Here is a 57,671-nt window from a genome sequence, read left to right on the forward strand (position 1 = left end):
AAACAAAGTCTTAATTTGGAGCGGCACACGAGGTTCGAACTCGTGACCTCAACCTTGGCAAGGTTGCGCTCTACCAGCTGAGCTAGTGCCGCTTCATAGTTCTGCAAGAGCTATATAAAGCCTTGGCTTCACATGTCTTACAGGGCTGCGAATTATAAGAGGAAAATTCGGCTTTGCAAGAGGCATTTCAAAAAAAACGCCCCTTTGCTGCTGTTTGCTTAGATTTCGTCCAGCTTAAAGAAGAACTGACGATAATGCTGCAATTCAGCAATCGATTCGCGGATATCATCCAATGCCAGATGACTGCCGCTTTTCTTAAAGCCGTTAAGCAGCTCAGGCTGCCAGCGACGCGCCAGCTCTTTCACGGTGCTGACATCTAAGTTGCGGTAGTGGAAGAATTTTTCCAACTTAGGTAGGTATTCATGGATAAAGCGGCGGTCTTGGCCAATGCTGTTGCCGCACATCGGGGAGATGCCAGCAGGTACCCACTCTTTGAGGAACTCAATGGTCATCTGTTCGGCTTCCGCCTCACCAATCTTGCTCGCACGCACCCGGTCGACCAGGCCAGAGTTGGTATGAGTAGTGGTACACCACTCGTCCATCTTCGCTAGCACCTCATCACTTTGATGCACTGCGATAACCGGACCCTCTGCGAGAATATTCAAGTGGGGATCGGTGATGATAGTGGCAATTTCCAGAACCCGATCCGTCATGGGTTCAAGACCGGTCATTTCCATATCGATCCAGATTAGATTATTTTCGCAAACAGCCATGGACACCCTATTATTGAAGGAAAACTTTTCCGCAAATCAACGATAACGGGTATCATAGCGACTTTACCCTCTTACTTGAATAGCAGTTTTCGTGACGAAAAGAAAGAAACTGAGCCGTGGTCAGCAGCGCCGGGTACGCAGCAACCAGCAAAAACGTCTGCAACAGCAAGACAACCAGCAATGGCTCGATGAACAGCTAGGCGAACGCCAAGAAGGCGTGATCATCAGCCGCTTCGGACAGCATGCGGATGTTGAAGACCAGCAAGGAGAGGTATTTCGCTGTAACCTACGCCGCACCATCGACAGTCTGGTCACCGGTGACCGAGTGGTTTGGCGCGCTGGCAAGACCCAGCAATCCGGCATTTCCGGGGTGATTGAAGCGGTCCATGAGCGCCGCAGCGTACTCACCCGCCCCGACTTCTACGACGGTATTAAGCCCATTGCCGCGAACATCGATCAGGTGATCATTGTCTCTGCGGTGCTGCCCGAATTCTCCGCCAATATTATCGATCGCTATTTAGTGGCGGTTGAAGATGTCGGCCTCGAGCCCCTGCTGCTACTCAACAAAATCGACCTGCTCGATGACCAAGCGCGCGACGCGCTCGAACCCCAGCTACAGCAATACCGCGACTTGGGCTATCAAGTGCTCTACGCCAGCAGCAAGCAAGCCCATGGTCTTGATGAGCTGCAAGCGCAGCTCAAGGGCAAGACCAACATCTTTGTGGGGCAATCCGGCGTGGGCAAAAGCTCACTGGTGAATGCCATCATGCCCGAACATGGCATCGCCACCCAGGAAGTGTCTGACGTATCGGGCCTTGGCCAACACACCACCACCGCCGCCCGCCTGTATCACTTGGCCAGCGGGGGCGAGCTAATCGACTCCCCGGGGGTACGTGAGTTTCAGCTATGGCACCTCGAGCCGGAACGGGTCACTTGGGCCTTCCGCGAATTCCGCGAACACCTCGGAGAATGTCGTTTTCGTGACTGCAAGCACCAAAATGACCCGGGATGCGCGATCCTTGCCGCCCTGGAACAAGGTAAGATCAGCAGCCAGCGCTACCAGAGCTACCTACGGATATTGGAAACCATGGAAGCTAACAAGCCAACTCGCGTGATACCCAACAAGCATTAGAGAGAATCAACGTGTTAGACAGAATCAAAGTGGCTGCTCAGTACTGCATCCCACAGCACCTTATTTCCCGTTTAGCAGGGCGTTTTGCTCAAGCAGAGGCTGGCAAGCTGACCCAAGCGGCCATCAGCTGGTTTATCAAACGCTACAAGGTGAACATGAGCGAAGCCGAGCAAGAGTCCCCCGCCGACTATGCCTCGTTTAACGCCTTCTTTACCCGTCCGCTAAAAGCCGGAATGCGCCCGATTATCGAAGGCGATGAGCAGCTAGCCCACCCAGTGGACGGCGCTGTTAGCCAACTGGGCGATATTGAGCAAGGCCGAGTCTTTCAAGCCAAGGGCCATGACTTTAGCGCTCGCGAACTGTTGGGCGGCGACAAAGCACTCGCCGAAGAGTTTCGTGACGGTAAGTTTGCCACTATCTACCTCTCTCCCAGTGACTACCATCGCATCCATATGCCGTGCAAAGGCACCCTGCGCCAGATGGTGTATGTGCCCGGTGACCTGTTTTCGGTCAACCCACTGACTGCGCAAAATGTGCCAAACCTGTTCGCGCGCAATGAGCGGGTCGCAGCCATCTTCGACACCGAGCAAGGTCCGATGGCCATGGTGTTAGTGGGCGCAACCATCGTTGCCAGCATTGAAACCGTGTGGGCCGGTACCATTACCCCGCCGCGCGGTAAGCAAGTATTTAGCTGGGATTACCACAATAACCCGATCACCTTGGATAAAGGTGAAGAGATGGGCCGTTTCAAGCTGGGCTCAACCGTGGTAATGCTGTTCGCCAAAGATGCCATCGACTTTGCCGAAGGCCTCAGCGCCGAGCAAACCACCCGCATGGGTGAGCTGTTCGCTACCCGCAAATAGCCAGCTTTAGGCGTCGCCTCGCCACGAGGTGACGCCCCTTCAGATAGCTCACTAAAAACCTCTTCTGACAGCCCGCTGAAAAATAAAGGAAAAGGCGAGTTTCAACTTAATATTTTCGGCAACTTGCTGATAAACTTACCCAAGCGCCCTTTGTCCTGTAACAAGCCATGTTCCGCCCTAGCTTTGCACTGTTTTGTAGCCTGATCTTTACCAGCGTAGCCCTCGCGGCACCGCTGCCCACCGCATCCAGCGGAGAGGGGCAACTGATGGGGATGATCCAATCCCTTAGCAGCGACTCCCCTACCCTCGACCAGCAACAGCAACAGCAGCTCTATGAAGAGTCGCTAAACTTGCTGCGTGAGGGCGACGGCTTCAGGCAACAGGCTAAGCAGTACCGCGATATCATCCATAACTTCGACCGGCTCAAGCAGCAGGCGCAACAACAGCTTGATCAGGCCGGCAACCTGCCACCACTCGATGAGCAGCTCGACCCGCGCAGCCTCAATCAGCAGTTTCAGATCAACCAAGAACAACTGCTCGCCCTTAAACAGCGCCAACAACAGGTGCGCGATGAGCAGCGCCGCTTAGATAGCGATGTAAGCCAGCTCTACGACCGCTCCCAGCCGCTACGCGAGCAGCTTAGCGAGCTGCGCGGTCAGTTGGATGCGCTGCAGTTCTCGGTCCTCAATGATGTCGACGAAGCCAAGCGGGTTAAGGCGCAGGTCAACGAGGCCAAGCTCACCTCGCAACTGGCGATGTTAGAGCTGGCCGCGCAAAGCGCCCCACTGCGCAACGAGCTGCTGCAACTGGAGCTGGCGCTACTGCAAAGACAGCAAGCCAATCTCGAGGCCAATCAGCAAACCCTGCAGCAGCGCTTACAACTGAGTATTGAAGCCGACAATTTAGCGCTGACCCAGCGTGCGATTGAGCTCGATGAGGCACTGGCAAGCCATCCCTTAGGCGAGTCGCTGCTTGGGCTAAATCGCCAGCTACGTAAGCAACTGGATGCGCTGATCGAACAATCCTTCGAGCTGCAGCAATCCCAGCAAACCGTTAGTCAGCAGCTCAATCAGATCAGCTACACCTTCGCCAACTTCAAAGAGCAGGTCTCTTGGCTCAAGGTCACCCGCGCCTACGGCGAATACCTGCGCGAACAGATTGCCGGCCTGCCCGATCCCTATCCGATGCGCGGGCTAGAGCAGCAGATCATCGAGACCCGCGTAAGTAAACATCGCTTCCAGCAGCAACAGTACAGCTGGCGCTTTGAGGGAATGGATCAAGAGATTGAGCAGTGGCGCAATGAGCTGCCGTTGGACCAAGCCCAACAAGTCCGCCAACTGCAAACCTTTAATCAGCAGCTGGCCAACAACTACCAGCGCGAGCTGGATCTGCACCTATTTACCCTTGCCTCCCTCAAGCTCGATTACACCCGGCTCAACGACGAGCTGGAGCAGATCCGTATCGCAGCCAATCAAGAGCTGTTCTGGACCGCCGATGTCAAAGCCATCGATGCCAGCTTCTTTGTTGGCCTGCAGCAGGCGGTCGTGTGGCTGTTGCAACCCCAGCATATGCTCAGCCTGAGTAAGTCGGTGATGAACATCAATGTGTGGTGGTGGCTGGGGGCGGTGCTGAGCTTGGTTGTATGGGGCTACCAACATTACCTAAAACGCACCTGGCTGAAGGATTACTTGCAGCGCAGCGATGCCAAAACCCGCAATATCACCAAGGACAAGTTCAGCCTGACCTTGGCCAACCTGCTGCTATGCGTGTTTTTGTCTGCTCCCATGCCGGTATTGATGCTGTGTATCGGCAATGGCCTGCTACAGTCCTGGGAAGAGGCCTTTGTCCGCGACTTTGGTGACTCGTTGGTGTTCTTGGCAAAATCGCTGTTTTTGTTCCAGCTGCTACGCCATATCTGCTTCAAACATGGCTTGCTCAATACCCACTTCAAGTGGCCGCTGGTCAATGTGCAGCAGGTCTACCACGAGCTCTATCGCTTGGCCTTAGCAGCGCTGCCGCTGCTGTTTTTGTTCTTCCTAAGCTACAGCCAGAGCTCGCACCCGGCCTATAGCAGCTTGGCCCGGCTGATCTTTATTCTACTGATGCTATGGCTGGCAAGTAGCTGGTATCGGATCTCCCGTCTGGAGCTGCCGGTTAACTACCATGTCGACATCTTTAAAGCGCCTCAGTTGGCTAAGCGCTTGTTCTGGTACGGCGCCATGGCGATTCCGTTGGTCGGCGCCATCGCCGCCTGTGTGGGCTACTTCTCCACCGCCTACACCATTGTCTGGCAGTTCTGCGTTAGCGTACTGATTGGCTCGACCTTTATCATGGTCTACCTGATGGTGCGCCGCTGGATGTGGCTGCAGCGCCGGCGGATTGCCTTCGAACGCGCCAAGGCCAAGCGGATTGAAAAGATCGCCCAGCGCAATCAGCAAGAAGACGAGCAGCAAAGCTCGGCGGAAGGTCAGCTAGATAACATCGAAGAGCCTGAGATCGACCTTGATACCATCAGTGCCCAGTCTCTCGGCCTGCTGCGTACCGCCTTGTTTGTCGCCTTCTTCGGAGTGCTGGCGGTATTGTGGTCGGAGATGACCAACGCGTTCTCGGTGCTAGACAACGTGACCCTGTGGGAGATCTCCAGCGTGCGCTCCGGGGTGGAAACCCTGCAGGCGATCACCCTGCGTGGGGCGCTGATGGCGATTATCACCTTGGGGCTGACCATGATTTTGGTGCGTAACCTGCCCGGTTTGCTGGAGCTGATGCTACTGCAGCATTTGTCTTTAAGCCCCGGCACCGGTTTTGCGATTACCACCACCATCAATTACTTGGTGATACTGTTCGGCGCGCTTACCGGCTTTGGCCTGCTTGGCATTGAGTGGTCGAAGCTACAGTGGTTGGTGGCCGCGCTCACCGTTGGCCTCGGATTTGGCCTGCAAGAGATCTTCGCCAACTTTATCTCCGGTCTGATCATTTTGTTTGAGAAGCCGATTCGGATTGGCGATACCGTGACCATCCGCGAGCTGACCGGCACCATCTCCAAGATTGAGACCCGCGCCACTACATTGATGGACTGGGATCGCAGGGAGATCATCGTACCCAACAAGGCCTTTATTACCGAACAATTTACCAACTGGTCGCTCACCGACCCGATTACCCGGGTGGTGTTGGCGGTACCGGTCAAACAGGGCTCAGATATCAATCTGGTCACCCGTCTAATTACTGAGGCGGTGGAAGAGTCCAGCCTGGTGTTAGACAACCCTACTCCCGAAATCTACTTCCTCGGCTACACCGATCATGGTCCCAATTTTGAGATGCGTGTCTATGTTAGCGAAATGGCCTACCGTCTACCCATGACCCATGAGGTGTTCTCTTTGATCAACAACAAGTTCAAGGCAAGTGGAATTGAGATAGCATATCCGCAATTGGATGTATCGCTAAACACATCAAAAGAAAAAAGATTTTCTAAATCGATGGCGTCACGCCACAATTTCACAAGGACCTAGTTGATTACAATGACTATAACAAAACAACATATCAGCCTTGCGCTTTGCGTTGTCATACCCCTGTTGGTACTGGCAATTCCCACCGAGAGCATTACCTTTATGGAGCTGTCGGTGATTGAGCATCGCGTAGTGGCGATATTCTTAATGGCAGCGCTGCTGTGGATTATGGAGCCGATCCCGGTCTTCGCCACATCTCTGCTGATCATTACCTCTCTAGCGCTTACGGTTTCCAACCAAGGCCTGCGGATGATTACCCACACCGCAGATGGCGTACCCCTGCCAGACCTGATGCCTTACACCTCTATCTTTGCCAGCTTCGCCAACCCCATCATCATCCTGTTTATGGGTGGTTTTGCCTTGGCTATCGCGGCATCTAAGTACGAGCTGGACAACAACCTGGCGCGGGTACTTTTGAAGCCTTTTGGTGAGAGCGTACCCATTGTGATGCTGGGCATCATGCTGATTACCGCGGTATTCAGTATGTTTATGAGCAACACTGCCACCACTGTAATGATGCTGGCCATCGTTGGCCCGATTATCGCCAAAGCACCAAAGGGCGATCTGGCCATGAAAGGTCTGGTATTGGCGATTCCAGTAGCCGCTAACACCGGCGGTATCGGTACCCCAATCGGTACCCCACCTAACGCCATTGCGGTAGGTGCCCTTGGCGATGCGCTGGGCTCGGCGAACCAAATCAGCTTCCTTGATTGGATGAGCTTTGGCGTGCCGTTCGTGATTGTTCAGCTAACCATCGCGTGGTTTGTGCTGTGTAAGTTCTACCCTGCCAAAGGCAAGAAGATTGAAATCAACATGGAAGGCAGCTTCCAGCGTAGCCCGCGCGCCTACCTGGTGTACGCGACCTTTGCGATCACCATCCTGTTGTGGCTAACCGGTAAGTTCCACGGCATTAACTCCAACGTGGTTGCGATCATCCCGCTGACTGTTTTCTGTCTGTCGGGCATTATCACCAAAGACGACCTGAAGCTGTTTAACTGGGATGTACTGTGGCTGGTTGCCGGTGGTATCGCCATGGGTTACGCATTGGGTGCCAGTGGCTTGGCCAAGAACATGGTTGATGCCATCGACTTCACCGCGCTGTCAACCTACGTGGTCATCATCACCATGTCGCTGCTATGTATCACCATGGCTAACTTTATGTCGAACACCGCCACCGCGGCCCTGATTATGCCTATCGCGCTAACCGTAGCCATTGGCCTGACCGGTGTCGATCCGGCCACCGGTGAAGCTGTGGTAGCCGCTGGCCAGCAAGGCACCATCACCGTGTTCTTGTCGATTGTGGCACTATCGGCCTCGCTGGGTATGATGCTGCCAGTAAGTACGCCACCTAACTCACTGGCCTACTCAACCGGCTTTATCGAGACCAAAGACTTGCTGAAAGTCGGTGGCGTAATCGGTGCCACCGGTTTGGCACTGCTTTACGCAGCCATGATGGTAATCATGTAATCACTCGCGTGGCCAGCGCCTAGGCCCTGGCCACATCGAAACTGAGCACATCCTTGATGTGCTCAGCATCACACGCCAGCATCAACAACCTATCGATCCCCAGCGCCACCCCGGCACAATCTGGCAATCCCGCTTGTAGCGCATCTATTAAGTGCTGATCAATCTCTGCCTCAGGCAGGCCCACCTCTGCGCGATAGCGCTGGTCGGCGGCAAAGCGTTGCGCCTGCTCCTCAGCGTCACTTAGCTCATAAAAACCATTCGCCAACTCCATGCCGCGATAGTAAAGCTCGAAGCGCTCCGACACCTGCGGATCATCCTCGCAGATCCGCGCCAAGGCGGCCTGGGTTGCCGGGAAGTGGTAGATAAAACAAGGCTTGTCTTGACCAATATGCGGCTCAACCCCAAGGCTAAACAGCAGCTGCAGTACCGTGTCGCGATTGGTTTCTTTCGCCACCAAGTCCTCTACTCCCAAAGGAATAGATGCCTCAAGCAGCTCCTCAGCACTGGCGTCAATCGGGTCTACCCCTAAGTGGGTAAAGAAAGCTTGACGGTAGCTAACCCGCACTGCTGCTGGGGTTTTGAGCACTTTGCCTACTAAATCATCGACTTCAGTCATTAATTTATCGGCATCAAAATTGATCCGATACCATTCCAACATGGTGAATTCGGGGTTATGATGTCGCCCGGCTTCCTCATTTCTAAACGCCTTGGCGAGTTGATAGATACAACCACTGCCCGCGGCGAGTAGACGCTTCATATGGAACTCTGGTGAAGTTTGCAGATAGAGCCTCTGTCCCGCAGGTGCCGCGGGGCCACGCAAGAGGGTTTCAAATGAAGATAAATGGACGTCACTGACACAGGCTTGGCTCATGCTCGGCGTGTCAACTTCCATTACCCCCCTTTCGTGAAAAAACTGTCGGATGTCACCCAAGATCCTTGCTCGCATTTTTAGGTTCTTTAGACTGGCTGATGGCTGCCACTGACGTAGCCGCGGGTTTAAGGATGAATTCATTAGCTTGCCTTGGGTTGTAATCCGCTTTACTGGATGACCGCAGAAGCGGGATAAAAATCAAAAAAAAAGTATTATCTGCGTAGATTTTCTAAAGTCACGCAAGTTTTTGATTTTTGTCAAACTTAACAGTCGTAATACTCGGACAATTGCTGAGTTTATAAAAACATCGTGGAGAAGAACGTGGAAATCATCAAAACCGACGTTGCCGTTGTCGGCGCAGGTGGTGCTGGTCTGCGCGCAGCTATCGAAGTTGCCAAAGAGCACCCTGAGCTGGAAGTGGCACTCATTTCCAAAGTTTACCCCATGCGTAGTCACACCGTAGCCGCCGAAGGTGGTGCAGCGGGTGTTGCGCAGGATCATGATTCACTGGACAACCACTTCAACGATACCGTTGCAGGTGGTGACTGGCTGTGTGAGCAAGACGTAGTTGAATACTTCGTTGAGAACGCGCCTAAGCAGCTAACCCAGCTTGAGCAATGGGGTTGCCCTTGGTCTCGTCGCCCAGACGGTACTGTTAACGTTCGTCGCTTCGGCGGTATGAAAATCGAACGTACTTGGTTTGCTGCAGATAAAAGTGGTTTCCACGTTCTGCACACCTTGTTCCAAACTTCTATCAAGTACCCAACCATCAAGCGCTTTGACGAGCACTTCGTACTGGACTTGGTTGTTGAAAACGGCGAAGTAAAAGGCGTTATCGCGCTGGACATCGCGGAAGGCGAAGCTAAGCTGATTCAAGCTAAATCAGTAATCATCGCAACCGGTGGTGCGGGTCGTGTATACCGCTACAACACCAACGGCGGTATCGTAACTGGCGACGGTATGGCACTGGCTTACCGTGCAGGCGTACCTCTGCGTGATATGGAATTCGTTCAGTACCACCCAACTGGCCTGCCAGGCTCAGGCATCCTGATGACCGAAGGTTGTCGTGGTGAAGGTGGTATCCTGACCAACAAAAATGGCTACCGTTATCTGCAAGATTACGGCATGGGTCCTGAGACTCCAGTTGGCCAACCTAAGAACAAATACATGGAGCTGGGCCCACGTGACCGTGTAAGCCAAGCGTTCTGGCAAGAAGAGCAGAAAGGTAACGTAATGGAAGGCCACCTTGGCACTTACGTAAACCTTGACCTGACTCACCTGGGTAAAGACTACCTGCACGAGCGTCTGCCGTTCATCTGTGAACTGGCTAAAGCGTACGTAGGTATCGACCCAGTTAAAGAGCCAATCCCAGTTCGTCCTACCGTTCACTACACCATGGGTGGTATCGAAACTGACCAGAAATGTGCAACTCGCATTAAAGGTCTGTACGCCGCTGGTGAGTGTGCCTCTGTAGGTCTGCACGGTGCTAACCGTCTGGGTTCTAACTCACTGACTGAAATCACTGTATTCGGTCAACTGGCCGGTGCTGAAGCCGCTAAAGCCGCTATCGCTGCTGAGCACGCTGACAGCGCAGTGGTTAAAGCTAAAGCTGAAGCGATTCTGGCTAAATACCTGGCGCTTAAAGATATCAACGGTGACGAAAACCCTGCTGATATCCGCAACGAGCTGGGCCGCACCATGGAAGCCGGTGTAGGTATCTACCGTACCGAAGAAGCCATGCAAGCGACCATCGACAAAGTTGCTGAATTGAAGCAGCGCTACAAGAACATCAAACTGGTTGATGAAACTGAAGTGTTCAACACCGAGTGGTTGTACGCTGTTGAGCTGGGCTACCTGCTAGACGTTGCAGAGACCATGGCTCACTCAGCCATCCTGCGTAAAGAGAGCCGTGGTTCTCACCAGCGTCTGGACGGTTTCGAGAAGCGTGACGACGAGAACTTCCTGAAGCACTCTCTGGCTTTCTTCCAAGAAGACGCAGCGCCGACCATCGATTACTCTCCAGTTTGCATCACCAAGTCTGCGCCGAAAGAGCGTCTGTACGGTGAAGCTGCTGAAGCACAAGCCGCTGCTGAAGCTGCAGCCCAGAAAGAAGCGGAGGCAAAATAATGTCCCAGGTAATGAAAGTTGAAATTCAGCGCTACCGCCCTGAACTGGACAAAGAACCGTTTTGGCAAAGCTACGACGTTCCTTACACCAAGGAAATGTCTGTACTTGAAGCTCTGGCTTACATCAAAGACGAACTAGACCCAACCCTGAGCTACCGCTGGTCTTGCCGTATGGCGATCTGTGGAAGTTGCGGCATGATGGTTAACGGTGTACCAAAGCTGGGTTGTAAGACCTTCCTGCGTGATTACCCACAAGGCATGAAGATCGAAGCACTGGCCAACTTCCCAATCGAGCGCGACTTGGTTGTGGATATGAGCGACTTCATCGCTAAGCTGGAAGCTATCAAGCCTTACATCATCCGTGAGACTGAACAGACTCCAGAAGATGGCTGCTCAATCCAAACTCCAAAAGAGATGGAACAGTACCGTCAGTTCTCTATGTGTATCAACTGTGGTCTGTGCTACGCAGCTTGTCCTCAGTACGGCCTGAACGACAAGTTCATGGGTCCTGCTGCACTGGCACTGCTACATCGCTACAACAACGACACCCGTGACGAAGGCAAGGAAGAGCGCATGGCGTTCCTGAACGCCCACGAAGGTGCTTGGGGCTGTACCTTTGTAGGTTACTGCTCTGATGTATGTCCGAAGAAAGTTGACCCAGCCGCAGCTATCCAGCTTGGCAAAGTGGACAGCGCCAAGGACTACGTGATTGCCATGCTCAAGCCAGGAGAATAAGAATGTCTAAGCGTAAACCTTATGTTCGTAAAATGGGCTCGACTTGGTGGACTAAGAACAACTTCCACACCATGTACATCGTACGTGAACTGTCTAGCCTGGTGATCTTGGCCTACAGCGTTATCCTGCTGTTCGGTCTGAACGCCCTGCGCGGCGGCGAAGCAGCGTTCGACGCTTGGTTTGCTGGCCTGACCAACCCACTGGCAATCGTGTTCCACGTGATCACTCTGCTGTGGACTCTGTACCACGCGACAACCTGGTTCTCACTAGCGCCTAAAGCGGCCAACCTGTGGATCGGCGAGAACCGTGTTGCTGACAACGTCATCACCGGCTCCCTGTACGCAGTACTGGGCGGCGTAACCGTGATTGGCCTGCTAATCGCATTCGTGCTGTAAGGAGAAACAGATGAAACGTTCTAACGAACCAGTATTTTGGGGTCTGTTTGGTGCAGGCGGTATGGTTGCAGCACTGCTGACGCCAGTACTTATCCTGATCACCGGTATCCTGGCGCCAATGGGCGCGGTGGACTTCTCGTTCGCTCGCGTTGATGCCTTCGCCAGCAACATCCTGGGTGGCCTGATCATCTGGGCAGCGGTAAGCTTCCCACTGTGGCTGAGCCTACACCGCTTGTACCACTGTCTGCATGACTTTGGTGTTCACGCCGGCAACGGTGTTAAAGCAGCCTTCTATGGCGCAGCAGCACTGGGCACTGTAGCAGCGGCTTACCTGCTGTTGTTCTAAGCCTCGCTTAGCGACAAAAAAGCCACCCGTTCCCTGGGTGGCTTTTTTATTTCAGACCTTGCTTGACCTTACAACTGCATCTACGCGCAGTTTAAATCTCTTCTACAGCTGCTCTTCAACCGGGCTATATCGCTCTCCAGTTGCGAAGTACGCTGCTTAAGCAGCTCTAATTCGGCTTCCTTGCTCGCTAGCATCTCAAACACACCCATTGGGTAGTCCCCGGCCTGATCGGCGTAGTGGTAAACCGGTGATGCTTTAACATGTGCGTTACTCACTTTACCCACTCCTGTGTCATATTTTGAAAACCATTTCACGAAAAACAGCGAAATATTAGCGGCGCATAAACAAGCATTACACAGCACTAATAACGGTGCAAAGGGCTAAATTGATCTAAATCAAATCAAGCGGGTAGACGGTTTTTTTCCTGTTGAGAATAATATAAATAACTGTTGAAGACGGTATTTGTAGGATTAATTACTTACAAAGGAAATCGATTACAACGATGGCTGGATCACAAAACTGTAGCAGGCGAAAAAGTAAGCAGATTTGGTGCATATTATTGCAGTGCCAATGGCCGCGCTATATCAGCTGTTGCTGATGCTTTACACATTACTTTTCTCTAAATAAAAAAAAGCCCGCTGTTGCGGGCTCTGAGACAAACCGATAATTACTTCACGCGGCTCACATACTCAGCGCTGCGGGTGTCTACCTTAATTACCTCACCGATCTGGATAAACAGTGGTACACGAACCACCGCGCCAGTGCTCAGCGTGGCTGGCTTACCACCGGTACCTGCAGTGTCACCTTTCAGGCCTGGATCGGTTTCGGTCACTTCCAGCTCAACAAAGTTCGGTGGAGTGATTGAAATCGGGTTTTCGTTCCAGGTGGTAACGGTACAAACATCTTGCTCAACCAACCATTTCTCGGCGTCACCTACCGCTTTCGCGTCAGCGGCAATCTGCTCGAAGGTTGCGTTGTTCATGAAGTGCCAGAACTCGCCATCGTTGTACAGATAAGCCAGTTCCATATCCATTACGTCAGCGCCTTCAAAGCTCTCACCAGACTTGAAGGTTTTTTCCAGTACCTTACCGGTCAACAAGCGACGCAGCTTAACACGGTTGAAGGCTTGGCCTTTGCCCGGCTTTACGTACTCGTTTTCGATGATCGAGTAAGGTTCACCGTCGAGCATAATCTTTAGCCCGCCTTTAAAATCATTGGTAGAATATGACGCCATTTTGTCCTCAACATACAAGGTAATTGCTTTTTCGATGCAGCGAATAATAACGCGAAACGCCGCCGCTGTGCAGGGAAATTGGCAAAAACAGCTCGCTCAAGCCGTGAGCGACCCAGCACAATTGCTGATGCAATTGGGTTTGGAGCCAGAGCACTTCCAAAAAGACATTCAGGCACGCAAGCTATTTCCGATGCGGGTGCCACAAGCCTTTATCGACCGCATGCAAGCCGGTGATGCTAATGATCCTTTGCTACGCCAAGTGCTGCCCGCCGCTCATGAGTTCATCGAACAGGCCGGGTTTACCAGCGATCCGCTGGGCGAGCATCAATCGGCGGTGCCGGGGCTGCTACATAAGTATCGCAGCCGAGTACTGCTGATTCTCAAAGGCGGCTGTGCGGTCAACTGCCGTTATTGCTTCCGTCGTCATTTTCCCTATCAGGACAACCAGCCCGGTCAGGACTGGAGCGAGGCGATTGCCTACATCGCCGCCCGCCCGGAGATCGATGAAGTGATCCTCAGCGGTGGCGATCCTTTGATGGCCAACGATCGCCACTTGGCCAAGCTGTTTGCCCAGTTAGCGACGCTGCCCCAGCTGCAGCGAGTGCGTATCCACACGCGCCTGCCGGTGGTGATCCCAGCCCGGGTCACCGAGGAGCTGGTCCAACTGCTGGGCGACTTTGCCAAACCAGTGGTGATGGTCACCCATATCAATCACCCCAATGAGGTTGATGAAGCGTTCAGCCAAGCCATGGTCAAGCTTAAACAGGCTGGCGTGCAGCTGCTCAATCAAGGGGTGTTACTGCGGGATGTGAATGATAACGCTGACACGCTCTGCGAGCTGAGTAACCGCTTGTTTGAGGTGGGGATCCTTCCCTACTATCTGTTTATGCTGGACCGGGTTGCCGGCGCTAGCCACTTCGAGGTTGCGCAAGATGAGGCCATCCCCCTTATCAAGCAGCTCTATCGGCGCCTGCCGGGCTACCTGGTTCCGCGACTATCACGAGAAGAAGCGGGCAAAGCGAGCAAAACCCCGATAGATTTACAGATGTGAGCCACGAAGCGATATGCTCCCACATCACTCTAACGAATCCACGATATACTAAGGAGAAAACCAAGGTGCCAGCCATGGATACTCAACAAGTCATCAAACAGATCCAGACCAACTTAAAAGAGATCTACCACAAAGCGGTAGATGCAGACCGGGTCCTCAAGCAGCTATCTGAACAAGGACACGGCAAGTTCAATGCACTGTTCGACGAAGAGAGTCTGTTTAAAACCCACGAGCGTGAGTTTCTGCCCTATGTGGAAGAGCTGGCCAGCGATCTGGTGCTGCTGGAAGAGTGCGAAGACGAGGAGCACTTTGTCTCGCAACTCAAACAAACCGTCGCTAAGCTTGAGCAGATGCACCTGCTGTTGGCGCAGTTCAAAGATGTCGCTAAGGCGCAGTAAGCCCTAGCCGATTAGCCATCGTTAAACTGTCGGTCGAGATAGCGAGAAAACGCCTCGGCCGGCGCAACCACATCCACCGACCCCATCAGCACATACACCTCTTGGCTTATCGATTGCAGCTCAGCCAGTTGCTGTTCATCGCGCACACCATTGATCACCAGCTTCACCCCAAGGCGATTGGCAAACATCACCGTGGCCGCCAACAAGGTTTCCTGTTCGTCACCACCCGAAGCCTTACTCAACATGTTGCCCAGTGGGCCGCGCAGGAACTGCACGGGTAGGTCGTTAAGCAGATCCAAGGGGCAGTCGGCGGAGCCAAAGTTATCCAGACACAAACCCACCCCAATTCGGCGTAGCTCGTTGATCGCATCAATGGCATCCAGCAAGGAGTTGCGGCTGTTGCTCTCTATCACGTTGATAATCAGCCGACTCGCCATCACCCGCGATTCAATCAATACCCGGTTGATCTGCTTGACCAAATCGCCATGCAGAGTAGTCGATGACAATGACACCATCAGCAGCAGGCGATTGCTCACCCCATGGTGCCAACGCTTGAGCTGCTGCGCCGCGCTGGAGAGCAGCCAGTCTTCTAACTCGCTAATACAGCCCACCGACAAGGCCAGTTCGGTCAGCTCACTTTGCTCCACCCAGCCAAAGTTAGGGTGCTGCCAGCAAGCCTGAACTTCGACCCCCACTATGCTGTTCGAGCTAAGATCGGTGATAGCTTGATAATACAGCTCTAGTTTGTGCTGTTTGAGCGCCTCGCGCAGTTCCACCCGCAGGGTTTGCTGGCGCTCCTTGGCACGCTGCATCTTGCCTTGGTAAAACTTCCAGCTACTGCCTTTGTTGCTTAGCTTGGTGTCATACATCGCGGTGTCGGCCTGGCCCAGCACCCCCAGCCAATCGAGCTTGGACTCGTCGGCCAAGCTGATGCCGATGCTAGCCCCGATTAAACATAACCGACCTTCCATCGAGATCGGTCGCTCCAGTGCCTCTATCAAGCGCCGCGCTAGGCCACTGCAGTCTTCTCGCGAACGCACGTGGGTTAGCACCACACAAAACTCATCACCGCCAATCCGGCACACCACGTCTTGCTGGCGCATCAGACCTTGTAAGCGCTGTGCCACGGCTTTCAAGATGCGATCACCAAACTCATGGCCATAGCTGTCGTTGATTCCCTTAAAGCCATTTAAATCGAGCATCATCAGCGCGTAGTGGCGATGATCAGCGCAATGCTGGGCGATATAGGCCCGCAAGCCGGCGCGATTTGATAAGCCGGTTAGGGCATCGTGGTAGGCCAAGTAGCGGGTATGGCGATTTTCCTGAACGATGTAGAAGATCAGCAAGCCACCGCTGATAAACACCACCCCAAACGACAGGGCCAAAGACAGCTGCAACCGCAGCATCTTGGCATCGTTCTTCTCATCCATGCTGCCACGGCGCTGGAACTCATAGTTAACCATTCGCATCAGCCTTGGGGTATATCCCTCCAAGCTGTCGATGATTGATGCAATGCTGCTGTGTTCACGGTTAAGGCTGAGCAACATTGGCTCGATGCGCTGCACTTCCATAAACAGGTCAGAGACAAATCGCCGCTCTACATCGTTGTGGCGGAAGGTGATGGTCTCCTGACCTTCCAACAACACCTTAAAGCGACTCCAGAAGATGTCATAGCGCAGCATCAACTCGCCCTTGCTGCCACCGCCGAGGTGATAGATCTTCAACTGTGAGGCAAAGCGCTGATGTTCCTGTAGCAACTGGGTGACCGCCCAAGTGGTAGACATCCGTGGCGCTTCCAACACAGCGATAATCTGTCGCAGCTGGGCAATGCTGACGGATGCACTAATCAAGAACACCAAGATAATGGTAGGAAGCAACAGCTTACGAAGACCGCGATGTCGCGAAAATTGCTTGGTAAAACCTGGAAACATACTACTTCACTTCAATGACGCGCAGCTGCCAAATCATGTAGTCGTTATAGCGCTTGTTCTTAACTTCGGGATAGTCGTCGACGGGGAACATTAGCCAGAGCGGCCCTTTTTCCCGAATCGAGAGGGTCTTGCCATCTTGCTGCCAGGCCAGGATTGGCTGAAACTTCTCGATGTCTGAGAAATCTACCTCAACCTCGTAATCATTTAATGCCACCATCCGCAGCATCTTTCCCTTGGCTTGGGCAACATCGAGCACATCAGCGAGCAACGGCCCTTGGTAGCGCCGTCCCACTTCCGTCCACGGATGCTTGGTGACAAAGCTGTGTTGCTCCATCGCTTTAATGTCATCGAGGGAGAAGGCCATACCCGACACCTCTCGGATGTTGCCTTGGATGATCAGTACATTATCAGCGAGTACTTTAGGCACCCAAGCCAGTATCAGTACCAGCAATAGGGCAACGCGACGCATAGGCGCTCCTGCTTTTTGTCAGTTTCATGCTTCAGTGTAGTTAACTGCGCCAAACCTGACCGAGAAATCATCCGCTAAGCAAAAAGCTAAACACCTAATAAGTCTGAAGTTAATGATTTACATCTCAAGCGCTAAAGGAAAGTAATTACTGGTCGATAAAGATACTGACGCGACCTTTCAAGGAGGAATTATGGTAGGAGATGTTATTCATGAGGCCGTGCACATGGTTGTGCCGAAATCGCTGTGTCCACTGGATAGTTGTAAAGAGCCATCCAACAAATCCTCGAATCTTATCGACCCGCAATCACCGGTAAAGACCGCCGCCAATGTGGCTGGTATGGCAGTGAAGGTAGCAGCTACCGCCTATCTGGGTAAGAACCTGCTCGCCATTGTCTAGTACCACTCCGCATAAGTAACTGAGCATTCTTGCTGGTTCGATAACGCCGGGATCAAAAAAAGCAGCTCCAAGAGCTGCTTTTTTGGTTTGGCTGGATGCCGGGGGATGATTACATCATGCCGCCCATGCCACCCATACCGCCCATGCCGCCCATATCTGGGGCTGCCGGGGCTGCTGCATCTTGTGGCTTGTCGGTGATCATGCACTCGGTGGTGATCATCAGGCCAGCAACCGATGCGGCGAATTGTAGCGCGCTACGGGTTACCTTGGTTGGATCCAGGATACCCATTTCGAGCATGTCGCCGTAGCTGTTATTCGCAGCGTTGTAACCGTAGTTAGCTTCGCCTTCACGCACGTTGTTCGCTACAACAGAGGCTTCTTCACCACAGTTGCTTACGATTTGACGCAGTGGCGCTTCCATCGCGCGCAGTGCCAGACGAATACCTACGTTTTGGTCTTCGTTGCTACCTTCCAGCTCAGCTACTTTAGCGGCCGCGCGAACCAGCGCAACACCACCACCAGCAACTACGCCTTCTTCAACCGCAGCACGGGTTGCGTGCAGCGCGTCTTCTACGCGGTCTTTCTTCTCTTTCATCTCAACTTCGGTGGCAGCGCCAACCTTGATTACCGCAACACCACCAGCCAGTTTAGCTACGCGCTCTTGCAGTTTCTCACGGTCGTAATCAGAAGAAGTTTCTTCGATTTGCTGACGGATTTGAGTCACACGACCTTGGATGTTGGCTTCTTCGCCTACACCGTCGATGATGGTGGTGTTGTCTTTAGAGATAACCACACGCTTCGCGCTACCCAGGTCTTCCAGAGTTGCTTTCTCAAGCTCCAGACCAACCTCTTCAGAGATAACGGTACCGTTGGTCAGGATCGCGATGTCTTGCAGCATGGCTTTACGACGGTCGCCGAAGCCAGGTGCTTTAACCGCAGATACTTTAACGATGCCGCGCATGTTGTTCACAACTAGAGTTGCCAACGCTTCGCCTTCAACATCTTCAGCGATGATCAGCAGCGGCTTGCCAGCTTTAGCCAGGGCTTCTAGCAGTGGCAGCAGCTCACGGATGTTAGAGATTTTCTTGTCAGCCAACAGGATGAACGGGCTTTCCAGCTCTACGGTGCCGTTTTCCTGGTTGTTGATGAAGTAAGGAGACAGGTAACCACGGTCGAACTGCATACCTTCAACCACGTCCAGCTCGTCAACCAGCGCTTGGCCTTCTTCAACGGTGATAACGCCTTCTTTGCCAACTTTCTCCATCGCTTCAGCGATGATGTTACCAACGGTTTCGTCAGAGTTAGCAGAGATGGTACCTACTTGAGCAATAGACTTAGAGTCGGCACATTCGGTAGACAGGGCTTTTAGCTCTTCAACCGCAGCGATAACCGCTTTGTCGATACCACGCTTAAGGTCCATTGGGTTCATGCCAGCAGCAACAGCTTTCAGGCCTTCGTTTACGATAGACTGAGCCAGAACGGTTGCAGTAGTGGTACCATCACCGGCCGCATCGTTGGCTTGAGAGGCAACCTCTTTCACCATTTGTGCGCCCATGTTTTCGAACTTGTCTTCCAGCTCGATCTCTTTCGCTACCGATACACCATCTTTGGTGATGGTTGGTGCGCCGAACGATTTGTCCAGAACCACGTTACGGCCTTTAGGGCCCAGAGTTACTTTTACTGCGTCTGCTAGTACGTTAACACCCGCCAGCATCTTTGCGCGCGAGTCATTACCAAATAGTACGTCTTTAGCTGCCATGATTAATTTCCTTAAACGATTTCAGCTTTAATTCTTGAAAGGGAGATTATTCTACGATTGCCAGAATGTCTGATTCAGACATGATCAGCACTTCTTCGCCGTCTACTTTCTCAGACTTCACACCGTAGCCTTCGTTGAAAATCACGGTGTCGCCCACTTTAACGTCAAGCACTTGTACTTCACCGTTTTCCAGAATACGGCCTTTACCTACAGCCAGTACTTCACCACGGGTAGACTTCTCTGCTGCAGATCCAGTTAGCACGATGCCACCAGCAGATTTGCTCTCTTGGTCTTTGCGTTTGATGATGACGCGGTCATGCAACGGACGGATGTTCATTGCTATCTCTCCTTAAAAACAATCGAGGTTGCTAGTTGCGCAGCCCACATGGCTGCAAAACTGATGTTGCATTTAAAAATGGGGCCATAAAAAACGCTTACAAGGGGGAAACCCAGATTTTTTTGAATTTTTTCGTTGTGGCCCATCGCTATCCGCCCGATAGCGTGCTGCGGGCATGAAAAAAGGGCGCTTTCGCGCCCTTTTGCTAAACGTTGGCTGTTTTGATTAGTTCAGACGATCGTGGTCGTTGTCGTCTTTACGCTCAAACTCGCCTTCATAGACATCGCTGTCACTACCACCACCCGGTGGGCGACGGAAACGCACGCTTTGCATATAGCCTTTCACGATCAAGCGTTGGGCAGCAGCGCCACGCAGGGCGGGGATCAACAGCAACATACCGACCGAATCGGTAATGAAGCCGGGCATAAACAGCAATACCCCGGCGATAATCAGCATCAACCCTTCAAGCATCTGCTGGGCAGGCGCTTCGCCACGGTTCATGGCATTTTGAGCGGCAAATGCGGTTTGTAGGCCTTGGCTGCGCACCAAGGAACCACCGACGATGGCGGTTAACAGCGTCAGGGCGATGGTGCTAAAGGCCCCTACCTTTGCGCCGACCGCAATCAGCACATAAATCTCTGCGTAGCTCAGGCCGGCGAGTAATAACAAGATATATAGAAACAACGGATTATCCTCTTGAGCGTCTTGTCTTAAGCAAAATTTTGGATGCGTATACCCTATAATATGGGGCATATTTGCACGATTTAAAGGGCAGTACCCCGGATTGGTGTAAATCACGCTTTTGCACAAAAGCTGAGCGATGCTATAAAAGTCGACGACTTGTGTAAGTTTTTTCGCTAAGTTGCTGTCTAATATACCCGAACGACCTAAAGGTATAGGATTCCGAGTAGCTCACACAGCGTTACTGCTCCTTGATTTAGACCACTAGATCGGCGGAACAGTGACTTGCCTGAGGGCCAGGAAAATCTCGCTGAACACGCACCTTGAGGTCGTTCGGGTAAAAAAGGTCGCTCGGCCCGCCCTAGCTTTTCGATATTTGCATTGAAGGATAGAACCCAAAACTATGGCTACTCGTTGTTGGTTTGCATTACTTCCCCTGCTGTTAGGTTTAGCCACACCGCTGCACGCATCTCCCAGTCTGCTTGATACACTCAGCCAGCAAACGAGCAGCACCAATGCCAATGACTTTCTGCCGGTCAATGAAGCCTTTCCGTTTAGTTATCAAGTGACTGCTGACCAGCTACTGCTGAGCTGGGATATCGCTCCCGACTACTACCTTTATCAAGGCCAGTTCAGACTGGAGGTCAACGGCCAGGCCGTTGACCTCGCGCTACCTCCAGGCAAGGACTACCACGACCCTTACTTTGGCGATGTGGTGATCTACCGCCAACCGTTGGATGTGGCGGTACCAATGAGTGCGCTGGGCGAAGCGACTCAAGCCACCATAACCTACCAAGGCTGTGCCGATGCTGGGCTGTGCTATCCGCCCGAATCCCAGCAGCTGCTGTTTGCAGCAAGTGCATCTGATCCTTCAGGGCCAGCCTCGCCATCTATAGCCGCTGCAACAAGCACAACACAAAGCGAGCATGAAGGCTTTGCCAGCCGTTTGGAAAGCCAGGCGCTATGGCTCAACATCGCACTGTTCTTTGCCATCGGGTTGGGCCTGGCCTTCACCCCCTGCGTGTTCCCGATGTACCCGATTATCACCGGGCTTATCGCAGGCCAACAGCGACCGCTAAGCACCCGCAAAGCCGCCAGCTTATCGCTTACCTATGTGTTGGGTATGGCCATCACCTACACCGCACTCGGCTTGGTAGTGGCTAGCGCTGGGCTACAGTTTCAGGCTGCGCTGCAACACCCCTATGTTCTAAGCGCAATCGCCCTGCTTTTTGTGCTGCTGTCGCTTTCGATGTTTGGCCTGTATCAGTTGCAGCTGCCCGCGAGCCTGCAAAATCGTCTCAATCAGCTAAGCAACCAGCAACAAGGTGGCCAGTACTGGGGCGTTGCGCTGATGGGCGCGATCTCAGGCTTAGTGGCATCGCCTTGTACCGCCGCGCCTATCTCCGGCGTGCTGCTGTTCGTGGCGCAAAGTGGTGACTTAGTGCTCGGCGGCATGGCGCTGTTCGCTTTGAGCTTGGGCATGGGCGTGCCGCTATTGATTGTCGGTACCTCCAGCGGTCGTCTGCTACCCAAAGCCGGTGCCTGGATGGAACAGGTGAAGATCGTATTTGGCATCCTGCTACTGGCTGTGGCGGTGGTGATGTTGGAGCGTTTCGTGTTGCCATCGGTGGGCCGCCTACTATGGCTGGCGCTGATTGCTGGCAGCATTAGTTATTACTACCACCTCAACCGCTTAAGCACGCTCAGCTTCGCGCAAAGCCTGCGCCAGCTAGGGTTAGTCACCGCGCTTGGGCTAAGTATCGCCTGGGCCAGTCAACCGTGGTGGCAGCAAGCTCCTGCCCAGCAGCATGGCGAGTTTATTCAGGTAAGCGACCTTAAGCAGTTAGAACAACAGCTGGCCATCGCCAAGCAGCAAAACCGCCCAGTGATGGTCGACTTCTACGCCGATTGGTGTGTCGCCTGCAAAGAGTTTGAACAGTACACCTTTAGCGACCCCGCGGTTGCTGCCAAGCTCGACACCATGGTGCTGCTGCAAGCCGATGTCACCCGCACCGATGCCGCCGCCATTGAGCTGCTCAATCATTACCAAGTGCTAGGCCTGCCCACCTTGCTGCTGTTTGCCGATAACGGCCAAGAGCTCAGTCAGGCCCGAGTCACCGGCTTTATGAACGCCGAGGCCTTTAACGCCCACCTGACCCTCAACGGTCTGTAATGCAGCTCGGCAAGGTCAACCTGATACTGCTGAATGCGCTCTATCATCTATTGAATGAGCGCAGCGTCAGCCGCGCCGCCGAGCAGATGCACATCAGCCAGTCGGCCATGAGCAAGCACCTCAGTAAGCTACGCGATCTATTCGGCGACCCGCTACTGGTGCGGGTCGATGGCCAGTGGCAGACCACCGATCGCGGCCAAGCCTTAAAAACCCAGGTGGCCAGCGTGCTGGAGTCCATCGACTCACTGTTGCAGCAGCAGGCCTTTGAGCCGGGCAAGTGCCAACGCACCATCCGCTTTGCCACGTCTGATTATGTCAGCGCTCACCTGCTGCCGCCCTTGCTGGCACAAGTTTTTGAGCAAGCCCCTCAGCTGAAGATCGAGCTACTTAACTGGGATGACAGCACTCCGCACCAGCTCAGCCAAGGCGCGGTGGACATCGGTATGACCCTACCGCCCAAAGACAGCGGTGATTTCCACGCACGGGCGCTGGGCGAAGATAAGCTGGTGTGCATGATGCGTAACGATCATCCTTATTTGGCACTCAGTGATCCCCAGGCCAGCGACTATTGCCGCTTCGCCCACGCCTCGGTGCACAGCGGTGCGGATAAATTCTCCAGCATCGACAAGCTGCTGCGTGCTCAGGGCCAGAGTCGCCAGATCCAGCTACAGGGGATCTCCTATGCCGCCACGCTTGAGCTGATTACTGAGACGCCCTTTATCTTGACCCTGCCGGAGAAGATTGCCCGTCACTACCACGACCGCCATCCGCGACTGGTGATAACCTCACTGCCACTCAAACAGCAGGCCTTCGAGTTCTCGCTGATCTGGCATCATCGGCAACACCACGACCCGGCTCATCAGTGGTTTCGCCAAACCTTGATTGAGCAGCTTGGTCACTAGGCGCCCTTACAAGTAAATTCCAAATTGGAATACTTGAATTCAACTATCTTCCATTTAACGATTACTAGTTAATCCATACACTTAGCGCGTTTTTCAATGCTTGGATCTCCCATGGACGCGCTACTCGCCCTACTCACCATTAATCTACTTGGCATGCTCACTCCGGGGCCGGATATGCTGCTAGTGCTGCGCTACAGTGCCCAAAGCAAACAACTGGCGCGTCGCTGTGTGGCGGGTATTCTGCTCGGCTTCACCAGCCATATCCTATTGGCCTTGGCTGGGATCAGCCTGCTGGTGACTCAGGTGCCATGGCTGTTTCAGGTGGTGCGTTTCGGTGGCGCAGGCTACCTGTGTTTTATCGGCCTGAAGATCCTGCAGCACCGCAAGCTCACGCCCGCTCAGCAAGAAGGTGTTCAACATAGCCAGCAAGCGCTGCGCAGCGGTCTTAGCTGCAACCTGCTAAACCCCAAGGTGCTGGTGTTTGCGGTGAGCATCTTCAGCCAGTTTATTACCGCCGATACCAGTGCCGCCAGCAAGCTGCTAATGTCGAGTGCATTGCTTGTCCAGTGCGCGCTGGTATGGCTGCTACTTATCGAGATCCTCGGTGCCCAACGCATCCAGTCGCGGCTGTTTAACAACATGCCCAAGGTCAACACCCTAAGCGGTTCGATGCTGCTGGGAATGGGAACATTGCTCGGCCTTCACAGTTAGCGGTGAAGCAAATTGAATCCACTCAGTCATGGTGCTATGTTCAAAAAAACGTCTAAGTGATTGAGTTATGGAAGACTGTTACCAAATAATCATCGCCGACGACCACCCTTTGTTTCGCTCGGCGCTCAACCAAGCCGTTAGCACTGCTGTCCCCGATGCTGAACTACGCGAAGCCGATAGCGTGGCCGAATTACTTAAGTTGCTGGAGCTGCACGGCGAGCCCGATCTGCTGCTACTCGACCTAAAAATGCCCGGCGCCAATGGCTTTTCGGCCTTTACCCATCTACATGGTCATCACCCCGAGCTGCCGATAGTGGTGGTCTCTGCCAGTGAAGAGCAGGAAGTGGTGCAAAAAGCCAAACAGCTTGGCGCGTCTGGCTTTATTCCCAAGTCCACTCCGCTGCAGCAACTGGTTGGCGCGGTTTCGAGCATTTTAGAGGGTGATGAGTGGTTCCCCGAGGGCTTCTCCTACCAAGAGGATCTGCCAGAAGATCCGATGGCTGAGCGCTTAGCCAGCCTCACGCCGCAGCAGTACAAGGTATTAGTGATGCTCAACGAGGGCCTGCTTAACAAGCAGATCGCCTACGAGCTCAACGTGTCTGAGGCCACTATCAAGGCCCACGTCACTGCCATCTTCCGCAAGCTCAATGTGAAAAGCCGCACCCAAGCGGTGATCGCCTTGCAGCAGCTCGATCTGGAAAGTAATCAGGAGGGCTAGCCCTCCTGTACACCCGAGCAACCTCCATTTAGCCACGCTCTACGCGCTGGGCTTCAGCCAGAAGTTCGCTTCGCCGCGATCATTAAGTAACTGTTGGCACAGCTTCTTGAGGCGCAGTGGACGAATCGGCTTACTCAGGTAGGCATAGCCATGCTGGCGGATGGTGTCGATAAGCTCGGCATTGCGGTCGGCACTGATCACGATGCCGTGGCACTGCAAGCCTAGCGGCGTAATCAGCCGCTGTAGCGCCTGCAGGCCAGTCTTGCCAAAATCCAAGTGGTAATCACTGAGGATCAGATCTGGCAGCCAGCCATCGCGGATCAGCTCCTCGGCAGTATCGGCATCTTCACAGCACACCACCTCATAGCCCCAGCGCATCAGCAAGCGCTCCATGCCCACCAAGATATCCGGCTCATTGTCGATACACAGCACCTTGGCGCCGTGGGTAATCGCAACGCTCTCGGTCTCTTCACTAGCTTGCGGTGCCACCATTGGCGCAGTCAGCGGCATCGACACATGAAACATCGAGCCATTGCCCACCCGCGAGTGCACCCCAATCGGCAGCCCCAATAGTTCGGCAAAGCCTTTAGCAATCGCCAGCCCCAGCCCCAGCCCCTCCTTGCTGGCGCGGCCGTTATCCACCTGTTGGAAGGCCTCGAAGATCTGCTGCTGCTTGTCTTCATCGATGCCCGGGCCGTTATCCCATACCTCTACCCGTAGCCACTGGCCACGTTTGCGCGCCGCCAGCAGCACCGAGCCATCGGGGGTATAGCGGATGGCATTGGTCAGGAAGTTTTGCAGAATACGCCGCAGCAGTTTGCTGTCGGTAAACACCGCATTGGGACAGGCGCGGATGCGCAAGCGCACCTGCTGCTGGTCGGCAATCGGCTGAAACTCGGCGTGTAAGTGCTCCAGCAGGTTACCCACCATAAAGCGCTCGTTGCGCACCTCCACCTTGCCCGACTCCAGCCGTGAAATATCCAGCAGATCGCTGATTATCTCTTCTGCCGAAAACAGCGATTTGTCTAGCTTAGCCGCCAGAAACTGCTGCTCGTCGCTCAGTCGGCTATCGAGCAGGGAGGCGGCGAATAGCTTGGCGGCATTAAGTGGCTGCATCAGGTCGTGGCTCACTGCCGCCAAGAAGCGGGACTTACTCTGGTTGGCATCTTCCGCCTCGGTGGTGGCGAGGATCAGCTGCTGGTTCATACTCGACAACTCTTGGGTGCGCTGGGCCACCCGCGCCTCCAAGATTACATTGGCCTGTTTGAGCATATCCTCGGCCTGACGGAAGGTGGTGATATCGCTGAAAGTCATTACATAGCCGCCGTTAGGCATCGGGTTGCCTTGCACCTGGATTACCCGCCCGTCAGGCCGGGTACGCGATGAGGTATGGCTATGCCGCTGATGCAGATAGGTCACCCGCTTGCGCACATGCTCTTCCACATCGCCCGGCCCACATAAGCCTTTGCGGGCATTAAAGCGGATGATGTCTTCAATGGGACGGCCGACATTGATAAAGCCATGGGGGAAATTAAACAGCTCCAAATAGCGGCGGTTCCAAGAGACCATCTTCAGGTCCTTATCGACAATCGCGATACCTTGGTCGATATGCTCAATCGCCCCTTGCAGCAGGTGGCGGTTGAACTGCAGCAGCTCCGAGGCCTCTTCGGCAATCGAGGCAAACTCTTCCAGCTGCACCTGCCGCCCATGCAACGCCGAGGCCAGCACCAAGCGGGCCGAGGAAGAGCCAAACACCCCGGCCAGCATCCGCTCGGTGTCGGCTATTAACTCAGCCGGCGCCTGCTGGTTCGGACTCAAGGCCATGGAACGAGAGCGCGCATAGCGGGAGAAGCTTTGGTTAACCCGCTGCGAGCCCAAAAAACGCGAGGCCAACATCTGTAGCTCTTCAACACTGACCTTGGCATGCTGCAAGGAGCCGGGGTCATTGGCGCGGGTCGATTTGCCGACGAAGTTGCTGGCCTGCAGCCACTCCGATACCGCCGGGCTGGTCAGCTTAGAGGCCGCCACATAGCCGATCACATTGCCGATCAGGCTGAGTAAGATCCCCCAATTATTGTCGGAGATCAGCGCCTCACCACGCCAGGCCGGGGCGCTGAACAGGGCGCGTAGCCAGTTGTCTTGTTCGCTACCGGCTAGCAGCCCGGCGATATTCATTAGATTCAGCAGCCACAGGCTCATGCCAAACAGCAGACCCAGATAAACACCGCTGCGGTTGCCTTCGCGCCAGTACAAACCAAACAGCAGCGGCACCGCCAGCTGGGCAATTGCAGCAAACGAGAGGAAGCCGATATCGGCCAGGTTTTCCACCTGACGAAGCATCAGGTGCGCCCCCCAGGCCAGCAGCAGGATCACCAAGATGGTGGTGCGCCGCACATTAAGCAGCAGCTCGCTAAACTGGTTGAAGTTACGCTGACTCAAGCCACCTTGTTTGAGCAGTAGCGGCAGTACCAAGTCGTTACTCACCATGATCGCCAGTGCGATGGTTGAGACCACCACCATGCCGCTGGCCGCCGAGGTGCCCCCTAAAAACGCCGCCATCCCCAACCACTGCTGCCCAGCAGCCAGCGGCATCGAGATCACATAGTTATCCGCCGACACCGAGTCGCCCAGCAAATGTTGGCCGGCCAAGGCAATCGGCAGAACGAAGATACCCAGCAAGGTCAGGTAGGCGGGGAATAACCAACGCGCCTTGCGCAGATCGCTCACCTGATTGTTCTCCACCACAGTGACGTGGAACTGGCGCGGCAGACAGATAACCGCGGCAATCGCCAACAAGGTGGCAACAACCAAGTTAGTGAAATCGGCAATCCCCAGCTTATCAACCCGCTGCGCCAGGCTTTGCTGGATCACCATGCCATCGCTCTCCGGCAACTGCCCGAGCAGGGCTACCGCAAACAGGCCAACACAGACAAAGGCCACCAGCTTAACGAGCGATTCAAAGGCGATGGCAATGATCACCCCGCGGTGGTGCTCGGTGGCATCGATATGGCGGGTACCAAACAACATGGTAAAGATCGCCAGCGCAATACTGACCAACAGGGCGAACTGGGCGCTGCTTCCCTCACCCACCGCCAGTCGCATCTGCTCGCCACCGAACAGGTCAATGCCCATCACAATCGCCCGCAGCTGCAAGGCGATATAGGGCAGGATCCCCAGAATACACAGCAAGGAGATCACCACAGCCAAGGTCTGCGACTTGCCGTAGCGAGCAGCAATAAAGTCGGCAATGGTGGTGATGTGCTCGCGCTTGGCGATCAGCACCAGCCGCGCCAGTAGCTTCCAGCCAAAGATGAACAGCAGGATCGGCCCCAAGTAGACCGGGATAAACGACAGCAGGCTGGTAGTGGCTTGCCCCACCGTGCCGTAGAAGGTCCAGGAGGTGCAGTACACCGCAATCGATAGGGAGTAGATCAGCGCTTGACCGGGCAGGCGCGTCTGAGTGAAGCGGTCACAGAAATAGGCAATCAGGAACAACAGCCCCAGATAGGCAATCGACAAGGGGATCACTAACCAGCCTTCCTGCAACATAGACGCTCCTTTGGCGTGGCAATGCCTATCTTCCTTGTAGTGGCGACACCGCACGTTATTGCCGATGATGTGAGGTTGCTCTCCTTGCCACGTCACATCTTCCCTACGCTAAGACTAAAGTCGTCTGGCAGATCAAACAAATATCTCGATGCTGTTATGTGATGACAGTGACGTGATGATAAAGGTGGAAACGGCAGGCCATGACCAGCGACTTTAACTTCCAACATCCTCCCTTCGATCAACTGGATAGTAGCCAGCGTCAACTGCTGTTGGACCAACTGGACATCCACTACTTCCAGAATCAAGAGAAGATCCTAAGCGCCGGTCAGGAGTCGCAGTTTCTGTTTGTGATCCTCAAAGGCGAGGTGGAAGAGCGCGCCGACAACAACGATGAGATCTTCGCCCACTACACCTTGGATGACTGCTTCGATATTCGCTCCCAGTTTGGCGGCTACTGCAAACACGACTATGTCGCACTGGAAGAGTGCCTTTGCTTTGCCCTGCCCTCCAAGGTGTTCCGTCAACTGGCCGAGGCGAACAGCGATTTCGCCGACTACTTCCAAAACGACTTGGCCACCCGCCATCAGCTGATTGAATCGCGCGAACGCAACAAGAACCTGGCCGAGTTTATCCTCACCACCATCGATGAGAGCAATGTGCAGCTAGCGGTGGTGATCGATGGCGACACCAGCCTGTATCAAGCCACCAAGATGATGCGCGAGCAAAGACTCGAATCGCTACTGGTCGACTACGACGGCTGTATCGGCATGCTCACCGGCACCGACTTGCTGCATGCGGCGGTGCTCACCCAGCAGTCCCTAGATACCCCGGTCTCCCAGCTGGCCAACTTCAACCTGATCTCGGTGGAACAGGGCGAATTCTTGTTTAACGCCATGCTGCTAATGACCCGCAACAATATCGAACGGGTGGTAGTGAAACAGCAACACAAGGTGGTGGGCATTATGGAGATGGCCCACTTGCTGAGCCTGTTCTCCACCCATAGCCACGTACTGGCGCTGCAGATCGCCCGCGCCGACAGCATCGACGAGCTGGCCATCGCCGCTCATACCCTCAACCGCTTGATCGAAAACCTGTGCAACAACGGCATTCGCACCCTGTTTATCATGAAGCTGCTGGCCACCATGAACGAGCAGTTAATTGAACGGGTGTTCCGCCTGTGCGTGCCCGATCAGCACCACAACGCCATCTGCCTGATCGTGATGGGCAGCGAGGGGCGCGGCGAGCAGATCGTCAAAACCGATCAAGACAACGGCCTGATAGTCGAAGACGGCTACGACTGGCCAGAGCGCGAACAGCAGCTACAAGCCTTTAGCGATGCCCTGCTCAAACTGGGCTACCCGCCTTGCCCGGGCAAGATCATGGTCAATAACCCAGCCTGGGTGAAAAGCCAAAGCGATTGGACAGCTACCTTGGATAGCTGGGTTGAAAGCGGCCATGGCGATGCCGCGATGAACATGGCGATCATGTTCGATGCCCACGCGGTGGCAGGCAATCGCAGCCTGCTGCGCAAACTCAAACGCCACCTGATCCAAGCGATGCATCAGCGCGAGGTGGCGCTGTCGTTCTTTGCCCGCCCGGCGCTGCAGTTCAGCACCCCGCTAACCTTCCTTGGCAATGTGCGCAAAGAGGGCATCGATATTAAAAAAGGCGGGATCTTCCCCATCGTGCATGGGGTGCGGGCGATGGCGCTTAAGCAAGGCATCGAGCAAACCAATACCTTGGAGCGCATAGAGCAGCTCAAGCAGGCCAAGGTGATCCTGCCCGAGCATGCCGCCAACCTCAGCGAGGCGCTGCTGCTGTTCTTCAAGCTGCGTATTCAACAGCTCTCCGATAAAACCGAGAGCTACCACCATATCGATGTGGCCAACCTGCAGCGCGGGCAGCGCGACTTGCTGCGCCACGCCCTGCATGTGGTTAAGAAATACAAGCAGAGCCTGGCCCATCACTTCCAGATCCGGGACTACTGATGTTGTTGCGCGGCCTCTATCGTCAGCTCTACAGCCACCAGCAGCGGCACAGCTCGTTTCACTATCTCTATGAGCCTGCGCCAGTGGGCGAGTTGGTGGCGCTGGATTTCGAGACCACCAGCCTCAATGCCAGTGAGGCGGAGATTGTCTCCATTGGCGCGGTAAAGATCGTCGGTAAGCAGATCCTGCACTCGCAGCGACTCGACCTAAAGTTGCGACCGGGCGTGCGCTTAGGCGCCACCTCTATTAAGGTGCACCGCCTGCGCCACCAAGACTTACAGCAAGGCCTTCCTCCACAGCAAGGCATTGAGCAATTACTGGAATATATCGGCCCCCGGCCATTAGTTGGCTACAACATCGCCTACGACTTCCGCATCCTTAAACGCTATGCCAAACAGCTGCTGCAGCTACAGCTGGTTAATCAATTGGTGGATGTCGGCCAGCTCTATGCCGACCGGGTACATCTGCCCCATGAAGGCATGCCCGCCAATCAGGATTTAGTCCATATCTGCGATGCCCTGCAGATCCCCTTAAGCGCCCGTCATCAAGCCTACGACGATGCGCTCAATGCCGCCATGATCTACCTGCGGCTGCAGTTCGGACCACGCCCCAGCGCCGCGTAATCGCTGCCAATTGCGCCTGACAGCTCACAAATTTTAACTTCGTTTACATATGCTTAACCTAAAGTCTAATTGTCGGTATAAGGGCGCTGAGCGAGTCTTTATACCCACATTATCTGTAGACAAAGGCATGGCCACGAAGGTAGTGCCGTCGTTACCGCCAAGGAGAGCAAGATGAGCGAGACCAAGCTTTATACCGTCAAGAGCCACATCGCCGAGAACTGCCTGCTGGATAACCAGCAGTACCTTGCCATGTACCAACAATCCATCGACAACCCAGAAGCGTTTTGGGGTGAGCATGCCCGTTCACTGGTTGATTGGATGACTCCGTTCACCAAGGTAAAAAATACCTCCTACGACCCCGGCCACGTCAGCATCAAATGGTTTGAAGACGGCGCGCTGAATGTCAGTGCCAACTGCCTGGACCGCCATTTGGAAGAGCGCGGCGATGAAGTCGCCATCATCTGGGAAGGCGACGACGCCAACGAAGACAGCACCCTAACCTTCCGCGAACTACATCGTGAAGTGTGTAAGTTCTCCAATGCCCTCAAAGAGCTGGGTGTTAAAAAAGGCGACGTGGTCTCCTTGTATATGCCGATGGTGGCGGAGGCCGCGGTGGCAATGCTCGCCTGTACCCGCATTGGAGCGGTCCACTCCATCGTGTTTGGTGGCTTCTCCCCTGAGGCGCTGTCGGGCCGGATTATCGATGCCACCGCCAAGTACGTGATTACCGCCGATGAAGGCATTCGCGCAGGCCGCAGCGTGCCGCTAAAAGCCAATGTCGACGAAGCCCTACAAAACCCCGGCTGCAGCTGCGTAGAAGCGGTGGTGGTATTCAAGCGCACCGGCGCCGATATCAACTGGGTGGAAGGCCGCGACGTTTGGTGGCACGACGTCACTGAGCCGGCATCGGAAGACTGCCCGCCAGTGCCGATGAACGCCGAAGACCCGCTGTTTATCCTCTACACCTCTGGCTCCACCGGCAAACCGAAAGGGGTGCTGCACACCACCGGCGGCTACCTGGTGTACGCCACCATGACCTTTAAGTACGTGTTCGACTATCAGCCGGGCGATATCTACTGGTGTACCGCCGATGTGGGCTGGATCACCGGCCACAGCTATCTGGTATATGGCCCGCTGGCCAACGGTGCCACCACGGTATTGTTTGAGGGCGTCCCCAACTACCCAACCGCCGGACGGATGAGCGAGGTGTGCGACAAACACAATGTGACCATTCTTTACACCGCGCCGACCGCTATCCGCGCGCTGATGGCCCAAGGCGACACCGCCGTTGAGGGCACCAGCCGCTCCAGCCTGCGGATCATGGGCTCGGTGGGCGAGCCGATTAACCCCGAAGCCTGGGAGTGGTACTACCGCACCATCGGCGATGAGCGCTGCCCGATTGTCGATACTTGGTGGCAAACCGAAACCGGCGGCATCTTAATTACCCCACTGCCCGGCGCCACCGACTTAAAACCCGGTTCGGCAACCCGTCCGTTCTTTGGGGTGCAACCGGCGCTGCTAGATAACGAAGGTAATGTGTTAGAAGGTGCTAACGAGGGGAACTTAGTGATCCTCGACAGCTGGCCAGGGCAGATGCGCACCGTGTACGGCGACCATGAGCGCTTCGAGCAAACCTACTTCTCCACCTTCGCGGGCGTTTATACCACCGGCGATGGCGCGCGCCGCGATGAAGATGGCTACTACTGGATCACCGGTCGGGTCGACGACGTACTCAACGTCAGCGGCCACCGCATGGGAACCGCCGAGATCGAGAGCGCACTGGTGGCCCACCCATTGATCTCCGAGGCCGCGGTGGTGGGCGTTCCCCACGAGATCAAAGGCCAAGGCATATACGCCTATATCACCCTGAATGCCGGCGAAGAGCCAAGTGCCGAGCTGCATAAAGAGGTGAAAGCGTGGGTGCGCAAAGAGATTGGCCCAATTGCTACCCCAGATATCCTGCACTGGGCAGAGGCGCTGCCAAAGACCCGCTCCGGTAAAATCATGCGCCGCATCCTGCGCAAGATTGCCACCAACGAGACCGATTCGCTGGGCGATACCTCCACATTGGCCGATCCTTCCGTGGTCGACCGACTCATTGAAGAGAAAGCCGCCGCAGTTTAGCAATCGACACGTTTTACTTACGCTACGCTTAAAGCCACCTTCGGGTGGCTTTTTCGCCGTTTATCGCCGCAGTTATCGAGATGTTAGAGAAAGCGAAGACTTACTTAATGCCTGCTCAATTATTGAACTGGCAAGCAAAAACCAGAGAAACGAAGTGATTAGACCAGAAATTTGCTGCCATTTTCGCTGAACTTAATATAATTGATTCCTAAGTGGCATTTTTGCCGCGCCAAGCGCGACAAAAATAAAAATTACACGAAAGCGGCAAGATAGCTGCAAATAACTAAGTTTTCATGGAATATGACTGACAAACCTTCTGTTTTACTGCTAAATGGACCAAACCTGAACCTGTTGGGAAAACGTGAACCCGAGGTCTATGGTTCGCAAACCCTCGACGATATCGTGAGCAACTTGCAACAGCAGGCTCAACACCTAGGTATTGAACTCAGTCATTTCCAATCGAATAGCGAAGCCGCGCTGTTGGAGCGGATCCATCAGGCCATGGGCCAAGTGGATTACATCATTATCAATCCAGCCGCCTTCACCCACACCAGCGTCGCACTGCGCGACGCGCTGCTGGGGGTCGCTATTCCCTTTATTGAAGTACATCTCTCCAATGTGCACGCACGTGAACCCTTCCGTCACCACTCTTATCTCTCCGATAAGGCGGTTGGTGTTATCTGCGGATTGGGCGCATTGGGGTATCAATTTGCACTGAGCGCTGCAGCCAATGCGCTGCAACAGAATCAACACTCTGGATCATAGAAGAGACATCATGGATATTCGCAAGATCAAGAAGCTTATCGAATTAGTAGAAGAATCAGGTATCGCCGAGCTGGAAATCACCGAAGGTGAAGAAGCGGTACGTATCAGCCGCAACTTCAGCGGTGCAGTTACCCAAGCACCGGTACAAGTTGCCGCTGCGCCAGTAGCGGCTCCGGTTGCCGCTGCGCCAGCCGCAGCAGCCCCTGCTGCTGAAGCTGAAGCACCTGCCGCCTCTGGCCACAAAGTATTGTCGCCAATGGTCGGTACCTTCTACCGCTCACCATCACCAGAAGCCTCAGCCTTTGTCAGCGAAGGCAGCGTGGTCAACGTGGGCGATACCCTGTGTATCGTTGAAGCGATGAAGATGATGAACCAAATCGAAGCCGACAAAGCCGGCGTAGTTAAAGCTATCTTGGTGAACGACGGTGATGCAGTGGAGTTCGACGAACCTCTGTTCATCATCGAATAAGGGGACAGAGCATGCTAGATAAAGTCGTTATCGCCAACCGAGGCGAAATCGCACTTCGGATCTTGCGCGCGTGTAAAGAGTTGGGCATCAAAACCGTTGCTGTCCACTCCACCGCCGACCGCGATCTTAAGCACGTACTGCTAGCCGATGAATCCATCTGTATCGGTAAGGCCCCAGCCACCGAAAGCTACCTGAACATCCCGCGGATCATTGCGGCCGCCGAAGTCACCGACGCGGTGGCGATCCACCCGGGCTATGGCTTCCTGTCGGAAAACGCCGAGTTCTCTGAAATCGTAGAGAAAAGCGGCTTTATCTTTATCGGCCCGAAAGCCGATACCATCCGTATGATGGGCGATAAAGTGGAAGCGATTAAGGCCATGAAGAAAGCTGGCGTACCTTGCGTACCCGGCTCTGACGGCCCGCTGGGCGACGATGGTCAAAAGAACATTCAGATCGCCAAGCGCATTGGCTACCCGGTAATCATCAAAGCCGCCGGTGGCGGTGGTGGCCGTGGTATGCGCGTAGTACGCAGTGAAAGCGAACTGCTCGAGAGCATCCAGCTAACCCGCGCCGAAGCCGGTGCCGCCTTTAACAATGATGTGGTCTACATGGAGAAATTCCTGGAGAACCCACGCCACGTTGAGGTGCAGGTACTGTCTGACGGCCAAGGCAACGCGATCTACTTGGGTGAACGTGACTGCTCGATGCAGCGCCGCCACCAGAAGGTTGTAGAAGAAGCACCGGCACCGGGTATCACCGCCGATATGCGCCGCTACATCGGTGAGCGCTGTACCCGCGCCTGTGTGGAGATCAACTACCGTGGCGCCGGTACCTTCGAGTTCTTGTATGAAAACGGCGAGTTCTACTTTATTGAGATGAACACCCGTATTCAGGTGGAGCACCCGGTTACCGAGATGGTCACTGGTATCGATCTTATCAAAGAGCAGCTGCGCATTGCCGCAGGCCAGCCGCTGTCGATCAGCCAAGACGAAGTGAAACTGACCGGCCACGCCATCGAGTGTCGTATCAACGCCGAAGACCCAGAGCGCTTTATCCCCTCACCGGGTCTGGTGAAACGCTTCCACTCACCGGGTGGTATGGGCGTACGTTGGGACTCGCACATCTACGATGGCTACACCGTACCGCCTTACTACGACTCGATGATTGGTAAGCTGATTACCTACGGTGAGAACCGCGATATCGCCATTGCCCGGATGCGCAACGCGCTATCTGAGCTGGTGATCGAAGGGATCAAAACCAACATTCCGCTACAGCAGATGATTATGGAAGACGAGAACTTCCAGCATGGTGGAGCAAATATCCACTATCTGGAGAAGAAACTCGACCAGCAGTAATCAGCGACGCTCAAGCTGTAAAGCACCCTAAACAGGGTGCTTTTTTTTGTGCCTTCTATTAATAACCAACTCAACTATAATAGAAAGTCACGCTCAAAACGTTGCCGCGAAGCTGCATCGGAGCCTGTATGCGAGGGAACGCACCATGCTGAGCAAACCGATTTACGAACTACTTCCTACCCTGTACCTGTCTGTCGGCAGTGGCTCGGTACTCTATCTTGACTCCTCGCTAGGCCTAGCCGGTGGCGCGCTGCTGTTCCTGATTGGCGCACTGGTCTGGGTGATGCGCTCCAACTATCGCCGCCAAGACGAACCGCAAGCCCCGCAAAAACGCTTAGCCATCCCCGAGAACATCTACGAGTTCTACCCCTTTATCTTGTTCGCGACAGCCATCGTACTACTGCAAACCCAAAGTCACCTACTGGCCTACGCGGTGGCGTTTATCTGCCTGTATCGCGGCTCCCACGTGCTGTTTATGCGCCACCGCTATCGCCGCCAAACCTGGAAGCATAGCGGCAAGCACGGCTATGCCCGGGCCCGGGTTCGATAAGTTCTGCAAACTTCCGTTAATCCAAGTACACTTGGCGCCATTACGTAACAGTGGAGCATCCCATGCCTTGGATCCAACTGAAGATCAACGCCAGTAAAAAAACCGCTGAGCCCATCGGCGATATTCTTAGCGAGACCGGTGCGCTAGCCGTGACCTTCCTCGACCGCTACGACACTCCAGTACTCGAGCCCAAGCCGGGCGAGACTCTTTTGTGGGGCGACACCGACGTACAGGCCCTGTATGAAGCCAACCATGATATGCAGCCAATCCTGCAGCTGCTGCGCGATGCCCGCATTATCGACGACGGTAACTACAAGCTGGACCAACTGGAAGACAAGGACTGGGAGCGCGAGTGGATGAAAGACTTCCACCCAATGCGCTTTGGCGAGCGCCTGTGGATCTGCCCATCTTGGACCGATGTCCCAGAGCCAGATGCGGTGAACGTAATGCTCGACCCAGGCCTGGCGTTCGGCACCGGCACCCACCCGACCACCTCGCTATGCTTGCGCTGGCTCGACGGTCTGGATCTGGAAGGCAAAACCGTTCTGGATTTCGGTTGCGGCAGCGGCATCCTGGCGATTGCAGCTCTTAAGCTGGGAGCAGAGCGCGTGGTAGGCATCGATATCGACCCACAAGCGATCATTGCCAGCCGTGACAACGCCGCGCGTAACGGCGTGGCCGAGCAGCTCGAACTGTACCTGCCCAAAGACCAGCCCGACGATTTCCAAGCCGATATCGTGGTGGCCAACATCTTAGCCGGTCCGCTCAAGGAGCTGGCCGAGGTCATTCTGGGTTACCTGAAACCCGGCGGCCAACTGACGCTTTCGGGCATCCTCGAAGAGCAAGCGGAGGATGTGAGCCAAGCCTATGCCGAGCAATGCGAGATGGATCAACCGCTTATCGATCAAGAATGGGGACGTCTGAGCGGTCGCAAGCACCTCAGCTAAGCGGTAATTCGCCTCAAACCAGTGGCAGCGGGGCTTCGCTGCCATAAAGTGCATCTCAAAGTCCAGTCATAAATTTTTAAAATGTACAATTTCTAGCCTTTTCAGCCCCGATAAAAAATCGTACACTACGCGCCCCCTGATAGATGAAGATACACGAGCCATGAAAATAGGAACTTACCAGCTGGAGAACCCAGTGGTGTTGGCTCCCATGGCGGGCGTAACTGATCAGCCCTTTCGTCGCCTATGTTGGCGCTTGGGAGCAGGACTGACCGTTTCTGAGATGTTGTCGAGTAACCCAAAGGTTTGGAACAGCGTTAAGTCTCAAAAACGGATGTTTCACCTTGGAGAGTGCGGGATCCGCAGTGTTCAGATTGCCGGTTCAGATCCGCAATTGATGGCACAAGCAGCCCAGCTGAATGTCAGCAATGGCGCCCAGATTATTGATATCAATATGGGATGCCCAGCCAAGAAGGTGAACAAGAAACTCGCAGGTTCGGCTTTGTTGCAACAACCCCAGTTGGTCGCGCAAATCCTGGATGCCGTAGTCAAAGCGGTCGACGTCCCGGTGACGTTGAAGATCCGCACCGGCTGGTCGCCAGAAGAGCGTAACGCATTGGAGATTGCCAAGATCGCCGAGCAAGCAGGCATTAAAGCCTTGACCATACATGGCCGTACGCGCGCCTGTATGTATAAAGGTTCTGCCGAGTACGACACGATAAAGGCAGTAAAACAAGCAGTGTCACTTCCGATTATCGCCAATGGCGATATTACCTCGGCTGAAAAGGCCAAAGCGGTACTGGACTACACCGGTGCCGATGCGGTGATGGTAGGACGAGGAGCCCAAGGCAACCCTTGGCTGTTTCGGGAAATAGTACACTTTCTGCAGACCGGTGAGCATATCGACCCGCCGTCTCCGCAAGAAGTGAAGGATGTAATGCTGGAGCACCTCCACAACCTGTATGAGTTTTACGGGGAGTATCAGGGCGTACGAATCGCCCGGAAACACGTGGGTTGGTATCTCAAGCAATTAGCAGATACGGAAGAGTTTCGCCGCCAGTTTAATAAGCTAGAAGAGCCCCTGGCGCAAACCGCTGCGATTGAGCATTTTTTTAAATAGTTTTTCAATTAACCAAGTAAACAATAAGAGCGTCAAGTATGTTTGAGTCAAATCTTTCAACAAGCACACTTTCTACCATGACTAGCAGTGCTACCAGCACCGAAGTCAAAGAACGTCCACTTCGTGACTCAGTAGAGCAAGCTCTGCGTAACTACTTTGCCCAGCTAGACGGCGAAGAAGTATCAGAGCTATACGAATTGGTACTGTCAGAAGTTGAAGCCCCTATGCTTGACGTAGTTATGCAGTACACCCGTGGTAACCAAACCCGTGCATCTATCATGCTGGGCATCAACCGCGGCACCCTGCGTAAGAAGCTGAAAAAATACGGCATGAACTAAGACTGAGTCTTTAGTTTTATGATTTAAAAGGGCTTTCCATTGCGGGAAGCCTTTTTTCTATCTGTGATGAACCCACATTTGAACCCACAGCTGCGGTTCATATGAACAGAATCTCCCTAGTCGATAGACGAAGAGACACCTCCGCTTCAATATTGCAGTACCCAAGACGTAATCATGGCAGTAACAGAAAAACAGTTTGAGCTACTAGCCCCCGGGGGCGATCTGGAATCTATCAAGGCGGCGATTGCTGCTGGTGCAGACGCCGTTTATTGTGGCCTGGACCGCTTTAACGCCCGCAACCGCGCCACTAATATCAGCCTAGACGTGCTCGATGGCATCACCGAGCTGGCCCACCGCCATGACTGCGAGGTGTTTATCACCCTTAACGTGCTGATCTTGGAGAGCGAGATCCCGGCGGTGGTGCGTTTACTTGAACAGCTGGTCGACACCGATATCGATGGGGTTATTGTCCAAGACTTGGGGCTGGCCTATCTGCTTAAACACCACTTCCCCACACTGGACGTGCATGCATCGACCCAGGCCAATACCCACAACACCGGGCAGTTCCAGTTTCTTAAGCAGCTCGGCGCTAGCCGGGTGAACCTGTCACGCGAGCTAAGCCTTGAAGAGATAGGCGAACTGGCCCACTTCGGCCACCAGCACGACATGCTGACCGAGGTATTTGTCCATGGCTCCTACTGTGTGAGCTTTTCCGGGCTATGTTATGCCAGCTCGGTGCGCAATGGCGCATCTGGCAACCGCGGGCGCTGCAGCCAACCCTGTCGCGATCAGTTCGAAACCACCGCAGCGGGCTACGACTTCCCGCTGAACATGAAAGACAACACCGCCTTTGACGATATGGCCGCACTGGCCGATGCCGGGGTCTACTCACTAAAGGTCGAGGGGCGGGTGAAGAAGCCGCACTATGTCTTCAGTGTGGTAGATCAGTGGCGCCAGCAGATTGACCGCTACCTCGATAACGCGCCTCTGAGTGAGGATAAATCCACCCTCTATACCGTGTTTAATCGCGATTTCTCCAACGGCTATCTGCATGGCGCGATTGGCGATGTGATGTTTATCGATAACCCGCGAGATCACGCGGCGCAGCACCGCGCCACAAAACAAGGGGTAGACACGGCCGACGAATTTAAAGCGATTAAACGCATCCTCTATCGCGAGAAGACCGCGATTATTAACAGCGTCGAGCAAAAAACCCGCGCGCTTGACGTCAGCACTGGCACAACCCGTAGCCTTAAGGGGCAGCAGCAACAGTTTAAGCTGCCAGCACTAAGTGGCAGCCAACGCGTGTCGGCTGCGCCAAGCGCGGCGATACTGATCTCCCAGCCGCAGCAAATTTCCGAATATACCGACACGACTGGCCCCCTTTACTACCAGCTGCCCGATAGCCTTGCCCATCAATACGATGCGCTACTGACGCTGTTTAGCGACAATCCGCAGCTGATCCCTTGGTTTGGCCCCGTGTTGATTGGCAAGGATTTCCAAGCGGCCCAGCAGCTTCTAGACGCGCTCAAACCAAGCCGCATCGTCACCGATAACAGCGGTGTGGCGTGGGCGGCCCATCAGCTCGGCATCGATTGGCTGGCCGGGCCGCAGATGAATACCACCAACTCCTGGACCCTGCACTGCCTGAAGACCGAGTTTGGCTGTGTCGGCGCCTTTGTCTCCACAGAGCTAAATAAACGCCAGCTTAAGTCCTTGGTGTGCCCGAACGATTTTGAGTTGCACTACTGCCTCTATCAGCCCGTCACCTTGATGACCAGCCGCCAATGCTTGCTGCAACGCACACTGGGTTGCCGTAAACCGCTGGTGAAAAAAGGCTGTACGCCGAAATGCGACAAACAAGTCACCGTGCAAAGCCGCAATGATGAGCCATGGCTGATCGATAAATCCAGCGGCTTCATGAGCCGGGTATATGCCCACAAGCATCACTTCAACCCTGATGTCATCTCGGCACTGCCGGGCCGCTTTAGCCACTACCTGCTGGATATGCGCCCGATTGACACCAGCACCACGCTGGCAGTGAGCGAGGTGCAGTTCTGCCAACACATGGAGAGCTTTATTGCGACAGCGGAAGGCGGTGTTGCTGCACTGGCTGAGAACACGATGAATAAGTCGTGGCACAAGGGCCTATAAAGTGTTCAAGAATCATACAGCGCTGCCGATAAACAGGAGTTAGCCAGAGCGTAAGGAGACAGGCAGATGCAGGTACTTCAGGCACAGGTTCAGCAACACAGCGAATATGAGTATCGGCGCGAGCAGCGCCAAGCGCTTTCTAGCAGTCCGGCGGACTTGTCTTCCGCCCCAGGCTCTTTGCCGATAACCCCTCCACCAACTCGCTCTGCGGCTGCTACCATTGCAGCGGCAGACGATAGCAACTCCTCAAATACAGCCAAGGCCGCTACATCAAGTTCGCCAAGCGATGACGACAATGCGCTGCGTGCCACCGAGCTCACCGATGCCCTACAGCGCAGTACCGTACTGTTACTCGAAGCGCTCACCGGTCGCCGCTTCGAGCTTTATCAGCCGCCCCAGCCAGAGGTTAACGAAGAGGCCGAGCCACCCGCTGAGAGCGCGCCTTCTCAGCCCACTGCCGAGTTGCAGCTACAGATCTACGAGCAAGAGCAGCTAAGCTACCGCGTCCAAGGCACCGTGCAAACCGACGATGGCCGCACCATCCACTTCGACTACCAACTACAGCTTAGCCGTGAGCTATTGATTGAGGCAGGCAGCGAGCAGGTCCAACCCCAGGATCCACTGCTACTGGTTTTGCCGGGTAGCAACCTCAGCGTCGCACCGGGCAGCCCCGGCAATGGCGATTTAACGACCCACAGTGGCACCGGCTATCTGTTTATCGACCACAATGGCGATGGCCAGCTAAGCGAGGGCGAGCTGATCGGCGAGCGCTCCGGCGATGGCTCGCCGAGTTAGCCGCACTGGATGAAGACGGCAACGGCTTTATAGACCAAGGCGATAGCATCTTTAGCCAAATCTACTTTTACCAAAGTGACGGTCCAACAAGCCGCCTGGAAGAGCTTGGCGTGGCAGCGCTATCGGTAGATGCCAGCGCAACCCCCTATCATTTCAAGCAGGGTGACAGCACCTACGCCATGCTGCGCGCTAGCAGCTTTGCACTGATGGAAGATGGCCGGGCTGCCGGGTTGCATCAGCTTGATTTGTTTAGCTGACGTTATTTGTCTCGCAAATACACCCTAAAGCAGGCCAAATATCCACTTGACGCCACATCGGCGAGATTTGGCACTGGCATCAATGAGATCTGCATCTTGTTTCCGGCGCTATGCCCTAGAGCTAATCGGTAAGCTTAGTGATAATTCACACCGTAGCGCTGCTAGCTAAACTCAGCAAACACTAGCACTACTCCACACCAGAGTGTGTGGGTGTATAGGGATGTCAATTCACACACCGGATGTGCGTTAAATCATTGATGGAGTGTATATGAACCTTAAAAACCTATCGGTCTTGCTCTTTATGGGCCTACTAACTGCCTGTAACGATTCCGATTCTTCTAGCCCACTGAACTACTTGGCAATAACCTTCTACCCTGCCGCGATGGACTTTGATCCAAACCTCCCCGAACAGCAACTGCAAGTATTTCATCGAAGCCTCGAATCAACCGGTACCAGCAGACCGATAGACATTATGCTCCAACAGCGCGCAGATGGAGAACCGGCAGTAGATGCTTCCGGAGACGCATCAAAGCAGAATGCAACCTTCACCGTCTCCTTCTATGGCTATGACACCTTTGATATCTACACCGAAGATGGTGAGTTTCTCTACACGCATACGGTATATCCAGAGCACCACGGTAAACACTACTGTATGCCGATCAGTGTGCAAAAGGACATCTTTACCGAGATCGATCTACCGGTCAGGCTGCCTTCTGATTACGCAGAGGCTCACGAAAACATTAAGGCTTGCCGAGACCTTCGCCCTGCCCACTAGCATTATTGGGCCAGCGCCGATAAGCTTGGCCCCTTTGTTTTCTACACAACACGCAAACTATGACCATCGAACGAATTGAATCCACCGAGCGCATGAGCCGCATCGTCAAACATAACGGCACCATTTACCTGTGCGGACAAACCGCTGGCGATGCCGAGTGGGATATCAGCGAGCAGACCCAACGCTGCCTCGACAAGATTGACGCCCTGCTGGAAAAAGCCGGCAGCCACCGCGATAAGATCCTGTCGGTCACTATCTATGTTCGCGATATGAAAGACTTCGCGGCGATGAACAAGGTATGGGACGCCTGGGTTGCCAACGGCGAGAAGCCGGCGCGTGCCTGTGTGGAAGCGCGTATGGCACGGGATGTGATTCTGGTGGAAATGTCGGTGATTGCGGCGCAATAAGCGGCCTGTTCAACCGCGGGTTCGCAAAGACTCCCAAGAACCACGTAAAGGCCTGAATTTTATTATCAGGCCTTTTTACTTAGAGCAGTTGTACCTGCCGCTAGTCCTCAAAGGTCGATAGCAGCCACTGAGTAAACTGCATCACCTTGTACTGGTTCTGGCTATTGGGGTTCACTATCAGGTAGTGGTGGCTTTGGCTCTGCATGCGCCGTGGGTGCACCACCACCAGATCACCGGCCTTCAAGGCATCTTCCACCAAGATGGTCTTGGCCAACAGCATGCCCAATCCTTGGCCTGCCGCCTCCATCGATAGCTGGGTGCTGTCAAACTCTAACAATGGCTCAGTGAACGGCATCCCGCTGGAGTGCAGATTAAACCAATCCTTCCAGCCCTCGCTGTAACCGATGGTGCCGATTTTTGGATAGGTGGCAATGGTCTCCACCGATTGAGATAAGTCGTAGCGGCTGATATAGCCGCGACTTGCCACCACCACCCACTCTTCGTGCTGAGTCAGCTGCTCGGCCTTGCGATTACTCCAGTTGCCATAGCCGTTGATGATCTCGATATCCACCGCCTGCTCCTCCGAGGGATAGAGGTTAACGGTGGAGAAGAACTTCAATTTGATCAGCGGATATTTGCGTTGGAAGTCGGCCAAACGGCCCAGTAGCCAAGCATTACAAAAGCTCTGGGCAACCCGAATGGTAAGCGTGTGACTGGCGTTGCCGCCAAACAGATTCTGGGTGCCAACGCTGAGGTTCTTAAAGGTGTCGGTGAGCAGCGGCAGGTAGGTCATCGCCTGCTCGGTGAGAGCGATCTGAGAGCCATTGCGCACCAGCAGCTTTTGCTCCAAAAACGTCTCCAGCACTTTAATTTGCTGACTGATCGCGCCGCGACTAACGTTCAGCTCTTCCGCCGCCCGCGACAGGCTCATATGGCGCGCAGTAGACTCAAACGCCCGCAGCGAATTAAACGGAGGGATGGTCTTATGTGCGATCACCGATTTTGCCATCCCTCACTCCTGATTCGATATGCAGCTGGAAACTTACTTGATAAGGCACGCAGAGCTGAAGTCGACGGGAACCCGCTGAGTATCTTCAAGCGGGCTTAGGTCGACAATTTGGTGGCATAACTGATTCATCACCCGCCGGTTATGACTTACCAAGATCAGCGCGCAGCCTATCTTGCGGGTTTGCTCGATAAGTAGCTCCAGGGTTTGATGGGCAACGATGGGATCAAGCCGTGAGGTCGGCTCATCGGCCACCAGCAGCTTAGGCTTCATCAGCAAGGCCCGTAACATGGCGAAGCGCTGTAGCTCACCACCGGAAACAGCGCTGGGGCGACGTGCGAGTATAGCCTCATCGAGCCGCAGCCGGGCGAGCAGTTCAGGGAGCTGCGAGCGGTCAAGCTTATGTAGTTGGCATAGATCCTCAAGGCTTTGGCCAAGGCTTATCTCTCGGGGAAAGGCCGCTGGCGGGTCTTGATAGAGCTTGAGCATCTTGCCCGGTCCCAGCTCGGGTGCCCGCTCCACCTGACCTTGGTCGCATTCGGTCAAGCCGAGCACAATATCCACCAAGGTGGATTTGCCAGCTCCGCTGTCACCGGCCACGCCGAGCACCTCGCCCTCGCCCATCTGAAAACTCAGATCGTGGAATAGTTGCTTATTGCCACGCTGTTTGGACAGGCTTCTCACCTTTAGCAGCGGCGCATTGCCTTGCTTGAGCGCTATCGGAAAGTGATCCTGCGAGTGGGCGGCGATCAGCGCTTTTGCGTAGTCCGAGCGCGGTGTGTTCAGCACATCTTCCGCCGAGCCGCGCTCGACGATTTGCCCTTGGCGCATCACGATGATCTCGCCGCCCAGCGCCTGGGCCACATCGATATCGTGGGTAATGGTCAGCAAGGCGCCGTGTTGCTTGTGCTGTTGCAACAGGCCAATCACTTGCTGCTTGCGGCTATCATCCAGCCCTTTGGTCGGCTCATCGGCAATCAGCACATCGGCCCCGCCCGCGGTGGCGCACAGATAGGCCAGGCGCTGCGCCATGCCGCCCGAGAGCTGGCTTGGCACCTTGTTGCCATCATCGGCGAGTCCCATCGCGCTCAGGCTGCCTTGCGCTTGCTGTCGGGCGCGCTTGGCATCCAGCTGCTTGACCAGCTCTTCCACCAGCGATAGCTGGCGCTGGCTTTTCATCAGCGGGTCAAGCGACAACCATGGCTCTTGGGGTAGCATGGCCACTTGCTGGCCCCACATCTGCTCTCGCTCGTGCCGACTGGGGTTGAGCTTGCCAAACAGGCGAACATCGCCGCTGGCCGTCAGCTCCTTGGGCAGCGCCCCCATAATGGCTTGCGCCAGCAGGCTTTTACCCGAGCCGGTTTCACCAAGAATGGTCACCGCCTCGCCGCGCTTTAGCGCGAGTGAGAGCGAGGAGACCAGGCAGCTATCGCCGGCAAATACCGACAGCTTGAAGACTTCAACAACCGGCTTACTCATCGACCGTCCCCGCAATCATATGAAAACTCAACACCAGGCAAATCACCGCACACAGCGGTTGTAGCAACACCCACGGGGCATCGCTGTAGTACGGGAACAGCTCCACCATCATCAGGCCAAGTTCGGCATGGGGTGGCTTAAGCCCGACATACACAAAGCCAATCGAGGCCAGCGCCAATACCGCGTTGCCCGCGCCAAAGCAGCTTAGGGTGTACACGTCTTTACGAAAATTCGGCCACAGATGGCGCTTGAAGATGTACCACACGCCGAAGCCATAGAGCCGCGAGGCTTCCACCTCCGGTGAGCGAATCAGGCTAATGGTGCGGGCGCGGATCAAACGGAAGTAATCGACCCACAGTACCAAGGAAATCGCCAGATACAGCATGGCGAAGGAGCCGGGGATCAACGCGCCAAACAGCAGCACCAGAATCAGACCAGGCAGGGCCAGTAGTACATTCACCACAAAAGAAAGCGTGCGGTCAACAGCCCCACGCTTCCAGCCCGCAGCCATGCCCAGCGCAACCCCTAGCACTGACGAGAGCGCCACCGAGCAGATCGCCATCAGCAGCGAGGTGCGCAGCGCCGAGGCCAGCCGAGCAAAATTGCTGCGGCCAAAGTGGTCGCGCCCAAACGGCTCGGCCAAGGATGGCCCTTCGAAGGCCGCATCCAACTGCTGCAGGGCAATATCGCCTTGCCAGAACAGCGCTTCTGCGCCCGCCAGTGCAATCAAGCCAAACAACAGGGCAAAGCCCCAGCGTTGGCTGGTATTTAAACCCATCATTGCAGGCCCTCCTCGCGCTGGCGCGGGTCCAGCCAGTAGCAACATAAGTCGACCAGCAGGTTAATCAGTACAAACAACAAGCCCATAACCAAGGCCGCGCCTTGAATCATCGGCACATCTCGGCCGAAGATCGCATGGGCCAAGGCATGGCCAATCCCCGGCCACGAGAACAGGGATTCGATCATCACAATGCCCTCAATCAGGCTCACCGCCTGAATACCGATAAAGGCCACCACCGGCAGGGCAATATTGGGCTGGGCATGATGGGTGAAGGCCTGCTGCTCACTCAGTCCCTTAAAGCGGGCAAACTGGTAGTAGCTGGAGCCCAACACTTGGTGGGTTGCGTTGCGGATCATTCGGCTCGACAGCGCCGCCATCGACAAGGCCAACGACAGCGCGGGCAGTATCAAATAGCGGCTGCCGCCAAAGCCGGCCACCGGCAGCAATTGAAACTGCAGGGCAAAGATAAGCACCAATACCAAACCAATCACAAACACTGGCTGCGCCCGCAGCAGCACCGAGATAAACAGCGAGGCCCGGTCAAGCGCACTGCCCACCTGGCGCCCGGCATACAGGCCCAATGGCACGGCAATAAGTAGCGATAACAAGCTGGCGAACAGCGCCAATTGCAGCGAGTGCCCAAGCTGATGGGCCAGCTCTTGGCTCACCGGATTGCCACTCACCAGCGAGTCGCCCAAGTTAAAGCGCAGCAGGTCGCGGAACCAATCCAGGTATTGCAGCCAGACGCTGCGATCGAGCCCAAGCTCGGCGCGCACCGCATCGGCGGCGGCCTGATTGACGTAGTCATAGCCATAGCGACCGGCGGCAATGCGGTAGGCAAAATCGCCCGGTAGCAGGTTCATCAAAAAAAAGGTCAGGGTGCCCACCGCCCAGGCGACAAATACCGCCTGAGCCAAGCGACGGCCAAGGATCTTAATTAGCAAAGGACATCTCCGCGACGCGGTAGTTAAGCTCAAAGGGATCAAACTGGAAGTTTTGCACCCGCTGGTTCACCGCCACTTGTTGGGTGTAGAACAGCACCGGGATCAGCGGCAGCTCATCGGCCAGCAACAGCGCGGCTTGGCGCGTTAATTGCCGATCCTGCTCACCGTCGCTACTCATTAGCGACTCCAGCAGTTCGCTGAGCGAAGGCGACGACCAGTTCATTGGCCCCCAATCTCCACCGCCCTGCAGATGGTCATCCACCAACAGCGCCAAGGGATCAGATAAGGTGCCGTAGTTGCGGGCAATCAAGGCCAGCTCGAGCGTACCGTCATGGTGGCGCGCCGGGATTGCGCTGGAGTTATCTACCACCACCTCCACCTCAACGCCGATTTCGGCCAGTTGGGCCTGGATGGCAGTCGCCAGAACCGTCAGCTCCGGCCGGTCGGCATAGGTCACCAGATTCAAGCGAAAACGCTCGCCCTCACGCTCCAGCACACCATCGCTGCCCAATTGCCAGCCCTGCTGCTTGAGTAGCTCACCGGCCAGCGCCAAGTTGCGCTGTTTCTCTGCCAGCTCGCTCAGGTGCCAATGGCCCAAGGCGGGCGGGAACAGCTGATAGGCTGCTGAGTCAGGCACCCGAACCACATGCTCAGACAGCCCTTCGCGATCTAATGCAAGACTCAGCGCCTGACGGGTCTGCTTGTTGTTCAGATAGGGGTGGGCGTTGTTGAGTTTAAGTAGCACCGTGCGCGGGATTGATTGGCTATGCACCCATACATTGTCGGCCCGCTCAAGCAGATCGAGGCTGGCCGGGTCGAGGGTGTAGATAAGGTCGGCCTGCCCACTTTGCGCTTGCAGCGCGCGGCTCTCGGCGCGGTGTCCGGTCAGGTAGTGCACCTGCTCGATGCTGGCCGCTTCGCCCCAATACTCGGGAAAGCGTCGTACATTGAGTTTGTGCGGCGGCGCTAGTAGCGCCACCTGATAAGGACCGGTACCGCTAAGAGCGACCACTTGCCCTTGCTCGTCGTATGAAGAGGGCGAGAGGATCGCCAGCGAGTAATGGGCCAGAATCGACAGCAAAGGCTTGTAGGGGCGGCTTAGCTCAACCACCACCTGTTCAGCGTCAGCGTAGAGCCGCTCCAGCGGTAGCTGTTGTACCACCCCCGGCTTAGCCATGGCCTTTTGCAAGGAGTACACCACTGCATCCGCGTTCAAGGGACGGCCATCGTGAAACGACACACCCGACCGCAGGCTAAAGCGCCACTCCAGCCCGTTGTCACTGACCAACCAATCGCTAGCCAACTTTGGAATCAGGCTGCCATCGGGCCTTACATCCACCAGCGCTTCCGCCACCTGCATACGGGTGTACATAAAGCCGTCTTTGGATAAGTCTTGGCTGGTGAATTCGAACGGCCCGCCAATGGTGAGGGTTTGCTGCTGGTCCACCGCTTGATAGTCCAACAGCAGCCAAGCGAGCAGGGCAAAACCCACCACCGCCAATATATTTTTAATTTGCATGAGTGAGTCCCTACAACACGCTAATACAGCCAAGTGCGATGTAAGCAACACCGCTGGCTCTCAGGGCCGAGTGATAATAGCGATAGTGCTCTGGCACCATCCCCAGCATCACCCCAAAGATATGAATCACCACCGAGCCCATAAAAAAGCCCTTACGAAAGCCGGTCGGATTGAGCAGGCCACCGATCTCTACCCCATGGGCATAGCCGTGGAAGATGCCAAAAAACAGTACGGCGAAGATCATCACCAACATCAGCGGCACCTTGCCGCGCAGCAACAATCCACCGAATAGCAGCAGCGACAAGGAGATAGCCATCTCGTAATGGGGAAGCAGCTGTCCGGCCTCGCCCAGATACAGGCCCACCAACATGCTGGCGATAAACGCAGCGGGCACTTGCCATACCGCAGCGCCGCCAAAGCGGCTGCTCAATACCCCCACGGCGATCATCGCCAATAGGTGAGTGGCACCACTCATGGGGTGGATCACCCCTTCCAGAAAGCCCGCCGTTGACTCCGCGCTATGGGCAAAGGCCTGTGAAGGAAGGGCAAGTAAAGCGAAAAGGATGAACTGCATAATCAACGCTCTTAATCGAACCGCACGGTGAATCGAGCGGCAAGGTTAATCGAGCTTTATGATGGTTTCATTTCAAATTCCACTCACTTAACTGATATAAATCTAAACTTATCAACATTTTATAAAGTCACAGCAAAGCTAATCCATGTGTATAGTTTTGCTAAACACGGATTAATGTCGCAGTAATAAAACCCACCTAGCCTTGGCCTCGACTTTCGATTGATGAAGCAAATCCAGGCCAGCCATGCCAATAGAACAAGCCAGAAAAATCCTTAAGCAACCGCTATTTATATTCTTCGCGGTGGCGTTAGCTGTACTTATCACCGACAACTTCTTGCTGTTCGAGCGCCAGAGCAAAAACGTGGTGGTGAACGACAGAACCTTAAGCAGCTTTGTGAACGTCAACTACGGCCTGGATAACGCCCAGATGATCAGCTCCTACCTGCGCTCGCTGGATGAGCAAGAGCGGCAAGAGCTAGAGACGCGCTTTTTAGAGAACGAAGCCCTCTATCACTTCGCGATTAGCCGCGCACTCGACAAAAATGACGAAGAGCTCAAGTCGATCATCAGCGCCAAGGCGCGCAATGTGGTGGAGATGATGGTAAACGCCGAGCAAGGCCTGCCATCCACCGCCGAGGCCAAGCAGTTCTTTGAACAGAACTCGCAACGCTACACCCGAGGCGAGCGCTACAACCTGCTGATAGTGAATCGCTCAGCCCCATCAGAGGAGATCTTGCATACGCTGCAAAATGAGCAGCCCACCATTCGCCAAGTGGTGTCACTCTCCAACCTCCCCAATCTGGAAAAGGTGCTGCGCGAAGCCGAGCCACAGCAGATTGAAACGCAGTTCGACACCCAGCTAGCCAGCGATATCTTGCAGCAGACAGACGGCAACTGGTACGGCCCCTACCAAAGTGATAAGGGCTTCCACTGGGTGAAGCTGGATCGCTTAGCGCCGGTCGATGTTGAGTTTCAACAGATTGAAGAACAGGTAAAACAAGACCTCTATCAGCAGCAGGTGGATAGCCGCTATCAGGCCCTGATTAACGACCTGGTCGCTCAGTTGAACATCCGGGAAGGGCGCTAAGATGCGAGTAGCGATGCGACTACCTCAGCGGCTGAAACCACTGGCATTTGTCCTGTTTGCCGTGCTGCTCTCCCCCAAGCTACTGGCCCATGGCCTGGAGCCCATCTTTATCTCGCTGATCACCATGGAGAATCATCAGTACCGGGTGGAGCTGCGCCTTCCCGACGAGTATCGCGAAGAGAACAGCCCCTACTTTTCACTGCCAGAACACTGCCAAAGCGAGCGCTTTAATCACCTGATCACCGCCGTGCAATGTGAGGAGAGTCTGGTTGGCCAAGAGCTGGCAATCAACTTTGATTACTTCAAGCCACAGATCTCCACCCTGATTAACTACTACGACCTCGACGGCGACAACGAGCTGTTTGAGGTGACCTACGTGGATAGCTGGACCGTGCCCGATGCCATCGAAGCCAGCGAGAGTTACCTGCTGTACCTAACGGTGGGCTTCGAGCATATCTTGGGTGGCTTTGACCATATCCTGTTTATTGTCTGCCTGTTGATGATCGTTAAATCCCGTAGGCAGCTGATTAAAACCATTACCGGTTTTACCCTCGCCCACTCCATCACGCTGGTGCTGGTAAGCCTGGAAGTGATCCAGCCAGCGATTGAGCCCATCGAGCTGATTGTTGCTCTTAGTGTGCTGCTGCTTGCCTATGAGATCGCTTCGGGTAAAGACAGCCTGACCCACCGCCACCCGGTCACCGTGTCGTTCTTTTGCGGACTGTTGCACGGGGTGGGTTTCTCCTCGGTACTGGCGGAGATCAACAGCGTGGACCTGGTCAGCCTGTCAGCGATTTTATTCTTCAACATCGGCATTGAGCTTGGCCAGTTATTGATTGTCGCACTGTGGGCCATCGCTAGCTTTTGCGCCAGCAAGCTCTCCTTCGATAAACAAGAGCTCCACAAGCTACGGCTGATCTCCATCTATTTAACCGGCGGTTTGTCCCTGTTCTGGGTATTCGACCGCTTTGCACTCTGGCTCGAAGCTCGAGCTATTCCATTGTTCACTTAAAACAAAAACCTTAGGAAACAATATGAAAAAGTCACTGATCTACAGTGCATTGTTTGCTCTGCCTATGCTGGCCGGATGTAACTCCTCATCCAGCGGTGATTCCGATAACGGTGATGGCGTTTACGACCGTGAAGGTGAGATTGCCTCGTTCTTGGCTTCTCCTTATCTGCAATACCCGGCCACCGATGCGATGACGGTAATGTTCGAGCCCCACACCAAAACGGGCAATACCGCAGAGTCGACCGTTTTCTACAGAGAGCATGGCAGCACTGGCAGCTACCGCGCGGTCACCAGCCACAGCTCGGAGTACGACGCACTTGAGTTGGTTCAACGCGCCCGTATCGAGGGGCTGAAAAGTGACACCAAGTACGACTACTTTGTGCGCACACCCGCCGGTGACTCCAAGGTGTACAACTTCCGCACTTGGCCCGATCAGAGCGATATGGGCAAGCATCAGGAGTACACCTTTGTTGCAATGTCGGACACCCACGCAAGCGAGCGCGACAGCTGGGGTGAAGGCCTAACTGGCCTGCGGGATATCTATCAACACGGTATCATCAAGCATGAGTGTCTGGATGACCTTAGCATCTGTAACGACCTGATTTCCGGCATTATCGTCGCTGGAGACTTGGTCTACTCGAACCGTGACACCGCCTATCGCGACTTCTTCAACTCATCGCTGGAGCTGGCCGCCTACGTCCCCATTCTGCCAACCCCGGGTAACCACGAGTACGATGGCACCATCGAATCCTACGACATCTACTTGGACTGGCCTGAGCAGATTGGCTGGGATCGCGCCCGCCATACCTACACACTCGATTTCCTGAACCTACGGATGTTCTTTTTCAACAGCTTTGTGGGAACCCAAGGTGGCTACGAGTTCCAGTACGACTGGACCGCAGAAGAGATGCGCCACACCGCCGCAGATGCGGATATCGACTACGTACTGGGTGTCACCCATGCGCCCTGTAAGTCAACGATGTGGCTGTCAGGTGAGTCAGACCGAGCCTGTAGCTTTGTTGATCTGATCCACGACTACTCAGAGGAGTCCGGCAAGATCTCTGGGCATATGTTTGGTCATACCCACGCTTACACCCGGGGTAACGAGCAAGATATCCCGCACGTATCATTGAACGTGGCAACCTCGGTGGGCCGTATTGACCACTTCTCTGAGTTTGCTCAATACGACTACGACACAGTTGCCTTGTCTAATGACGACAACGGCTACAACATCCTGACGCTGACCACCGGTGACACTAAGCAGATCACCATCGAGCGTCGCAACGGCGGTAGCTTCTATCGTGGAATCGACAACAGCTTCCCGGTCAGTGACCTTAAGGTTGTGAAAATCGACAACGCACCGATGCAGCCAAGTATCGAACGTTTCGAGTTTGTCGCGCACGACGAAGTCCTGGTTGATGCTTCTGACTTTGAGAGCGGTAACCAAACCAAGCACTACGAGTCTCACTGGCAGGTATCGAAAGTCGCAGATTTCTCAGAAGATGTTATCGAGGCTTGGGGTAATGCAACCCGCGCCTACAACTGGTGGTACAACCAAGACGACTTCTTCGATGAGAACGGCGAGCGTATCGCTTGGCCTTGCGACCCCTATGCAGAGACCTGCGACGAAGGTAAAAAGCACACCTACGCAGTTGATACTCAAGCTGGCGTTGATATCACCCAGTTCAAGCTAACGCCGAATGCTATGCCGGAAGACACCTTGTATGCGCGCGTCCGTTATCGCGATGAACAGCTTAACTGGTCGGAATGGTCGCCGGTTAGCAGCCTGTTGTTTGCGGGTGAAACCACCGAGAACGTAGTGGTGAATGGCGACGCGGAAGCAGGTCACACCGAGGGTTGGACCTACTTCTCGAAAGTGGAAGATGGCAGCGACGCCGATGGCTCTGAAGATGCCTTAGTATCGCTTCACTACAGCTGCTCACTGACCGGCAACCCACTTCCTCCAGGTCACGGTAACCGACTGTTCCTGTTGGGCAACCGCGCCTACAACGATTGCCACTCCCATGGCTATCCCTTCGGTGGCATCGCCTACCAGCAGTTTGATGTTCAAGAGCTGTTCCCTGCCTACACTGGCAAACAGCCGATCTACGCCGATTTCTCAGCCTACCTGATGACTTGGACTGCAGGCCCAGAGATCGAAGTTTACGCCGAGTACTTTGGCGAAGACATGCAGCCAATGGGTAAGTCGAAGCGCTTTATCTCTGACGAGCGCTCCAAGCAAACCCTTGGCCGCTACGGCCATGCCGAGCTTGCCCCTGCTGGTGTGCGTTACATCCGCGTGGTCATCGAAAGCTACATCGGTGGTGGCCAAGATACTGACGGAATGTTCGACACCGTATCGCTGCAAATTGGTATGGGTGGGTAAGATTCTCGATAGCGAAACAGCTACTTGATATTCCAAAGAGCAGCCCACTGTGGCTGCTCATTTTGATCAAAAGAGCCAGCTGAGTGGCAAGTAACTAATATTGATAACAGCCCATAGCAGATACTCACTGAGAAAACCTAAACCTCCCGTATAGCCCCGCTTAACATAGAGTCACCCGCTGGTAACACACTCCTTCTAACCTCGCCATTTGAAACGCAATCACTTGAATCAACAGTGTTTATCTAGCTCGTACTAACACTAGCAAACCGTTAGATATCTCACTGAATGAACGACAGAAACCGCGCTTGAACTGTAGTCCTGAGCGTTTCCTGTCGTTGTATGGGGTGTCCCCCTCTTAGTTTCGGAAAATTCATCAAAGGAGTAGATTTTAATGAGACTAATTCTGGCATTAAGTACCGTTGCTGTACTTACTGCATGTAATAGCAGCAGTGATAGCTCATCGAACGAAGCACTGATTGGTTATGCCATCGATGATTTCGTTCTGCGTGGCCGGGTTGTCGCCCAGAGCTTAGATGGAACCGATAGCAGAGAAACTGAAACTGGTGAGATGGGGCAGTTCTCATTCACCGGTGCAGACGCTTTACAGAGCGACGTAGTTTATCGCGTGGTCGTTAGTGGTGGAGTGCTAGATCGTGACGGTTTGTTTGAGACCACCGAGCAGCAAGTCGACTTTAGTGGGCAACGTATGGTCGCGCTGGTTAAGGGCGGCGAACTAAACGAGCTTATCGTTAACCCCATCACCACCGGTATCAGCGAGTATGTGCTGGAAAACAACCTGGACTACTACGATTACCAACAACTCATGGACAACCTGCCACCGTCGGTACAACAGCTGAACTCGCTGTCTCGTCATGGCGTGTCTGATCTGTCTGAGCTTGGCTATGCCATAGGTCATTTCACCGCGGCAGCGGCGCAAGGTAGCTATCAAATCGATGGCCTGCACAATTTGGTGGATTCACTGTCAGATACTGGCTCCTTTGAGTACTTCAATATCATTACCGAAGAGATGGCAGAGCATAACGCCCGTTCAGCATTGGCGTATGCGGCGCAGAGCGATCAGTTCATTACCAGCGCGGGGCAGTTTGCTCATCGCCTCGATGATGACCAAGAAAAGGTCGTCGTAGGACTCGTTCCAGATACCCAAGGCGCGGGCGATAACAACTCCTGGCTGCTACAAGATGGCTTGATGAAACACTACGCCGATGAAGGCGTTGAGCTAGTACTAGCCGTGGGCGATTTGACCAACAGCAACACCCAGCCTGAGTACGATAACTGGCTACGCGTGATGAACCAGTACATCGACTCTGATGCGATGACAGTGTTGCCGGTGCGCGGTAACCACGAAACCACCTGGTGGACGCCAGACGGTGGCGCTCAGATCTACATCGATAATGTGGCCCACATGGTGACCGAAGCAGAACACCTGCCCGGCTACGAAGACCTAAGCTACGCCTATCGTTATAAAAACCTGCTAATTATCGCGGTCGACGGCTACATCCACGACAACCCTCGTGAGTACGACTCGGGTAAATCAGCCTGGGTAACCACCTACCCATGGATGAAGCAGATGGTCGAGAAATACCGCGACGAGGTTGACCATATCATCGTGATGACCCACGAGCCGATGTTTGGCCGCGCTCGCACCGGCGGGTGGGGCAAGATTGATCAAGCCACCAACGTACAAGAAGATGGTCCAACCGAATACGGTATTGCCAAACGCAAGGAAATCATCAAGTTCCTGGCTGACAATAACATCACCTTTGTCTCTGGGCATGACCACCAGTACTCGCGTGCCGCCATCTTGGTTGACGATAGTCGAGATATCTCGGTTGGCCGCATCAAGCACCAGCAAGTGGAGTACTTTGACCACATCATAGCCGGTAACGCGTCTTACAAAGAATATGCCACCAGTACCTTTGCTGGCGCCTTCGACTACGACCAAAGCGTGCATGAGCGCCTGTTGTCTCGCCACACTTTCAATGGTCGCACCGAAACGGGCTTGAACAGTTCTATTCTGAGCTTCCAAGGTAATCTGATTGATTACGTGGCTTATCAAACCCCACACATCTACACCCAGGATGATCAAGATATCTTCGAAGCCAACGAGCAGTGGGATGCCTTCGATTACGATGGCCACCAGTGGCGTAAGATTGACCAGTTCACCAAGGTGAAAGGTGCCTACACCCGTATTGTTGATTCTGAGTACAGCAATCAAGGCGGTACCGACTCGGTAGTGCTGCGCACGCTAAACAAAGATGGCTACATGGGTACTGAAGCAATCCTGATGAGCTACATCAACTACACCTTTGATACCTATACCAACTCAGGTGCGAGCTCCGGCAACCCTTACGCAAACATCGAGAGTCGCCGCAACAACCTCGACACTATGCTGCAGTTCTCCTACCTGTCAGATGAAGATAACGGGCAAACCGTTACTGACGTATTAATGGTCAATGGTACGCAGCAGCAGTCTGGCACCGAAACCGACGCAGGCGGTGTACTGGTACCCGATACCGAGGATCGTTTCTACTATCACCGTATTGAGTACGATGATGTGTTCGATGGCTATCTATACGACCAGCCAGGGGATCTTTACGCCTTAGGCTTTGTAGTACCAGAAGGCTATGAGTTGGATGAAGTTGAGCCAGCGCGTTACGACGAACAGCGTCAAGTTTGGGTATCTGAAGCCTATTCCGATGGCTTTGTGTCGGGTGACCGCGCCTACTCAGCCGATCTGCTAAAAGGTGGCCGTACGCTACCCGAAGAGCTGCAACACCTGACTAACCAAGAACGTTATCGCATTAACGGCGTAAACACCGCCTCCCGTGTGATCTGGTTCCTGTCAAATCGTGACGGCAAGTTTGCTTTGGTTAAAGCAGGTACCGCCGAGTTAGCGATGTAAGCACCTCGCTTATTACACCAGCCGGGGCCATTGGCCTCGGCTAGAGAATCGAAAAATGAAAGAAATCCGCATCTTTATTGTATTCGCCGTAGTATCGCTGCTGTTTATCGCCAGTGAACACTACCTACAGCGTAAACCCGTTATCTCGGTAGATCGCACCAGCCTCTACCAGTTCTTCCATGACAACTACGACGTTCTCAGTGTTGAAGCATTCGATGAGTTGCTCGCAGATTTTGATCAAGCCGATGTAGAGGTGTTTGTCGAACGTCTACTAACCGAAGAGTTGCTCTATCGGCAAGGCTTACAAGCAGGCTTGGACCAGGAAGATTCTGATATTCGACAGATCGTGGTCGAGAAAGCCAAGAATCAATTAGAGATGCAACTGTTGTCGCAAATCGACCTGAGCGAACAGCAATTGCGCCGCTACTATAGCGAAAACCTCGAGCAATATCGAAGCGACGCGCTAATCAGTGTTGAGCTAGTTAGCTTACGCAGTGCCGCTCGAGCAGCGGAAGTATTGGTTGAGTTGCAGCAGAACAGCGCCATCGAGCCTGCCGACTACCGGGAGCTCACCACCATGCCGGGGCGTATTCGCGAGGCCAGTGAACAACGGCTAACGCTGATTTTTGGGGAGGGGATCGCGACGTTGTTCTCTCAAATCGCCCGACAAAGCGAGCTGCACAACCAATGGCAACCAGCCTTTGAGAATGGCGGGGGCCATCATCTGTTCCGCATCACAGCTTATCACCCAAGCCGCGCCCAAAGTTACAGCGAA

The 57,671-nt window shown here is 54.5% G+C and carries 51 protein-coding genes and 1 tRNA gene (1 of these 52 running past the window's edge); 35 read left to right on the forward strand and 17 right to left on the reverse strand.

Features of this window, described 5'->3' with window-relative positions:
* Positions 1 to 16: 16 nt before the first annotated feature.
* Together G461_RS0111195 and orn are read right to left on the reverse strand one after the other, a co-directional pair.
* Positions 17 to 92: transfer RNA gene (locus G461_RS0111195), tRNA-Gly, on the reverse strand.
* Between the two features lie 126 nt (positions 93 to 218).
* Positions 219 to 773 carry an oligoribonuclease gene (gene orn / locus G461_RS0111200; RefSeq protein WP_026971899.1) on the reverse strand — a complete coding sequence of 185 codons (555 nt, stop codon included), beginning with the start codon at positions 771 to 773 and terminating at the stop codon, positions 219 to 221.
* 91 nt (positions 774 to 864) lie between these two features.
* On the opposite strand from orn, the gene rsgA reads away from it, so the two are divergent.
* From rsgA to G461_RS0111220, 4 genes are all read left to right on the forward strand, one after another.
* A complete protein-coding gene (rsgA, locus tag G461_RS0111205) occupies positions 865 to 1,905 on the forward strand; it encodes a small ribosomal subunit biogenesis GTPase RsgA (protein WP_026971900.1) in 1,041 nt (346 codons plus the stop codon).
* Between the two features lie 11 nt (positions 1,906 to 1,916).
* A complete protein-coding gene (asd, locus tag G461_RS0111210) occupies positions 1,917 to 2,768 on the forward strand; it encodes an archaetidylserine decarboxylase (protein WP_026971901.1) in 852 nt (283 codons plus the stop codon).
* Positions 2,769 to 2,935: 167 nt separating this feature from the next.
* Entirely contained in the window at positions 2,936 to 6,274 is a 3,339-nt protein-coding gene (gene mscM, locus G461_RS0111215) for a miniconductance mechanosensitive channel MscM (RefSeq protein WP_026971902.1), read from the forward strand.
* Positions 6,275 to 6,283: 9 nt separating this feature from the next.
* The gene (locus tag G461_RS0111220; RefSeq protein ID WP_051333518.1) at positions 6,284 to 7,738 is read left to right on the forward strand and encodes an SLC13 family permease; all 1,455 of its coding nucleotides are present in this window, start codon (positions 6,284 to 6,286) and stop codon (positions 7,736 to 7,738) included.
* 19 nt (positions 7,739 to 7,757) lie between these two features.
* Here the strand turns inward: G461_RS0111220 and epmA are convergent, their stop codons facing one another.
* The gene (gene epmA / locus G461_RS0111225; RefSeq protein ID WP_026971904.1) at positions 7,758 to 8,750 is read right to left on the reverse strand and encodes an elongation factor P--(R)-beta-lysine ligase; all 993 of its coding nucleotides are present in this window, start codon (positions 8,748 to 8,750) and stop codon (positions 7,758 to 7,760) included.
* Between the two features lie 168 nt (positions 8,751 to 8,918).
* On the opposite strand from epmA, the gene frdA reads away from it, so the two are divergent.
* The 4 genes from frdA to frdD are packed head-to-tail and all read left to right on the forward strand — an operon-like array spanning position 8,919 to position 12,211.
* Entirely contained in the window at positions 8,919 to 10,736 is a 1,818-nt protein-coding gene (gene frdA / locus G461_RS0111230; protein ID WP_281172010.1) for a fumarate reductase (quinol) flavoprotein subunit, read from the forward strand.
* Positions 10,736 to 11,470, forward strand: coding sequence for a succinate dehydrogenase/fumarate reductase iron-sulfur subunit (locus G461_RS0111235; protein ID WP_026959529.1), 735 nt, complete (start codon positions 10,736 to 10,738; stop codon positions 11,468 to 11,470). The genes frdA and G461_RS0111235 overlap by 1 nt, the downstream gene beginning before the upstream one ends.
* Positions 11,471 to 11,472: 2 nt before the next feature.
* Positions 11,473 to 11,865: a fumarate reductase subunit C gene (locus G461_RS0111240; protein ID WP_026971906.1), complete on the forward strand. Its 393-nt coding sequence runs from the start codon at positions 11,473 to 11,475 to the stop codon at positions 11,863 to 11,865.
* Positions 11,866 to 11,875: 10 nt separating this feature from the next.
* Positions 11,876 to 12,211: a fumarate reductase subunit FrdD gene (gene frdD, locus G461_RS0111245; protein WP_026959527.1), complete on the forward strand. Its 336-nt coding sequence runs from the start codon at positions 11,876 to 11,878 to the stop codon at positions 12,209 to 12,211.
* A gap of 80 nt (positions 12,212 to 12,291) precedes the next feature.
* On the opposite strand, the gene G461_RS0111250 is transcribed toward frdD, so the two are convergent.
* Together G461_RS0111250 and efp are read right to left on the reverse strand one after the other, a co-directional pair.
* Entirely contained in the window at positions 12,292 to 12,486 is a 195-nt protein-coding gene (locus G461_RS0111250; protein WP_026971907.1) for a hypothetical protein, read from the reverse strand.
* Between the two features lie 392 nt (positions 12,487 to 12,878).
* Positions 12,879 to 13,445 carry an elongation factor P gene (gene efp / locus G461_RS0111255; RefSeq protein WP_026959525.1) on the reverse strand — a complete coding sequence of 189 codons (567 nt, stop codon included), beginning with the start codon at positions 13,443 to 13,445 and terminating at the stop codon, positions 12,879 to 12,881.
* 34 nt (positions 13,446 to 13,479) lie between these two features.
* On the opposite strand from efp, the gene epmB reads away from it, so the two are divergent.
* Positions 13,480 to 14,496 carry an EF-P beta-lysylation protein EpmB gene (epmB, locus tag G461_RS0111260; protein ID WP_026971908.1) on the forward strand — a complete coding sequence of 339 codons (1,017 nt, stop codon included), beginning with the start codon at positions 13,480 to 13,482 and terminating at the stop codon, positions 14,494 to 14,496.
* A 74-nt stretch (positions 14,497 to 14,570) separates the two neighbouring features.
* Positions 14,571 to 14,894 (forward strand): hypothetical protein, encoded by a 324-nt coding sequence (locus G461_RS0111265; protein ID WP_026959523.1) that lies wholly within the window; start codon positions 14,571 to 14,573, stop codon positions 14,892 to 14,894.
* Positions 14,895 to 14,905: 11 nt separating this feature from the next.
* Here G461_RS0111265 and G461_RS0111270 read toward each other — a convergent pair whose 3' ends face one another.
* Together G461_RS0111270 and G461_RS0111275 are read right to left on the reverse strand one after the other, a co-directional pair.
* Positions 14,906 to 16,825: a putative bifunctional diguanylate cyclase/phosphodiesterase gene (locus tag G461_RS0111270; RefSeq protein WP_026971909.1), complete on the reverse strand. Its 1,920-nt coding sequence runs from the start codon at positions 16,823 to 16,825 to the stop codon at positions 14,906 to 14,908.
* A 1-nt stretch (position 16,826) separates the two neighbouring features.
* The gene (locus tag G461_RS0111275) at positions 16,827 to 17,294 is read right to left on the reverse strand and encodes a putative pterin-binding protein (protein ID WP_026971910.1); all 468 of its coding nucleotides are present in this window, start codon (positions 17,292 to 17,294) and stop codon (positions 16,827 to 16,829) included.
* 190 nt (positions 17,295 to 17,484) lie between these two features.
* Between G461_RS0111275 and G461_RS0111280 the strand changes: the two genes are divergently transcribed.
* Positions 17,485 to 17,691: a hypothetical protein gene (locus G461_RS0111280; RefSeq protein ID WP_026959520.1), complete on the forward strand. Its 207-nt coding sequence runs from the start codon at positions 17,485 to 17,487 to the stop codon at positions 17,689 to 17,691.
* A 109-nt stretch (positions 17,692 to 17,800) separates the two neighbouring features.
* Here the strand turns inward: G461_RS0111280 and groL are convergent, their stop codons facing one another.
* The 3 genes from groL to G461_RS0111295 all read right to left on the reverse strand — a co-directional run bounded on the left by groL (position 17,801) and on the right by G461_RS0111295 (position 20,471).
* On the reverse strand, positions 17,801 to 19,450 hold the full coding sequence (gene groL, locus G461_RS0111285) for a chaperonin GroEL (protein ID WP_026971911.1): 1,650 nt from the start codon (positions 19,448 to 19,450) through the stop codon (positions 17,801 to 17,803).
* Positions 19,451 to 19,496: 46 nt separating this feature from the next.
* Positions 19,497 to 19,787 (reverse strand): co-chaperone GroES, encoded by a 291-nt coding sequence (locus G461_RS0111290; protein WP_026959518.1) that lies wholly within the window; start codon positions 19,785 to 19,787, stop codon positions 19,497 to 19,499.
* A gap of 225 nt (positions 19,788 to 20,012) precedes the next feature.
* A complete protein-coding gene (locus tag G461_RS0111295; RefSeq protein WP_026959517.1) occupies positions 20,013 to 20,471 on the reverse strand; it encodes an FxsA family protein in 459 nt (152 codons plus the stop codon).
* Positions 20,472 to 20,871: 400 nt separating this feature from the next.
* On the opposite strand from G461_RS0111295, the gene G461_RS0111300 reads away from it, so the two are divergent.
* The 4 genes from G461_RS0111300 to G461_RS0111315 all read left to right on the forward strand — a co-directional run bounded on the left by G461_RS0111300 (position 20,872) and on the right by G461_RS0111315 (position 24,972).
* The gene (locus G461_RS0111300) at positions 20,872 to 22,641 is read left to right on the forward strand and encodes a protein-disulfide reductase DsbD (protein WP_026971912.1); all 1,770 of its coding nucleotides are present in this window, start codon (positions 20,872 to 20,874) and stop codon (positions 22,639 to 22,641) included.
* Entirely contained in the window at positions 22,641 to 23,543 is a 903-nt protein-coding gene (locus G461_RS0111305; RefSeq protein WP_026971913.1) for a LysR family transcriptional regulator, read from the forward strand. The genes G461_RS0111300 and G461_RS0111305 overlap by 1 nt, the downstream gene beginning before the upstream one ends.
* 111 nt (positions 23,544 to 23,654) lie before the next feature.
* A complete protein-coding gene (locus G461_RS0111310; protein ID WP_035480094.1) occupies positions 23,655 to 24,254 on the forward strand; it encodes a LysE family translocator in 600 nt (199 codons plus the stop codon).
* 67 nt (positions 24,255 to 24,321) lie between these two features.
* On the forward strand, positions 24,322 to 24,972 hold the full coding sequence (locus G461_RS0111315) for a response regulator transcription factor (RefSeq protein WP_026971915.1): 651 nt from the start codon (positions 24,322 to 24,324) through the stop codon (positions 24,970 to 24,972).
* A 39-nt stretch (positions 24,973 to 25,011) separates the two neighbouring features.
* Here G461_RS0111315 and G461_RS0111320 read toward each other — a convergent pair whose 3' ends face one another.
* Positions 25,012 to 28,521: a PAS domain-containing hybrid sensor histidine kinase/response regulator gene (locus G461_RS0111320; protein ID WP_035480096.1), complete on the reverse strand. Its 3,510-nt coding sequence runs from the start codon at positions 28,519 to 28,521 to the stop codon at positions 25,012 to 25,014.
* Positions 28,522 to 28,721: 200 nt separating this feature from the next.
* Here G461_RS0111320 and G461_RS0111325 point away from each other — a divergent pair, with 200 nt between their 5' ends.
* The 15 genes from G461_RS0111325 to G461_RS0111395 all read left to right on the forward strand — a co-directional run bounded on the left by G461_RS0111325 (position 28,722) and on the right by G461_RS0111395 (position 43,185).
* Positions 28,722 to 30,509 (forward strand): DUF294 nucleotidyltransferase-like domain-containing protein, encoded by a 1,788-nt coding sequence (locus tag G461_RS0111325; RefSeq protein WP_026971917.1) that lies wholly within the window; start codon positions 28,722 to 28,724, stop codon positions 30,507 to 30,509.
* On the forward strand, positions 30,509 to 31,132 hold the full coding sequence (locus G461_RS0111330) for a 3'-5' exonuclease (RefSeq protein WP_035480097.1): 624 nt from the start codon (positions 30,509 to 30,511) through the stop codon (positions 31,130 to 31,132). The genes G461_RS0111325 and G461_RS0111330 overlap by 1 nt, the downstream gene beginning before the upstream one ends.
* Before the next feature lie 171 nt (positions 31,133 to 31,303).
* Positions 31,304 to 33,256 (forward strand): acetate--CoA ligase, encoded by a 1,953-nt coding sequence (gene acs, locus G461_RS0111335; protein ID WP_026971919.1) that lies wholly within the window; start codon positions 31,304 to 31,306, stop codon positions 33,254 to 33,256.
* Positions 33,257 to 33,556: 300 nt separating this feature from the next.
* Entirely contained in the window at positions 33,557 to 34,021 is a 465-nt protein-coding gene (aroQ, locus tag G461_RS0111340; protein WP_026960428.1) for a type II 3-dehydroquinate dehydratase, read from the forward strand.
* A gap of 10 nt (positions 34,022 to 34,031) precedes the next feature.
* Positions 34,032 to 34,490, forward strand: coding sequence for an acetyl-CoA carboxylase biotin carboxyl carrier protein (accB, locus tag G461_RS0111345; RefSeq protein ID WP_026971920.1), 459 nt, complete (start codon positions 34,032 to 34,034; stop codon positions 34,488 to 34,490).
* 11 nt (positions 34,491 to 34,501) lie between these two features.
* Entirely contained in the window at positions 34,502 to 35,845 is a 1,344-nt protein-coding gene (gene accC / locus G461_RS0111350) for an acetyl-CoA carboxylase biotin carboxylase subunit (protein ID WP_026960426.1), read from the forward strand.
* 145 nt (positions 35,846 to 35,990) lie between these two features.
* Complete coding sequence (locus G461_RS24010; protein WP_051333519.1) at positions 35,991 to 36,395, forward strand: hypothetical protein; 405 nt, start codon at positions 35,991 to 35,993, stop codon at positions 36,393 to 36,395.
* A gap of 62 nt (positions 36,396 to 36,457) precedes the next feature.
* Entirely contained in the window at positions 36,458 to 37,342 is an 885-nt protein-coding gene (gene prmA, locus G461_RS0111360; protein ID WP_026971921.1) for a 50S ribosomal protein L11 methyltransferase, read from the forward strand.
* A 160-nt stretch (positions 37,343 to 37,502) separates the two neighbouring features.
* Positions 37,503 to 38,459, forward strand: a complete 957-nt coding sequence (gene dusB, locus G461_RS0111365) for a tRNA dihydrouridine synthase DusB (RefSeq protein ID WP_026971922.1) — start codon at positions 37,503 to 37,505, stop codon at positions 38,457 to 38,459.
* Between the two features lie 38 nt (positions 38,460 to 38,497).
* Positions 38,498 to 38,797: a DNA-binding transcriptional regulator Fis gene (fis, locus tag G461_RS0111370; protein ID WP_026960423.1), complete on the forward strand. Its 300-nt coding sequence runs from the start codon at positions 38,498 to 38,500 to the stop codon at positions 38,795 to 38,797.
* Between the two features lie 174 nt (positions 38,798 to 38,971).
* Positions 38,972 to 40,951, forward strand: coding sequence for a peptidase U32 family protein (locus G461_RS0111375; RefSeq protein WP_035480098.1), 1,980 nt, complete (start codon positions 38,972 to 38,974; stop codon positions 40,949 to 40,951).
* A 66-nt stretch (positions 40,952 to 41,017) separates the two neighbouring features.
* A complete protein-coding gene (locus G461_RS0111380) occupies positions 41,018 to 41,746 on the forward strand; it encodes a hypothetical protein (RefSeq protein ID WP_026971924.1) in 729 nt (242 codons plus the stop codon).
* Positions 41,747 to 41,856: 110 nt separating this feature from the next.
* Positions 41,857 to 42,003, forward strand: coding sequence for a hypothetical protein (locus G461_RS26085; RefSeq protein ID WP_157360293.1), 147 nt, complete (start codon positions 41,857 to 41,859; stop codon positions 42,001 to 42,003).
* Between the two features lie 268 nt (positions 42,004 to 42,271).
* Positions 42,272 to 42,778 carry a hypothetical protein gene (locus G461_RS0111390; RefSeq protein ID WP_026971925.1) on the forward strand — a complete coding sequence of 169 codons (507 nt, stop codon included), beginning with the start codon at positions 42,272 to 42,274 and terminating at the stop codon, positions 42,776 to 42,778.
* A gap of 59 nt (positions 42,779 to 42,837) precedes the next feature.
* The gene (locus tag G461_RS0111395) at positions 42,838 to 43,185 is read left to right on the forward strand and encodes a RidA family protein (protein WP_026971926.1); all 348 of its coding nucleotides are present in this window, start codon (positions 42,838 to 42,840) and stop codon (positions 43,183 to 43,185) included.
* A gap of 100 nt (positions 43,186 to 43,285) precedes the next feature.
* Here G461_RS0111395 and G461_RS0111400 read toward each other — a convergent pair whose 3' ends face one another.
* The 6 genes from G461_RS0111400 to G461_RS0111425 are packed head-to-tail and all read right to left on the reverse strand — an operon-like array spanning position 43,286 to position 49,488.
* Positions 43,286 to 44,194: a LysR substrate-binding domain-containing protein gene (locus G461_RS0111400; RefSeq protein ID WP_026971927.1), complete on the reverse strand. Its 909-nt coding sequence runs from the start codon at positions 44,192 to 44,194 to the stop codon at positions 43,286 to 43,288.
* Between the two features lie 33 nt (positions 44,195 to 44,227).
* Positions 44,228 to 45,670, reverse strand: a complete 1,443-nt coding sequence (locus tag G461_RS24015; protein ID WP_051333520.1) for an ABC transporter ATP-binding protein — start codon at positions 45,668 to 45,670, stop codon at positions 44,228 to 44,230.
* Positions 45,663 to 46,451, reverse strand: coding sequence for an ABC transporter permease (locus G461_RS0111410; protein WP_084429157.1), 789 nt, complete (start codon positions 46,449 to 46,451; stop codon positions 45,663 to 45,665). Before G461_RS0111410 ends, G461_RS24015 begins: the two co-directional genes overlap by 8 nt.
* On the reverse strand, positions 46,448 to 47,395 hold the full coding sequence (locus G461_RS0111415) for an ABC transporter permease (protein ID WP_035480100.1): 948 nt from the start codon (positions 47,393 to 47,395) through the stop codon (positions 46,448 to 46,450). Before G461_RS0111415 ends, G461_RS0111410 begins: the two co-directional genes overlap by 4 nt.
* Positions 47,385 to 48,914, reverse strand: coding sequence for an ABC transporter substrate-binding protein (locus G461_RS0111420; protein WP_035480102.1), 1,530 nt, complete (start codon positions 48,912 to 48,914; stop codon positions 47,385 to 47,387). Before G461_RS0111420 ends, G461_RS0111415 begins: the two co-directional genes overlap by 11 nt.
* A 10-nt stretch (positions 48,915 to 48,924) precedes the next feature.
* Positions 48,925 to 49,488, reverse strand: coding sequence for a HupE/UreJ family protein (locus G461_RS0111425; protein ID WP_035480103.1), 564 nt, complete (start codon positions 49,486 to 49,488; stop codon positions 48,925 to 48,927).
* A gap of 244 nt (positions 49,489 to 49,732) precedes the next feature.
* On the opposite strand from G461_RS0111425, the gene G461_RS0111430 reads away from it, so the two are divergent.
* The 5 genes from G461_RS0111430 to G461_RS0111450 form a co-directional block, all read left to right on the forward strand.
* Positions 49,733 to 50,575, forward strand: a complete 843-nt coding sequence (locus G461_RS0111430; RefSeq protein ID WP_026971932.1) for a peptidyl-prolyl cis-trans isomerase — start codon at positions 49,733 to 49,735, stop codon at positions 50,573 to 50,575.
* 13 nt (positions 50,576 to 50,588) lie between these two features.
* Positions 50,589 to 51,587 (forward strand): HupE/UreJ family protein, encoded by a 999-nt coding sequence (locus tag G461_RS25520; RefSeq protein WP_169727249.1) that lies wholly within the window; start codon positions 50,589 to 50,591, stop codon positions 51,585 to 51,587.
* A gap of 22 nt (positions 51,588 to 51,609) precedes the next feature.
* On the forward strand, positions 51,610 to 53,973 hold the full coding sequence (locus G461_RS0111440) for a purple acid phosphatase family protein (RefSeq protein WP_026971933.1): 2,364 nt from the start codon (positions 51,610 to 51,612) through the stop codon (positions 53,971 to 53,973).
* A 391-nt stretch (positions 53,974 to 54,364) separates the two neighbouring features.
* A complete protein-coding gene (locus G461_RS0111445) occupies positions 54,365 to 56,896 on the forward strand; it encodes a metallophosphoesterase family protein (protein ID WP_026971934.1) in 2,532 nt (843 codons plus the stop codon).
* A 55-nt stretch (positions 56,897 to 56,951) separates the two neighbouring features.
* On the forward strand, positions 56,952 to 57,671 hold the 5' portion of the coding sequence (locus tag G461_RS0111450; RefSeq protein WP_026971935.1) for a peptidyl-prolyl cis-trans isomerase. It continues 138 nt past the right edge of the window; only the first 720 of its 858 coding nucleotides appear in the window; it begins with the start codon at positions 56,952 to 56,954; its stop codon lies off the right edge, out of view.

The organism is Aliagarivorans marinus DSM 23064 (genome assembly GCF_000429485.1).
Taxonomy (GTDB): Bacteria; Pseudomonadota; Gammaproteobacteria; order Enterobacterales; family Celerinatantimonadaceae; genus Aliagarivorans; species Aliagarivorans marinus.

Coding starts and splice junctions, on each gene's coding strand:
- orn (WP_026971899.1), bottom strand. CDS start 773: ATGGCTGTTTGCGAAAATAATCTAATCTGGATCGATATGGAAATGACC.
- mscM (WP_026971902.1), top strand. CDS start 2,936: ATGTTCCGCCCTAGCTTTGCACTGTTTTGTAGCCTGATCTTTACCAGC.
- G461_RS0111220 (WP_051333518.1), top strand. CDS start 6,284: ATGACTATAACAAAACAACATATCAGCCTTGCGCTTTGCGTTGTCATA.
- epmA (WP_026971904.1), bottom strand. CDS start 8,750: ATGAATTCATCCTTAAACCCGCGGCTACGTCAGTGGCAGCCATCAGCC.
- G461_RS0111235 (WP_026959529.1), top strand. CDS start 10,736: ATGTCCCAGGTAATGAAAGTTGAAATTCAGCGCTACCGCCCTGAACTG.
- G461_RS0111240 (WP_026971906.1), top strand. CDS start 11,473: ATGTCTAAGCGTAAACCTTATGTTCGTAAAATGGGCTCGACTTGGTGG.
- frdD (WP_026959527.1), top strand. CDS start 11,876: ATGAAACGTTCTAACGAACCAGTATTTTGGGGTCTGTTTGGTGCAGGC.
- efp (WP_026959525.1), bottom strand. CDS start 13,445: ATGGCGTCATATTCTACCAATGATTTTAAAGGCGGGCTAAAGATTATG.
- epmB (WP_026971908.1), top strand. CDS start 13,480: ATGCAGCGAATAATAACGCGAAACGCCGCCGCTGTGCAGGGAAATTGG.
- G461_RS0111265 (WP_026959523.1), top strand. CDS start 14,571: ATGGATACTCAACAAGTCATCAAACAGATCCAGACCAACTTAAAAGAG.
- G461_RS0111270 (WP_026971909.1), bottom strand. CDS start 16,825: ATGTTTCCAGGTTTTACCAAGCAATTTTCGCGACATCGCGGTCTTCGT.
- G461_RS0111275 (WP_026971910.1), bottom strand. CDS start 17,294: ATGCGTCGCGTTGCCCTATTGCTGGTACTGATACTGGCTTGGGTGCCT.
- G461_RS0111280 (WP_026959520.1), top strand. CDS start 17,485: ATGGTAGGAGATGTTATTCATGAGGCCGTGCACATGGTTGTGCCGAAA.
- groL (WP_026971911.1), bottom strand. CDS start 19,450: ATGGCAGCTAAAGACGTACTATTTGGTAATGACTCGCGCGCAAAGATG.
- G461_RS0111290 (WP_026959518.1), bottom strand. CDS start 19,787: ATGAACATCCGTCCGTTGCATGACCGCGTCATCATCAAACGCAAAGAC.
- G461_RS0111300 (WP_026971912.1), top strand. CDS start 20,872: ATGGCTACTCGTTGTTGGTTTGCATTACTTCCCCTGCTGTTAGGTTTA.
- G461_RS0111305 (WP_026971913.1), top strand. CDS start 22,641: ATGCAGCTCGGCAAGGTCAACCTGATACTGCTGAATGCGCTCTATCAT.
- G461_RS0111310 (WP_035480094.1), top strand. CDS start 23,655: ATGGACGCGCTACTCGCCCTACTCACCATTAATCTACTTGGCATGCTC.
- G461_RS0111315 (WP_026971915.1), top strand. CDS start 24,322: ATGGAAGACTGTTACCAAATAATCATCGCCGACGACCACCCTTTGTTT.
- G461_RS0111320 (WP_035480096.1), bottom strand. CDS start 28,521: ATGTTGCAGGAAGGCTGGTTAGTGATCCCCTTGTCGATTGCCTATCTG.
- G461_RS0111325 (WP_026971917.1), top strand. CDS start 28,722: ATGACCAGCGACTTTAACTTCCAACATCCTCCCTTCGATCAACTGGAT.
- G461_RS0111330 (WP_035480097.1), top strand. CDS start 30,509: ATGTTGTTGCGCGGCCTCTATCGTCAGCTCTACAGCCACCAGCAGCGG.
- acs (WP_026971919.1), top strand. CDS start 31,304: ATGAGCGAGACCAAGCTTTATACCGTCAAGAGCCACATCGCCGAGAAC.
- aroQ (WP_026960428.1), top strand. CDS start 33,557: ATGACTGACAAACCTTCTGTTTTACTGCTAAATGGACCAAACCTGAAC.
- accB (WP_026971920.1), top strand. CDS start 34,032: ATGGATATTCGCAAGATCAAGAAGCTTATCGAATTAGTAGAAGAATCA.
- accC (WP_026960426.1), top strand. CDS start 34,502: ATGCTAGATAAAGTCGTTATCGCCAACCGAGGCGAAATCGCACTTCGG.
- G461_RS24010 (WP_051333519.1), top strand. CDS start 35,991: ATGCTGAGCAAACCGATTTACGAACTACTTCCTACCCTGTACCTGTCT.
- prmA (WP_026971921.1), top strand. CDS start 36,458: ATGCCTTGGATCCAACTGAAGATCAACGCCAGTAAAAAAACCGCTGAG.
- dusB (WP_026971922.1), top strand. CDS start 37,503: ATGAAAATAGGAACTTACCAGCTGGAGAACCCAGTGGTGTTGGCTCCC.
- fis (WP_026960423.1), top strand. CDS start 38,498: ATGTTTGAGTCAAATCTTTCAACAAGCACACTTTCTACCATGACTAGC.
- G461_RS0111375 (WP_035480098.1), top strand. CDS start 38,972: ATGGCAGTAACAGAAAAACAGTTTGAGCTACTAGCCCCCGGGGGCGAT.
- G461_RS0111380 (WP_026971924.1), top strand. CDS start 41,018: ATGCAGGTACTTCAGGCACAGGTTCAGCAACACAGCGAATATGAGTAT.
- G461_RS0111390 (WP_026971925.1), top strand. CDS start 42,272: ATGAACCTTAAAAACCTATCGGTCTTGCTCTTTATGGGCCTACTAACT.
- G461_RS0111395 (WP_026971926.1), top strand. CDS start 42,838: ATGACCATCGAACGAATTGAATCCACCGAGCGCATGAGCCGCATCGTC.
- G461_RS0111400 (WP_026971927.1), bottom strand. CDS start 44,194: ATGGCAAAATCGGTGATCGCACATAAGACCATCCCTCCGTTTAATTCG.
- G461_RS24015 (WP_051333520.1), bottom strand. CDS start 45,670: ATGAGTAAGCCGGTTGTTGAAGTCTTCAAGCTGTCGGTATTTGCCGGC.
- G461_RS0111410 (WP_084429157.1), bottom strand. CDS start 46,451: ATGATGGGTTTAAATACCAGCCAACGCTGGGGCTTTGCCCTGTTGTTT.
- G461_RS0111420 (WP_035480102.1), bottom strand. CDS start 48,914: ATGCAAATTAAAAATATATTGGCGGTGGTGGGTTTTGCCCTGCTCGCT.
- G461_RS0111425 (WP_035480103.1), bottom strand. CDS start 49,488: ATGCAGTTCATCCTTTTCGCTTTACTTGCCCTTCCTTCACAGGCCTTT.
- G461_RS0111430 (WP_026971932.1), top strand. CDS start 49,733: ATGCCAATAGAACAAGCCAGAAAAATCCTTAAGCAACCGCTATTTATA.
- G461_RS25520 (WP_169727249.1), top strand. CDS start 50,589: ATGCGACTACCTCAGCGGCTGAAACCACTGGCATTTGTCCTGTTTGCC.
- G461_RS0111440 (WP_026971933.1), top strand. CDS start 51,610: ATGAAAAAGTCACTGATCTACAGTGCATTGTTTGCTCTGCCTATGCTG.
- G461_RS0111445 (WP_026971934.1), top strand. CDS start 54,365: ATGAGACTAATTCTGGCATTAAGTACCGTTGCTGTACTTACTGCATGT.